Genomic DNA, 57,671 nt, shown 5'->3' with positions numbered 1-57,671 from the left:
CAAGCGATATCAAACGCAGTAACCAAGGTGTTGTTGACGCTATAGTTGCCGAAGAAATGGGGAAGTTCCCCGATACCAACTTGGCAGAATCGTTGCAGCGCATTACCGGTGTGTCGGTAAGCAGAGCAAACGGTGAAGGTAGTCAGATTACAGTTCGTGGATTCGGTCCAGACTTTAACTTGGTCACCTTGAATGGTCGTCAAATGCCTTCAACCGGCTTCTCACGTTCATTCAACTTTGAGAATTTTGCTTCTGAAGGTGTCAGTGCGCTTGAGGTCTACAAGACTGCTCGTGCTGATATTCCAACAGGTGGTTTGGGTGCAACAGTTAACATCGTGACTGCGCGTCCCCTTGCGCAGCCAGGTCAGCAAATATCACTTACTGCGAAAGCAAATTACGATACATCAAATGTTGAAGGCGAAGATGTCACACCTGAAATAGCTGCCTTAGTGAGTAAAACATTTTTAGATGATCGATTGGGTGTCGCTTTAACTGGATCGTTCCAACGTCGTGACTTCCAGAAGCAACAAGCAAACATTCAGGGCTGGCAGGCTAACGTTGCACTACCTGACTTAGATGCATCTCAATTCACTGACGCTCGCGCAGTTGATGAGAGTGGCGCGCCGATACAAAACTTTTTCGCACCAAATGCAGATGGCGTACTAGAAGCAACTTCCGCACATTTCTTCCCGAAAGACTTGAACTACGGAATTGAAAACGTACAACGCGAAAGAACCAATGCGCAGGCAACTATCCAATTTGCAGCAACGGATAATCTTACTTTAACCGCTGATTACACTATGAGTAATGTCGTTGCCGGTAGTAATAGCATTGGTTGGGGCATCTGGAACAACTTCGGTGGTAACGTTAATAGCTATCAACTTGATGAAAATGGTACCGCGTTATTTGCCAACATTTCTGGTGACGATGGTTCATTTACTGCGTCAAGAAGTACAACTGAGTTCGATATGGAATCTTTTGGTTTCAATGTTGATTTCCAAGCAAGAGACGATCTCAAAATAACGCTTGATTACCATGACTCGAACTCAACTATCGATAATGGTATCGACCCAGGTCTGCGCAGCGCTGGGCAAGTTATTCTTGGTTCTGCAGCATTGGACTATAAAGAGTACTCGTACTTAGAAGGCGATATTCCACAGTTTGTTATCGGTTGGAATAACGGTACTAATCAGTTAACGGCTAACGAAATCGACTCGAACTTTAGTCAATTCATTCATTCGCCGGGTGAATCAGATATTCAACAAGTACAACTTGATGTGGAATATCTTCCAGAATTTGATTTTGCAGAGTCATTAGTGAAATTAAGTGCGGGTGTGAGCAACACTCAACAAACCCTAATTGGTACAAGCGGTTGGTCAGGCTTACGTGGTGGCCCGGGTTTCAACCCTAGCTTCCCTCAGATCTTCCCTGACAACATGTTTACCTTGAATGGCACGGGTAGTTTCTTAGATCAGTTCGCCGGTGGCGGTTCAGCTTTAAGCACTGACTACTATTGGACTTACGATTTCGACGAAGCTGTGGCACGTCAAGCTGCTTACCTTACTGCTGATGTAGTGGGTAGCAATGAGTATGTAGTAGATCCTTACTACACGACTAATACCACGTCTAGCGTTGAAGAAACGACCACGGCTTTCTACATCAATTCACTTTGGGAATTTGACGTCAAAGACGTGTTTGTACAAATCAATGCTGGTATTCGCTATGAAGAAACAGATGTTATCAGTCCTTCACAAAGCAACATTGCAGAGCAAGTAAACTGGGTGGCATCTTCAGAGTGGATTACCTCTTTCTCTGGTATTCAGGAAGTGTCAAATGAAGGCGGTTACGACCTGCTATTACCAATGGTCGATATTCGCGTTGATTTAACGGATGATTTGGTTTCACGTGTTTCTTTCGGTAAGAGTGTGACTCGTGCACCATTAGGCAATTTGTTAGGTGGTTTATCACTTTCTGGTAGCCCGAAGATCGGTTCACGAACAGGTTCTCGTGGTAACACTAACTTGAAGCCTTACCAATCAACTAACTTTGATATCTCATTAGAATACTACTATGACGAAGGCAGCTATGCTTCTGTCGGTTTGTTCTGGAAACAAGTAGACGATTGGATTGAAACTTCTACGGTTGACGTGGAAATTGATGGTCTATATGACGTTTACTTAGGCCCACGTTGGAACGAAGCGGTTGCAAACATCACTAATCGCGGCGACCAAGCAACAGATACGGCTATCTTTGATGAAATGTTAGCATTGGGTTATGGCAATGCCGATGGTCAAATCGAGCCAGATCCAGCAACGGATTCATTAATAACTTGGCGTTTGAGTTCTCCAGAGAACGTTGAAGAACGTAAAACAAACGGTATTGAACTCGCAGTGCAACACTTGTTCCAAGACACTGGTTTTGGTATAGCTGCAAACGCGACGTTTGTTGACGGTGATGTTGATTACAATCCATATGTGCTTGCTGCACAAAAAGCACTATCGGGTTTGTCTGACTCAGCTAACTTCCAAGCATTTTATGAAGACGAAAAACTTTCTGTCCGATTAACCTATGCATGGCGTGATAGCTACCTTATTGGCCAAGGCCAAGGTCAAGGTACATCCGATGTTCCACCTCAATTTGCAAAAGAATATGGGCAGTGGGATATGAGTGTGAACTACGACATCGATGAAAACTTCACGGTGTTTGTAGAAGGCATCAACTTGAACAACGAAACTGAGCAACACTATGGTCGTTTTGAAGAGCAATTCTTATTTGCTGGTCAGTACGGCCCGCGTTACTCCGTTGGTGTTCGGGTAAGTATGTAACACCCTTAGCTTAAAATTAGGGCGTTTACCATAAGTAGACGCCCTCACTTCCTAACATTTAACCGCTAAATGAATAAGCCATTTACATTTTATGGAGCGTAACTCATGGCGTCTAATATGCCTAACTACGAACAAGCTGAACCACCTGTAAACAGCACTGGCAATGCAAACTCGTATGCCTTCCCCTTATTTGCGCTAACGTCTTTATTTTTTATGTGGGGTTTTATTACCTGCCTAAACGATATTTTGATCCCTTATTTAAAAGGTGCATTTGACCTTTCTTATACTCAAGCAATGCTTGTACAGTTTTGCTTTTTTGGTGCCTACTTTGTTGTATCTGTACCTGCTGGCTTCTTAGTCAGTAAAATTGGTTACAAAAAAGGGATTGTGACCGGGTTAATCATTGCAGCTGTCGGCTGTCTATTGTTTTATCCAGCTGCAGAATTGCATGTCTATGCCATTTTCCTATTTGCCTTATTTGTACTGGCCTCTGGTATTACTATTTTGCAGGTTGCTGCAAACCCTTATGTCACGGTGTTAGGCAAACCAGAAACGGCGTCGTCTCGACTCACTATGACGCAAGCATTTAATGCCTTGGGAACGACTGTTGCCCCTTTCTTTGGTGCTTTCTTATTGTTTGGCGCAACACACAACCCTGAGGCTGAAGCAGTTGCTGCTGCAGGTTCTGACTTAGTTCAATTACCCTATCTCATTCTAGCGGGTGCACTGTTGTTGCTTGCCGCTATTTTTATGTTTTTGAAACTGCCAGATCTAGGTCGCAGAGAAGAAAACAGCACACATGTTGCCGATGCTTGGAAACATAGACATTTGCGCTTTGGTGTTATCGGTATTTTCCTTTATGTAGGCGCAGAGGTTGCCATTGGTAGCTTCTTAGTGAGCTTCTTAAGTCAAAGTTCTATTGCTGGCCTAAATGAAGCGCAAGCTTCTAAAGTTATCGCATTTTACTGGGGGGGCGCGATGGTAGGCCGCTTCATTGGTGCATTAGTCATGCAGAAAATTGCAGCGGGTAAAGTACTCGCGTTCAATGCCGGCATGGTGATATTGCTAGTATTAGGTGCCATTATTTTCGATGGTAAGTTAGCAATGTGGTCATTGTTATCGGTTGGCCTTTTCAACTCCATCATGTTCCCAACCATATTTAGCTTAGCCTTAAATGGCTTAGGTCAAAGTACAGCACAGGCCTCTGGTTATTTGTGTTTAGCGATTGTAGGGGGCGCGTTAGTTCCTTTGCTACAAGGCTTTTTCGCCGACACCATGGGGCTTCAAATCTCCTTTATCGTGCCAATGCTATGTTATCTATTTATCGCGTACTACGGCTTGAAAGGCTCAACACCTCATAGAGATTAATTATTGAGACATTTTATGAAAAATTACATAAGACAAACTAAATCATTACTTTTCCTAGGTGTGACAGCCGCGATTGTTTTTGCATCAGGATGTAATCAATCGGTCATGACCGCCGGCAGAGATACAGCGCCAAGCCAACAAGAAAACATCGATGTCTGGCCAACTTTGGATATCGAAGTAAAGCGTTCAGCTGAGGACGAAGCCCGCGTGAAAGCGTTGTTGGCCGACATGACACTCGAGCAAAAAATTGCGCAAATGATACAACCAGAGATCCGAGACATTACCGTTGAAGATATGCGTCAATATGGCTTTGGTTCTTATTTGAATGGTGGCGGCGCTTTCCCTAACAACAATAAACATTCAACGCCACAAGATTGGATTGCATTGGCAGAAAGCATGTATCAGGCCTCGGTCGATGCAAGTTTAGATGGCTCAAGCATTCCTACTATGTGGGGAACCGACGCCGTGCATGGTCACAATAATGTGATCGGTGCGACCTTGTTCCCACACAATATTGGTCTAGGTGCCGCAAACAACCCTGCTCTGATTGAAGAAATTGCACGGGTAACGGCGACAGAAGTCATGGTAACGGGTATCGACTGGGTATTCGCACCTACCGTTGCCACGGTGCAAGATGACCGCTGGGGCCGAACCTATGAGAGCTATTCAGAAAACCCTAGAATCGTACACGATTATTCAAGAGCGATCGTGAGAGGCCTACAAGGTGCGCCTGATGACGACTTCCTAGGGGATAGCAGAGTCATCAGCACCGTTAAGCATTTTATTGGCGATGGCGGTACTGTTGGCGGTGACGACCAAGGTAATAATGTTGACTCTGAGAGAGACTTGTTCGAAATTCACGGTCAAGGATATGTTGGTGGATTAAGTGCCGGGGCTCAGTCGGTAATGGCCTCATTTAACTCTTGGCATGGTAAAAAGTTACATGGTGATAAATACCTTATTACCGACGTGCTGAAAGATAAAATGGGGTTTGATGGATTTGTGGTAGGTGATTGGAATGGCCACGGACAAGTTAAAGGCTGTGACAATACTAGCTGCCCGCAAGCAGCGAACGCAGGTTTGGATATTTATATGGTACCAACAGATGCTTGGAAACCTTTGTATGAAAACCTCATTCAACAAGTCAAAGATGGCGTTATCCCAATGTCACGTATCGACGATGCGGTGACTCGTATTTTGCGAGTAAAAGTAAGAGCAGGTTTGTTTGAAAAGCCGAGTCCAGCCAAGCGTCAGTTCTCTGGTAAAACTGAACTCATTGGTCAGGAAAGTCACCGCGCAGTCGCCAAACAAGCTGTTAGGGAATCTTTGGTTCTGTTAAAAAACACGAATCAAGTATTACCTCTTAGTCCTAATATGAATGTACTTGTTGCTGGTGATGCTGCGCATAATATTGGTAAGCAATCTGGTGGTTGGACAATTACATGGCAGGGTACCAACAATACAAATGAAGACTTCCCAGGTGGTAGTTCAATATTTGATGGTATTCAGGAACAAGTCAATGCCGCAGGCGGAACAGCGACATTAAACGAAGCGGGTGAATATACCGTTAAACCTGATGTGGCTATTGTGGTCTATGGTGAAGAGCCGTACGCAGAAGGTCATGGTGATAGAGAACACCTAGATTATCAGCGTGGGAGCAAGTCAGATTTAGCCTTACTGAAAAAACTGAAAGCCGAAAACATCCCTGTCGTATCAGTATTTATTAGTGGTCGTCCTATGTGGGTGAATGCTGAATTGAACGCGAGTGATGCTTTTGTGGCTGCTTGGCTACCTGGTTCTGAAGGAGATGCCGTTGCAGACGTGTTGTTCACAGATCAGCAGGGTCAAATCCAACATGATATGAGCGGTAGACTCTCGTTTTCTTGGCCTGCAACACCTACTCAGGCGACAGTAAATTTAAATGACGAAGATTATGCCCCATTGCTACCTTATGGCTTCGGCTTATCCTATGGCGACGAAAATACGCTATCTTCAAACTTAAACGAAGACTACGAAGTGAGCGCAAAAGACAGTAGTGGTCGTGCTATCTTCACTGGCACGCTTCAGCAACCATGGGAGCTGTGGTTAATGTCCGGTTCGAGTAGATTGCCAGTTACCGCTAGTACGGCAAGCCTAGATGGCCTGAAATACCGAACTGTTGACCGCTTGGTACAAGAAGATGCCTTTAGACTGTCATTTGACACAAGTGAGACAGGTGCGGGTGTTCAAATAGCAAGTAAGAGCTTTTTCCGTGAAGATATGTATGCTCAAGGCAAAAACAATGCAGTGCTGTCGGTTATGTTCAAAACAGAATCAGCTATTCCAGATGAAGTACTCTTGGGGATGAACTGTGAAAGTGAAGGCGACCCAGTTGGCAGTTGTAATGGCCAGGTAGATATTTCTGATTTGCTGAAAAACCTCGCACCAGAAACTTGGTCAGAGATCAGCATTGATGCTCGTTGCTTTACTGAACAAGGTGTTAAATTTGAAAATATGGTGGCCCCTTTCCAACTAACAAGCAAAGAAAAGCTAAGTCTTAGTATCAGTGACATTGCCTTTAAATTTGAGAAGGCCGACACGGCAGATATGATCTGCCCATCGGCTTAGCTCTCAATTTACAGCAGGCAACTACCTAGCTTTACGTTTAGGTTGTCGCCGAATGAGGTACATAATAAGCCCTGTTATCATCAAGATAACGGGGCTTATTCCTATAATGCACCACACTATTTTTGACCAAATACCCGCAAAATATCCAAAATGCAGTTTACGTGTACTATCGTCAAACTTGCGCAAGAAACCGGTATCACGAATATCCGAAGCCATTACCAAGTCACCTGTTTTGTGATGATAAGTTACCATGCTGGCGTATTGGCTAATCAAGGGATTGGGAGTATCAACCTCACCAAAAAAAGTTATGTCCATTTTAGGCTCATTGGGAATAGCGAGGTAGGTCGCGCGAAAACTATCTATCTGCATTGATGCATTCTCTCGCAGCGATTCAAATGAAATCGTCTCGGCGTGATAGGGCTCTGTGATGGCTGGATGAGCCTCTTCAAAACCGTGTTCTAGCACTTCATGCAATACAATAGATATATTCCAATACACCCCTGTAAAAGCAATGATGATAAGCACTGGGCTGGAGAATATCCCCACCATTTTATGCACATCACTGAACAAAATTCGCTTAGCCGAGCCCCATCTGAGGGTAAACAATTTGCGCCAAAATTTACGGTACAAAATGATACCGCTGATACCTAAAAATAACAGTATCAGTCCAAATATTGCGCCAATCACCGTTCCGCTAAAATGTAGCAAAAAAGCGTAATGCAGTTCCAATAGCCAATCCGTTATGTAGTGCTCCATATGCTTCGGTTCGGAAAGGATTTCACCCGTATATTGATTTATGTAGATTTTGAACCAAGTTTCGGTGTTCTTTTTGATGGCATAGGCGGTATCTGAACGCCCATGTTCTTCTATCACAGCATTGTCATCGGTACCGAATAACTCCCAACCTGACAGAATATAATCTGGGTATGTCGCTTGGATCCTAGACATCAAATCATCTAAGGCCAAACGCTGTGTTGTTTGGCTAGTGTCAGTTATTGTCGGATTCACCACCATATGATGTGGCCGAAGTAAACTGTCTATCTCGACTTTAAAAACAAGGATGCTACCGGTGATAGAAATCACTAACACCGGGATCATCGCAATTAAAGCAAGGTAAGAATGCCACTTAAAGAGTGTTTTACGCATATCGTATCTCCTGTCGTTTTAAGACCGAGCTTGGTTTAAAACAACCACGAAACACTAGCGCTAAAAGAACGTGGGGAACCATAATATGATTGAGCCCAATACAAACTCGTTAGATACTTTTCATCACTGATGTTGAAGACGTTAAAGTTTAGCGAGACAGCATCATTTACTTGATATTTTACGAGTAGATCGGCAATGGCATAGGCATCTTGCTCAGTCACTATATCAGCACCAGCATTACTGAAACCGTCTGCTACCGTGCCTTGTAATCGAGAAATGCTGCTTTGCCAGCGAACATTCAAACCAAGAGACAATCCATTAAGTTCACTCGGTTCATACAAAGCCGCTGCTTTTACCATCGTACTGGGCGTAAAATCAGCGACGGTTTGCTCACCGCTAACTGAAAAGTCAGTAATACCTAAACTAAGGTTCAAACCCGTTAATACTTCACCTGCAATATCAAATTCAAAACCGTGACTACCGATGCCTTCACTTCCAACATAACGCACTAATTCTGGCGGTAAGTTAACGGTGCTAGGGTCGACAATGGCTAGGTTCGTTTGCTGAACATCAAAATAGGTCAAGTTTGCAATTGCACCGTCGTCGAATAAACTCATTTTAAAACCAACTTCCTGACTTTCACCCACCACAGGATCAAGTTGCTGGTTGTTGATATCGAGTTCATTTTGCGCTTGGAATGTTTCAGTGTAGCTAGCGTAAACATTCAGGTCATCGGTAATGTCATAAACGACCCCTGCGTAAGGAATAAAGTCAGAATCACTTACATCTCTGTCGACGCCGTAAGACTCGCCCTCTGCTTCCCAATCATTGTGTCGGCCACCTAGCATCACGTGAAAACCTTCAAACAGATTCAAGCGCGTTGTGAAGTACACTGCCTTCTGACTTTGGTCAACCTTACTTCCATTTTCACCATCTATCAAAGTAGGAAAAACCGCATTGCCATCCCACGTGTTTAAATTGGGGATTGCTGGAAAACCATTGCCTGTTGTGAAGTCATACAAGGAGCGGTCGGTATAACTTAGGCTAGAATAATTGACACCAAGCACCAATTGGTGATCTCGACCAAAAAGAGCAAATTCACCATCTAGGTACAGGTCAAACAGATCATGCTCATCATCAAGAATATATTCACTAGCGTAACCTGTTAAGCCCAACTCAGTTTCGCGGTCTGGCGTGCCGAACACATAGAACAATTCACTATCTTCATCAGTCGTTTTGCGAGAATAAGTTGCTCTTAATCCCCAATCACTGGATAGTGCATGATTCAATTCAAACACCGAGTTATTCGTTACCACTTGCCAATTCGACCAATTCGCAGAAGTGCTGGTACCTCGATCATAATCTGTCGCGCTACCGTCGGTATAATATAGAGGTAAGGCTCCCCACAAATTACCGGTCGCATCACTGTTGTTGTAGCTATGACTGAATGATATTTGAGTGTTTTCGCTTAAGTCAGCGTTCACAAAGACATATGCGAGTTGACTTTCCCGGCCATAACGATCCAAATATGAGTTTTGGTCCTGCTGAACTAAAACACCACGAGCAGACACGCTATCACTGATCTGATAGGTACCGTCAGCTTCCAGTCGGTATAAATCATAGCTACCCAGCGTACCTCTAACTTGTAACTCATTGTCTTGGCCAGGACGTTTACGAATATAATTAACCGTTGCCGAAGGGTTGCCAACACCTGTCATCAAACCGTTTGCGCCGCGAATAACTTCAATTCGATCATACACTGCCGTGTCATCGCCAGCGTGATTGTTACCTGAGGTCAAGGGTAATCCAATGCCGTCAATTTGGAAGTTGGTAATGTCAAAACCTCGGGCAGTGTAATAAGTGCGGTCAGTTTCAATTCTTTCCACATTGACACCTGTCGCGGTGTCTAAAGCAAGGTTGACATCGGTAAGTTGAAAATCTTGAAGCTGTGCGCTGGTGATCACTGATACCGATTGAGGAATATCTTTTATGGCCAATTCCATGCGCGAGGCGCCACTTGCGCTGTGTGCATTATAGCCTTCTAAGTAGCTTCCAGTGACCGTTATTTTTTCGACAGATGAAGCGTTGGTCTCCTCACTTTCTTCAGCGCTCACCACCGTTTGAATACCGAGGGCAAGAATAATAGTGAGCGAAAGTGGGTGAGCTTTTTTATGTTGTAGCATGAAGTTGTATTCCATTTTGAGTAAGACAAGGCTGTTTTTAACTTGCCGAGATCATACAAAACGCAACACCTTAATGCAAATGATAATCACTCTTATTTACATTACCATAAAAGGAGCTATTCAAGGTGATGGCTTTCAGCTCCTCTATCGCTTGTTTAACGATGTCTGCGCAATGTTTGAAAAAGACAACTTTTGTACATAGCTCATGCTGTTTCAAAATATCAGCTTGTAAACGATCTTGAGTGCATTCAAGCACCCACATACTTGCTTGGTAATGTGAGGTTTCTTTGTATGCATCGGCTAACATAATGGCATTAGAGGTCATAGTTGTGATGAGTTGCGGCGACCTAGGCACTAAATTGAATATGACTTGTGTGGTTTCATAAGCAGTCGACTCCTATCCTTCACGCTTTGGTGATTGCTCATCACGTGTCATCGTATTTTGAGTGGTAAGCGGATGAAGCTCTTTCTTGTCTTTCAAAAAGTAAGTGTGCAACAGTTTTACATCAGCAACACGTTGCCAATAATCGTCTTTATGCAACAATTCGAACAAAAGAGGCATCAGTTTTTTTATCCACTTGTAACAAGCAGTTCGCCATCGAAGTGATAGGCAGTCGTCACACATCGTTTCAAGCAGTGTATTGACCACTCGTAAGTGTGCACGCTTGGTTTGCTCAACACTACCGAAAGACTTTGCTCGCTCAAGGCCAAGATAAACATATATATTGATAGTATTAGCTTCTGGCATTTGTTGTTCAGCCTTAACCGCTAACTCTAAAGATGAAAAAGTAAGTTGTTCCAAAGCGAATCCTCCCCAACACTTAAATGATAATGATTATCATTTACGTTATGCTATTTTAGAGTAATGTTCAAGTGATTATTAGGGTGTGTTGAGTCATCCTGCGAAGACAAGATCTAAGCTAGCGAGGCGGATCCACTTTATCAGTCGTGCTGCTATTCAAACGGAACCAGCCAGCTATAGAGTATCGGTCACGCGTGGCCGCTTTCACCTCGTGCTCAAACTCCTCACTTAAAAAAACAGCGAGAGTGCCAAATTCAGGAGAAACGCTTCGGCCAACCGTGTCGCCAGTGTTTTCGTAAATCACCAGCTCACCCCCATCAGATTTTGACCATTCTGGGTTTAAATATGTAACCAATGAAAGCACTCGATTTGCTTCGCCCTTGAAAGCGTCAAGGTGACGCTTATAAAAGTGCCCGGGTGCATAATGGGCAAAGTGACTCTCGAAAGAGAACAAGCCTAAAAACAAGCGCCTGTTCAGATAAACTTGTAGTGCTTGAGTCCATTGCAACCAAAGCGCGCCAGCAGGACTATCCCCGTGAATCCATGCTTTATAAGATCTTGGGCTATTCTCTCAAATAGTGCATCAAACGGAGATTCACTGTGGCCTAGGGTAAGGCTCTGTAGGGCTTGCATTTATGCATTCGTTAATAATAAAAAGGATCAGCGCGGTATACGCTAGTTAGACTTAGAGCGCAATATAAATCGTTACACGTATTTAGAAAGCGATTGATGTTCACAAGTAAAACGCGTCAGGTAAATCATTGCCTTAGACTAAAACTTTGGTTGCAGCGTAGGTATTTCTCGTATATTTTTTACGCATCACGGATTAAGGTTATCCCTAATGAAATATTCATTACTACTTTGTGCCATTACTATGAGCTTTTGTTTCGCTTCACCCGCTAAATCGAATGATAGGAAAAAGATAAGGCTTGCTGTTTTCAATGTGAGTATGGAAGCAAGCAATTACGTAGAAAGAGGGCAAGAGCCGCAAGGTAACGAGCTCTCTAAGCACCTGCAAAGTGGTCAGCATTCCCAAATCAAAAATATTGCTGAAATTATTCAGGGCATCCGTCCAGATATCATACTTCTCAACGAGTTCGACTACAGCGCAAATGCGCCACAAGATATAGCATGGTTTATCGAGAACTACCTTAACCAAGCACATGCAGGCCTTGACAGTATTGACTACCCCTACGCTTATTCCGCACCGGTCAACACTGGTGTCGATTCTGGCCTTGATTTAGACCGAGACGGTGTTGCTAGCGGTGTTCGTCAGGACGCTTTTGGCTTTGGCTTATACCCTGGTCATTATGGTATGGCCATTCTCAGCAAGTATCCAATTAAGACACAAGACGTTCGAACTTTTCAGTACTTTTTGTGGAAGGATATGCCAGGCAACCTTTTGAATGATGTCATTAATGAGGATGGTAGCCACTACTATAGTGAAGAAGCGAGAGATATCTTACGTTTATCGTCTAAATCTCATTGGGACGTACCGATCCAAATAGGTGACAAGACAATTCACCTATTGGCAAGTCACCCTACGCCGCCTTCTTTTGATGGATTTGAAGATAGAAATGGAAAACGCAATCACGACGAGATCCGATTTTGGGTAGACTACATCACTGGGTCCACAAAAGCGTCTTACATTACCGACGACCAAGGTAAACAGGGAGGCCTTACAGGTGACCATTTTATTGTGGCTGGCGATCTGAATTCATCACCGAATGAAGGCAGTAGTATAAAGCGCGGCATTATTGATTTATTAAACCACCCCCTAGTTAATGACTCGAAAGCACCGACAAGTGAGGGTGGAGAGCAACACTCTCCGGACAACCCTTACTCTGCATCACACACCGCAGCGTGGAGAAGCCGAGTTGATTATGTTTTACCGTCTACTGGTCTGAACGTTTACGATAGCGGCGTATTTTGGCCTAAGCGCGAGGATCCACTCTTTCGCTTAGTCGAGGACAGGAAAAGCTCTTCTGATCACCGTCTTGTTTGGATAGATCTAATGCTAGACTAGGGAGTGGAGCGTAGGTAAATGTCGAAAAATCAAGCTCGCAAGAACTGAGAACCAAAGGTTTCACGTTCCCACGAGACCCAATAGAACTATTGCAAACTACTCGTTGTCAGCGGCGTCTTGAACTGCTTCACCTGCAGCTTCAATGTCTTTACCTGCACCTTCTATAGTTGCGCAGCCTGCAGATAGTAGAAGCAATAATACGCTACTGACGATGCCTAATGTTTTCATTGTCTTATTCATTTTATGGTCCTTTTATTTTGCGATTAATAAACTGGGTTTGTGCAGTGACTTTCCACTGCGCTTCAAACTTTAGTAAGCGTAATGCCAGAAAGATACCAAGATTTAACCTTCTGTTTTATATTGCTTTTTACTTCAGGAGGGCAAAGTAATTTGTAATTTATACACGGTAACAGGTAAGTTCGTCTCATTTTTACCGAGTAAAATGCAGTGTTTGATTATTGCGCTCATTCCATCACGCCCAAAAAACCATAAGCAATTGATTATATTGGACTTTTAGAAATAGCTTATGGTCCACGGATTATTCCAATTATTGGCTTAAGTATTGCTGATACATCAGATATCAAGTACATGAGTGATCAAGTACTTGAGTCATCAATTAAATAAGTAGTAATAAACGAGTCGTCTGATCATCAAGGTTGATGTGTTCGAACTTTGGACAGAGCATTTGATGGCAGGCACAAAACGTATACATAAATATTAGGGATCTACATGCAAACCAAGGGTAAAACATTCATCGGTCAACATCTTCGAAACACCGTACTTTCAGTTTCAGCTTTAATCATCGCATTCAGTTCATCACTTGCAATTGCAGAGCAGCAAAATACAAATACCCAAAAAGCGTCAATAGAGTATATGACGGGGACTTCGGACATGCATGGAATGCGCATCGCATATCGTCCAGACATTAAGCATACTTTTGATCTCCCCTTAATTGGAGAAACAAAACTTGAGTGGGAAGCGAGTCTTAATCTTTTTGATATACATGGCAGCGCAAAGAACGAAGCGACCTATGGCCTATCTTTATCACCAGTATTCCTGAAAAGTATTCCTAGCTTCTCAGAGCGCTACCCACTGGCAGTCGAATTTGGTATTGGCGTAGCATATGTTCATGAAGAAAAGTTTGGTGGGGTTAATATCGGAAGTTATTATCAATTCGAGGATAGAATTGGGTTGGTCATGAGTATAAACGAAGAGGAAACAGCGCAAGTTGCGTTACGCTACATTCATTATTCTAATGGTGGATTCAATACAAAAAACCCTGGGCTAGATTTTATCACCTTGGCCTATCTGCATTCGTTCTAGCTATGCACTTTATATCCTCACCGGCATTACAGACATAGCAGTCTGTAATGCGTCTCAAAGTCATATCGGTCTTCGTTACATCTTTTTACCTATGAATCTTAAGACCTTGCTTTTACCATCGTGAAACTTACCTTCAAGCAGCTTCACTTCGCACTCTTCTAACAATAATTGGGTGAATTCGGGGAAATCACGCTTTATTAACTCTGTTGTAAAAAGCATATCGGTATCTTTTGGACCACCAGCCTTTGGGTTTGAACGCTGGAACTCCTCATGACCTAACGCAAAAGCTTCTAAACAAATGAAGCCGCCGGGCTTTACTGTTTTCGCAATTTTGCGATGGTATTCGTGAAGATGACTAGAAGGAAAATGTGCAAAAACAAGCGCGACTGCATCGTACTCGCTATCTTTCAATGCAATATCACTCATATCTAATACTTTATAATCTATACTTACTTTTTCGCGTTGAGCAAGCGCTAGCGCCTTTTTCTTACCCTCTTCGCTGATATCAAATGCAAACACACTCAAGCCGATTTTAGCTGCATAAACAGCGTTTCTTCCTTCACCTTCGGCAGGCAGTAGGATATTGCCGCGAGGCTGATAAGTGTCTAAAAACTGCTTAAGAAACGCGTTTGGCGCTTCACCGTATGCATACTCTTCAGCGGCATAGCGCTCATTCCACATTTGTTTCATAGTGCCTCTTGTTGTTTTCCCAGTTCATTCATAAAGCATAGATTAATTCACAAAAAAGCCCGCAGAATTTTGCGTTCTGCGGGCTTTTATCATTTACATATTGCAACATTGCGAAAGCGTTTGCTACAAGCTGAATGCAATCAAATTGATTACATCATGCCGCCCATACCACCCATTCCGCCCATGCCGCCCATATCAGGCATTGCAGGTGCATCTTCTTTAGGTAGCTCAGCAACCATCGCTTCAGTTGTAATCATTAAGCTAGCGATAGAGGCTGCAAATTGAAGTGCTGAACGAGTTACTTTAGTTGGATCTAGGATACCCATCTCCAACATATCGCCGTAAGTATCGTTACCAGCGTTGTATCCGTAGTTTCCTGAACCGTTCTTAACAGCGTTGGTCACAACTGATGCTTCTGCACCGGCGTTAGAAGCGATTTGACGTAAAGGCGCTTCCATTGCACGAAGTGCTAGTTTAATACCTAGCGTTTGGTCTTCGTTGTCGCCAGTCAGTTCAGCTAGTTTTGCTGCAGCTCGCACCAATGCAACACCACCACCAGGGACAACACCTTCTTCAACGGCTGCGCGTGTTGCATGCAATGCATCTTCAACACGAGCTTTCTTCTCTTTCATTTCAACTTCAGTTGCTGCGCCAACTTTAATTACCGCAACACCACCTGAAAGCTTAGCTAAACGCTCTTGTAGCTTTTCTTTGTCGTAGTCAGAAGTTGATTCTTCAATTTGTGCACGAATTTGATTACAACGACCTTCGATACCGTCTTGCTCGCCAGCACCATCTACAATAGTCGTATTGTCTTTAGTGATAACAACGCGTTTTGCTGTGCCTAAATCTTCAAGTTGAACTTTTTCAAGCTCAAGACCAATCTCTTCGGAAATGACCGTACCGCCAGTTAGTGTAGCGATATCTTGAAGCATTGCTTTACGACGGTCACCGAAACCAGGGGCTTTAACCGCTGCTACTTTCACAATGCCGCGCATGTTGTTCACAACTAAAGTGGCTAATGCTTCGCCTTCTAGGTCTTCAGCGATGATAAGCAAAGGTTTGTTAGCTTTTGCGACAGCTTCTAGTGTTGGTAACAACTCACGAATGCTGCTGATTTTTTTATCAACTAACAAGATGAATGGCGCTTCAAGTTCAACTAAACCGCTTTCCTGGTTATTGATGAAGTACGGAGAAAGGTAACCACGGTCGAACTGCATACCTTCAACAACGTCCAACTCATTTTGCAGAGCCTGACCTTCTTCAACAGTAATAACACCCTCTTTACCCACTTTGTCCATTGCTTCAGCAATGATTTGACCGACAACTTCGTCAGAGTTAGCAGAGATAGTACCAACTTGGGCTATCGCTTTAGAGTCAGCACACTCAGTGGATAGCGCTTTAAGTTCTTCAACCGCTGCAATAACCGCTTTGTCGATACCGCGCTTAAGATCCATTGGGTTCATACCCGCAGCAACTGATTTCAAGCCTTCAGTTACGATAGCTTGTGCTAGAACGGTTGCAGTAGTTGTTCCGTCACCGGCTTCATCATTGGCTTTAGAAGCAACTTCTTTCACCATTTGAGCGCCCATATTCTCGAATTTATCTTCTAATTCGATTTCTTTAGCAACTGAAACACCATCTTTAGTAATGGTTGGAGAACCAAATGACTTATCCAAAACAACATTACGACCTTTTGGCCCTAACGTTACTTTTACTGCATTAGCTAAAACATTTACGCCGTTAAGCATTTTGTTGCGAGCATCAATACCAAAACGTACTTCTTTCGCTGACATAATTATCTTCCTCTATATTTGTTTCTTTGGTTTGGCTGTTTCGTCGAAACAACCGACCTAAATCACTGTATTTTGTTTACTGAGTCTTACTCAACAATTGCCAAGATGTCGCTTTCACTTAGGATAAGCACTTCTTCACCTTCTAGCTTTTCAGTTTTCACGCCGTAGCCTTCACTGAAAATTACTAGGTCGCCTACTTTTACGTCTAAGGCTTTTACGTCGCCGTTTTCTAAAACGCGACCATTGCCGACAGCGATAACTTTACCGCGAGTTGATTTTTCAGCAGCAGAGCCAGTCAGTACGATCCCGCCAGCTGATTTGCTTTCTTGTTCTTCGCGTTTGATGATTACGCGGTCATGTAAAGGACGAATTGCCATTTTCAAATCTCCTGAAAATTCCAATATTGGTAGTGTTAAGTTAAACATTCAGGCGCACCCGAATGCGTTTTTAGTGCTTGATTTTCAAGCCCTCGAACTGTGAGTTGCGAATTAAGTGGGGTTAAGCTTAAAGAACTCAAGGTCTTTTCAAAAAAAAAACCTAATTCAGACGATTTTTTGATTGTCTTCATTGTTCCGAGAATCGCTTGTTGACGGCTCACCTTGGGTTTTATCTTCATACTCTCCATCAATAACGTCGTCATCTTTATTCGCGTGCTCAAACGGAGAGCGGCCTTGCGATTGGAAGCCTTGTTGATGAAACGAGAATTGTCCCTGAACTTTTCCTGATTGCATAAACGATTTCACGATTGCAGCCGCAATGGGTGCGCGAGTAAAAGGGAGAGTGAAAAGAAGCCCCAGAATATCGGTAATAAAACCTGGCGTTACGAGCAGTACACCAGCGACGAGTAATAACAAGCCTTCACTTAACTCTTTACCCGGCATCTGCCCTTGAGCCATTTTGACTTGCACGTCTTGCAAGGTTGCGGTGCCCTCTCGGCGCACAAAGTAGGCGCCCAAAAATGCCGTGATCAGTACCAAAGCGAAGGTATTCCATCCCCCAATATTGTCGCTAACATTGATAAGCAGCATAATTTCCAGAATGGGGAGCACTGCAAATAATATAAATAATCGTCCGAACATGCTTTCTCCACTCAATTTAAGTCTGCGTTAATATTTTTAACGTATATCTAAGGATGTTGGGATACTCGACGCAAAAAAAAGGGGTCAGAGTTAATTTCCACATTTCTCCTAGTTTGAGCAGCTCTTTACCAATAGAAACGTTCAAACGGCAAGGATGCCGTTTGAGAGCGGGCAGGACGCCGAAAAGCGTGTTTCTATTGGTAAAGGGCTGCTTAAGCTTGAAAGAGAAATGTGGAAATTAACTCTGACCCCCTTTTTTGTGAAACGTATGCGAAAGAAGACGCGGTTACGGCGGGTCTTGTTGCATGCAACACCCATAACAATACATACTTGCACACAATTGGATAAAAGGTTTAAGCCAAATATGAAGTTTTTTCAGCAATTTAAAATGTCACTAAGGTCGTGGATACTTGTCGCAATGACAGCGGTAATGCTGTATCCACAGGCGTGTAACGCACAAATTGATGCCTCGCCTCAATCATTATTCCAAGATACCCCTACGTTTTTGAAAGTCGAACAGGCTTTTAAAATGGACTTCGAGCAACGCGGAAATGAGTTGGTCGTGAAATGGGACATTGCTGATGGCTACTATTTATATAAAAAACAATTCAATATCGATACTGAAGGTGCAGTGCTTGGACAACCCGTCTTTCCTCCTTCTGTTGAAATTGAAGATGAATACTTTGGCTTGTCTGAGGTGTTTAAGCAAGACATGGAAGTGGTTTATCCCATTACCCTAGCTGAAAATGATGCCGTCGTTAACATTCGCTACCAAGGCTGCGCAGAGGCTGGATTATGCTATCCACCTAAATCAAATGAGATTTTTCTTACCGCAGTAGCGAGCGGAAATAGCGAAGTTGCACAAACGAAAGCAGATCCATTACAGGCCTTATTTGAAGAGCAAGCTACTTTTTTGAAAGTTGAGGAGGCCTTTGGTTTCGAATATGAGCAGGTCGATGGCAAATTGCTTGTTCATTGGGATATCGCTGAAGGCTACTACCTGTACAAAAAACAATTTAAGACTGTGGTCAAAAATGCGGATATCGCAGAACCAATCTATCCAGAGTCGACTGAAATTGAAGACGAATTTTTCGGTGTGTCGGAAGTTTTCTTTGACGACATGACCGTCGAGTATTCAATTAATAATGCTGAACAAGACGCTGTCTTCAAGCTTCGCTATCAAGGTTGTGCCACTGCGGGCTTGTGCTACCCACCGACGACCAAAGTCATTTATTTAAATGCTTATGGAAACGACAGTGGCGAAACGAACAACGCTTCAAGTGGAGCTAGCAATAGCAATGCACCGCAATCAGAACAGTTTGAGCTTGCCGATCGCCTTTTATCGAATGAAAGCTTGCTCATTACGCTGGGCTTATTTGTACTACTTGGTTTGGGCTTGGCCTTCACACCTTGCGTATTTCCCATGTATCCGATCTTATCCAGTATTATTGTTGGGGCTGGCAAAAATAAGCTCACCACATCTCGCGCCTTTTTCTTGTCGTTTGTTTACGTGCAAGGCATGGCTATTACGTACTCATTATTAGGCTTAGTCGTAGCATCAGCAGGTGTCCAATTTCAAGCAGCATTGCAGTCACCCGTAGTATTAATCGTATTCATTATTCTGTTTGTGGCGCTAGCGATAGCGATGTTTGGTGGTTATGAAATTCAGTTGCCATCAAAGTGGCAGGAAAAGCTTAACGGTGTGAGCAATAGTCAGAAAGCAGGCAACCCTGTCGGTGTGTTTATCATGGGTGTTATATCAGGCCTAGTTGCCTCACCATGCACCACTGCCCCTCTCACAGCCATACTGTTAGTCATTGCCCAAAGTGGTGACCTCGTACTTGGTTTTACAGCGCTCTATGCCTTAAGTTTAGGTATGGGTATTCCTCTTATATTATTTGGCATGAGCGGCGGTAAGCTACTGCCAAAAGCGGGCCAGTGGATGAATGTAGTTAAAGTTAGCTTCGGTTTCATGATGCTTAGTGTGGCAATCTTGTTTGTTGAACGCTTTATTATTGCAGATTGGACGCTGTTGTTATGGGTAGCGCTTGGTTTGGCCACATTTACATATTGGTTTGTGGTTAACCAAGATACACAAACTACCTTCTTGAAAGGCATAAGAACCCTAATCATCATGATTGGACTCGTTTCGTCGATTGTGTTTGGTTTAAGTACAACAGCCAAACTCGGTTGGCATTCGCTTGCTTTCAACAGTGTCTCCGCAAGCACCGCCTCAGGCACGGATGGTGGCTCAAAGCTGAACGAAAAAGGCCACCCTGAGTTTGTGGTGGTTAAGAACTTAGAAGATTTGTTTGGAAAGGTAGCTGCTGCCAGCGCCGAAGGCAAATCAGTGATGGTCGACTTATACGCAGACTGGTGCGTCGCATGTAAAGAGTTTGAAGCACGCACTTTTCCTGAGCCTGAGGTTATTAAAGCCCTTGAAAACACCGTATGGATGCAAATCGATCTAACCGATAACACCCCTGAAGGACTAGAATTTCAAGAGTATTTTGATATTACCGGATTACCAACCATACTTTTCTTTGACAAAAATGGGTATGAACTGCCTCGGTCTCGTGTAACCGGGTTCATGAAAGCCGAACCATTTGCACAACATGTTGAAAATTCACTGAATCAAGGCTAAATGTTTTCTGTTTCTGCACGATAACCTAAAGACCAGTGAACAATAAATAAACACCACTTCCGCGAGCCATACGGTTCGCGGCATACGTGTCAAATTATTGGCGAAATCCGCCCTATATTTGTCGTTGATCCCATGTGATTTTAGGTTTATTTTGTATGAAAATAATAGTTGGAAAACCATGAGTAGCCTGTCTTTAAAAACTATCTCACTGATCGTGCCGATAGTTGCAGCCTCAGTTCTTTTTGTTTCTTTTGACCTTGCGTATATAGGTATTTTACTCAATAGCGTAGGGCTAATCGCGATCTTTCTTTTCTCGCAGGGAGCCAATTTGGGCTCAGATGCCGCGAATGACACAAATGACGCAGAAGCAAGCGCTTCGAACAAACTGAATCAATCCTTTGGTCATTTGGAGTCGCTAAAGCACGAGTTTGTGCCAACATTGTCTGAGTGTGAAAAGAACTTAAGTGACATATACAGTACTCAAGATGATGCTGTAACCACCTTAAGTACCAGTTTTACTACTTTACAAGATTTGGTTGAAGTGCAGACGAATACCATTCAGAAACTCATTCAGGCAGATGTGGACGAATTAGCTACCGATGATGGAAGCACCGAGATGTACAGCGAACGTATGCGTTCATTTGCTGACAACACTGCGGTAACACTGGACAAGTTCATTCAATCCACAGTAGAGATGTCGGCCTCCTCAATGGAACTTTTAGAAAGGGTGACGCAAATATACGAAAGCGTTCCCCAAGTCATGAAAGCACTCAAAGATATCGATAGTATTGCTGACCAGACCAACCTATTAGCATTGAATGCAGCAATAGAAGCCGCTCGCGCCGGTGAGCATGGCCGAGGATTCGCTGTAGTAGCCGACGAAGTTCGCTCTTTGTCTAATCGCTCTTCAGAATTCAGTGACGCTATTCAAGCCCGGCTAAAAAACATGACCCAACAAATTGAATCATTGACATCAGAAGTTGGCGAGCTGGCTTCTTACGATGTGAGCTACGTGATAGACGCTAAGAAAGAAATTAACGATGCACTCACCAGTATTATCAGGAAAGCGGAATCTGATTCAGAAGTCACTAGTGGCCTAGAGGAAACAGCCAGACAGCTTGAAGACTCTTTAGGAACTGCAATTAGAGGGCTTCAGTTTGGCGATATTAATGGACAAAACTTAGAATTTACTAGGCGTTCACTGGCCTTTATCCGCGAACACATAGAATCTTTATCATTGGATAATATCGACACAGTGACAGAAGAAATACACGAGTATTTAGAAGAAATGAAAGCGCGGAAGATGAACAATCACAACCCCGTTTCAGCCACCAGCATGGACGCCGGCGACATCGACTTATTTTAATGAGAGGCACACATGAGTGAAAAAGCATTGCAAATTCCTGAACGTTTTGATTTTGGTTATCACAAAGAGTTCACAGAGCAGTACCAACAAATACTTGAAGATAAAAGCGTCACGCGAATTGCTTTAGATTTCAGTCGTGTAGGTTATTTGGATAGTTCAGCCTTGGGTATGATGGTGCTATTTCAAAAGAAAGCCAAAAGCCAAAATATATCTGTGAGAATTCGTGGTGCCAAAGATAACGCCAAAGAAATTTTACAGATAGCCAATTTTGACCGTTTATTTGAAATTTCGTAAGAAGCCCACGCATGCGCATACTCATTATCGAGGACGACCCCTTATTTGCTGAAATATTGCAGGTGTTTTTGGAAGAGAAAGGGTGCAAAACAATTGTTGCTGATCACTTGCAAGCAGGCAAAGATCAGCTTCTGATTTCCGCCTTCGATTTTATTTTGCTCGACAACCACCTTCCAGATGGCGACGGTATCAATTTCGTTCCGTTTATTAAGGAGCTGCCGTACAAACTTCCGGTAATGATTATCACCGCCGAAGACAATCAAATTGTCATGTCTGAAGCGTTTGACAAAGGCGCTGACGACTTTTTGATCAAGCCAATAAGTGTCGATTTACTCTGGCATAAAATTAATCGATGTCGCGGCCTTTATGACAAAGAAGAAGAGGTCATTCAAAAAACCGCTCGCCTCGAAAAATTACTAAACCAACAAGAGCAAGAAGAAAGTTTAGCAAGATATGTTTATGAGCATGTTGCAGCATCACTCGTCAGTGAATCGGAGTGTATTGATACTTATATTCAATCCTCTAGCTCATTTAATGGCGATGTCTTTATTTGTGATACCGCACCAAACGGCAACCGCTTCGTTATCTTAGCTGATGCAACGGGGCATGGTCTGGCCGCGGCAATCAGCATATTGCCGCTTGTGGCAACGATTCGTGCAATGATTCGAAAAGGTTTGTCACTTGCACATATTGTACACGAGGCAAATAAAAAGCTTGCAGTGGAGCTACCTGATGACAAGTTTGTTGCCCTGATTGGTGTTGAAATTAATTTTCATAGACAACATTTACAATTATTCAACGGCGGCATGCCTGACGTCTTGGCGTTAAAAACTAATAAAGAGTTAGAGTTTTATCCGTCCACTTCGATGGCATTGGGTATTCTTGATCCTGAAGATTTTGATCCTGCAATAGTCACCATCCATACAGGCGCTATCAGAAACTTATTTTTCTTCAGTGACGGTTTGATCGAACAGCCTAACCCGCTAGGTGACCTTTTCGGCATGGACCGTTTAATCGACATTCTGACTCGTTATGATTCGAAAGAGCCCCTGGTCAGTCGGGTAGTAAATGAATTTACGGTCTTTAATGACTTAGGTGAGCTAGTAGACGATTTATCTATGTGCGACTTACAAGTCGAAGCGTTAATGGATAAACACTTATACGACGATAAGAAAAAAATGGTGGCCGCTACTGCAGGAAAAATAACCGCTTCCATCGAAATTGAAGGCGGATTGATCGCCAGCGCCGACATCGTAGGTTGTCTCGACAGTTTAATGCGCAATGTCGACATGGTGGGTGACTTGCGACAAAAAGCATTCACTGTTTTTGCAGAACTTATCAGTAATGGCTTAGATCACGGCATTCTGGATCTCGATTCAAAACTCAAAAATGACTTTGCTGGGTTTGCCGAATATATCGAGATGAAAGAAGAAAGATTAGCCAATATTGACGAAAAAGAAAAACTTAGCATGAAACTTGCTTTCACACCGGATACTGGCGAAATCGAATTCGATATCACAGATTCTGGCAACGGATTTGATATGAACAAAGATAAAGATGTCGACGAAGATGCGCTGTCCGGCAGAGGATTGGAATTAATCAATAAATTGTGCACAAACGTTGAAGTTATTGCACCCGGTAATAAAACTAAAGTTAACTTGAAGAGAGACTATTAACCAATGAGTAAACATATTTTGGTAGTAGATGATTCACCATCAATCCGTCAAATGGTACAGGTGACATTGAAGTCAGCTAAATACCAAGTGACAACAGCCGAAGATGGGCAAGCTGCACTCGACTTATGCAAGCGTATGCAATACGACTTCGTCATAACCGATCAGAACATGCCGCGAATGGATGGCCTAACGCTTATTAAGTCTTTAAGAAGCATGGCAACCTATCGTACAACACCTATTGTCGTTCTCACTACTGAGGCTAGCGATAGTATGAAAGCGCAGGGTCGCGCTGCTGGGGCCACCGGATGGATGGTAAAACCGTTTGACCCTCAAAAATTATTGAGCGTCGCGGCGAAAGTTCTACCTTAAGCAATCACTTAAGAAAAAAAGGCGACCTCAATGTCTGTAGACATGAGCCAATTTTTTGGCGTTTTCTTTGAAGAGAGTCAAGAGCATTTAGAAGAGATGGAACATCTATTGATGGAACTGTCACTAGATGAGCCTGATCCTGAAGATCTCAATAGTATATTCCGTGCAGCTCATTCTATTAAGGGTGGGAGTGGTGTTTTTGGTTTCGATGCCTTAACCGGCTTAACCCACGTGATGGAAAACATTCTCGATCTTGCTAGAAAAAACGAACTCGTCATTACTAAGCCTATTGTTGATCAGCTTCTTATCACTGTTGATACGCTCAAAAATATCCTTGAGTGTTATCAAAATGAAGATGACATTGATTGGGGTGCAATTGAGAAAGGGACAGTTGAATTAGAAGCACTGCTCAAGAGCGAAAATGCCCCTGAAAGCACAACGGAAGAGGACGATGGTTTTGGATTCTTCGATGTTCCTGTGCAAGATGATGATGATGATTTTGGCTTTTTTGAACCTCTACCCTCTGAAGAAAATACCGCTCAAATCGAAGAAAAAGGCTACGGTATTTATGCGGAAGAAGATGCATCCAACGCCGCGAAAGGTCCAGCTGATACCACAGATGATGATGGTTTTGGCTTTTTTGATGATGAACCTTTAGTTCAATCGGAAGACACACCAAACATTGAAACGCCCGACACTAATCAGCCAACTGTCGCAAAGAATACTCCCGAAGCTTCAGATTCAAATGATAAACCAGATAAGGCGACAGCCAGCAAACCAACGACAAAAAGAGCCGCAGATAAACGCCCAAGTAAAAAAACCGAAACAAAAGAGTCATCGTCAATTCGTGTCGATACCATGAAAATTGATTCGCTGGTGAACCTAGTTGGTGAGTTAGTCATTACACAATCAATGATCAAGATAGTTGGTCGCGACGTGCATGGTGAAGTGGAAGAAAAACTCGAAGGTGCGATTGGAGAGTTATCGCGAAATATTCGTGAAATTCAAGAAGCCGTTATGTCCATGCGCATGCTTCCCATGTCTTTTGCATTTAACCGCTTCCCAAGAGTTGTTCGTGACTTAGCTGACAAGCTAGGAAAAGATTTAGAATTAATTATCGAAGGCGGTGCTACCGAAATCGATAAAGGCATGATCGAGAAACTGGTCGATCCCCTTACCCATTTGATCAGAAACAGTGTTGACCATGGCGTTGAAATGCCCGATGTGAGGGAAGCTGCGGGCAAACCTAGAAAAGGCACTGTTGTGTTAAATGCCGAACAACGCGGTGGCAGCATTATTATCACGATCACTGATGATGGCGCGGGCCTCAATAGAGAACGTATTCTGGACAAGGCGATCACCAACGGCTTAGACGTTTCCCCAGATATGCCTGATAGCAAAGTATGGCAACTGATATTTGAACCCGGTTTTTCTACTGCTGAAGCTGTCACCGATGTATCCGGACGCGGCGTCGGTATGGATGTTGTCAGACGGAACATTGAATCAATTGGCGGTGCTGTAGAAATTGAATCAACGGCAGGTGAAGGATCCGTATTCAGAATTCGTTTACCACTCACATTGGCTATTGTTGATGGCATGTGTGTGTCTGTCACTGACCAAACCTTCGTTATTCCACTCACGAATATCATCGAGTCGATGCAACCAACAGCTGAGCAAATCAAGACTATCGGGAACGATCGCTTGTTATGGGTCCGCGAAGAATATTGGCCTTTGGTGCCCCTGCATGAGTTGATGCAAATTGACGGTGCAAACCCAGATCCCACTACGGCAATTGTTGTACTTGTCGAAACCGCGCGTAAGCGCTTCGGTTTATTAGTAGATGCCCTAGAGGGTCAACAACAAGTCGTTATTAAGAGTTTAGAACAACATTATAAACGTGTAGCAGGTGTCGCAGGCGCAACCATTATGGGAGATGGCGGTGTTGCCCTCATCTTAGATATAGAGTCCATTGCATCTGTTGTCACTATTCCACATCAATCGGAGGTGTCCGTTGTCAGCTAATCAAAAAGCCAACGACCTACAAATGTCTTCAGGTTCTCAGCAGGAGTTTCTTACCTTTGTATTAGGTGACGAAAACTATGCCTTGGACATTATGACGGTAAAAGAAATTCGCGGTTACGAAGCAGTAACCAAAATTGCTAACGCACCAGATTATATTAAAGGTGTGTTAAACCTTCGTGGCGACATAGTACCCATTATCGATTTACGAATTAAGTTCCAAGTCGGTGAAGCCACCTATGACGAATTTACTATTGTGATCATGTTAATGATTGGCGATAGAGTCGTTGGCATTGTAGTCGATGAAGTAAGTGATGTTATCAAAGTGGAAGATGACGATATAAGGCCTCCGCCTGAGTTTGGCGTTGCCTTCGACAGTGCATATTTGCACGGATTGACCACAATCAGCGAACAAATGATTATTCTGGTTAACATCCAAAAATTAATTTCAAGTGATGAACTTGGCCTATTTGATCCAGGCCAAAAAGCGGAGCAAGAGTGATATGAAAATCTTTAATGTGTTTGATAACATCAAACTGCCAATCAAAATGTCAATTATTGCTCTGCTTGCGCTTGTCGGCTTAGCAATACCGACTTATTACTACACGCAACTTTCACTCGATGGTCAAGCCTCGGATGAAACAGAGCTATTGGGCATAACACCAGCTTCAGAAGTTGTCATGTTGAAAAAACTCTTAGCTGAGCACCGTGGAATGTCTGCTCGATTATTTGGTGGCGATGAGTCGGTCTCAAGCAACCTAAACACCAAAGCAAATGAAATAGATAGACAAATCACGCAAATACGAAATGACCTGAAAGAAGCTGGGGCGGACAGCACGGTTATTCGGGAACTAGACAATCTCGAAAGTGCTTGGGAAACAGTGCAATCTAAAGTGAATTCGAGACAGTACAATAAAAGTCAGTCTTTTGCCGAGCACTCAGCACTGTTATCTGATAGTGACGGTGTCATTTCAAACATACTGAAGTTTTTCTTATTAAGTTATGATCCTTCTGCCGCCAGTTACCACGTCATCATAGCGAATTTTGAAAATCTGCCACGCCTAGCGAATGCTTTGGGTAAAGTCAGAGGCTCAGCTTCTGGCGTATTGGCAAGTGGCACTATTACTGATGCCGAAATTGGCGTTATTAGAGGCTTTGTCAATTCCATAGATTCGCCATCGAGAGACTTTGACTACAACATGCTTTCAGCTTCAGATGCAGACGACAGATTGAATAGTCTTAGACAAACCAGCGCATCGATCAAAAGTGAAGTAGACAGTTTAGTCGCGTTAACTGAACGTGAAGTCTTGGTCGGCGGCACCTTGACTTACTCATCTGGTCGATTCTTCGATGAATATACAGCAACAATCAACCAGTTATATAAGCTACACAACACTAGTATTAGTCTGCTACGCACCATCATTGAAGAGCGCGTAGAAAATACGGCAGCAGAGCGCAGAACAACGCTTCTCACTATCGGTATTCTTTTCCTCATCAGTATGCTGATCGGATTTATCATTATTCGCTCAGTTAACTCCTCCGCTAGCAAGTTAATACATTCTTTCAAGAAAATTTCTACCGGTGACTACGACTTAACATTCAACGTTGATCGCAAAGATGAAATGGGTATTTTAGAACACGAGCTTTCGTCTTTAAATGAACAATTAAAAGAAGCTGCCTTAATCGCAATAGAAGCGAGTAAAGTCAAGCAGGCGCTTGACAAAAGCTCCATGTGTTTCATGATGTCGAATGCAGACCGTGAAATTGTCTACATGAATGACTCCGTGAAAAAACTAATGGAAGACAGTGAAGCGGAAATCCGTAAAACGCTTCCACAGTTCAATGCTGCCACCTTAATCGGTACGCGTATTGATAGCTTCCACCACAATCCTAAACATCAACATGCCGTACTTGACCAACTGACGGGCACACACAAGGCTCGCTTAGATCTTGGCGGTAAGTCATTTATGCTTGATATCAATCCCATTCGAGATGAAGAAGGCAATGATTTAGGTAATTCGGTTGAATGGGTAGATATGACAGAAATCTATGAAGAGGAGCGCCGCGTAGCCCGTGTACTCGAGGCACTAGATTCATCTTCAACGAATATCATGATCGCCGATGCAAACCGCGATATTATCTACATGAATCGTTCTCAATTAGCAATGCTAAAAGAGGCTGAGTCAGACTTGCGTAAAGTCATGCCTCACTTCGATACTAACGATATTCTCGGCAACAGCATAGATCGTTTCCATAAAGATCCATCTCACCAGAAAGCAGTTCTAGAGAAGATAACTGAAGCATTTGTGTCAGAAATTACTGTTGGGCGTCGCCACTTCCGCCTCACTGCCAACCCAATTGTATCGAAGGACAACGAACGCCTTGGCACAGTAGTCGAATGGTTAGACAGAACGAAAGAAGTCAACTCTGAAGTAGAAATAGCAGAGATGGTTGAAGCCAGTGTGCGCGGTGACTTTACCAAACGTATAAACGAAGAAGACAAAGACGGTTTCTTCTTAAACATGTCGAAAGGCCTAAATCAGTTGGTCAAAACGACTGAGGCTGGTTTGAATGAAGTGAGCAATGTCTTGTTAGCTATCTCAGAAGGTGACTTAACCAAACGTATTACGTCTGAATACGAAGGCACATTCAACGACCTGAAAAATTATAGCAACACCACCAGCGCTAACCTTGCAGATGTGATCAGTAAAATTCGAGAAGCATCTGATACTATCAATAATGCCTCGTCTGAAATCGCACAGGGCAACTCAGACCTGTCGACTCGAACTGAACAACAAGCTTCTAGCCTAGAAGAAACAGCGTCAAGTATGGAAGAAATTACCAGTACCGTGCGACTGAATGCTGAAAATGCTAACCAGGCAAATGGTTTAGCTTCACAGGCAGCACAAGTTGCGGGTAGCGGGGGTGATTTGATTCAAGAAGTCGTCCAAACAATGGCCTCTATCAATGAATCATCTAGAAAAATCTCTGACATCATTGGTGTGATTGATGGCATTGCTTTCCAAACTAATATTCTTGCCTTAAACGCGGCCGTTGAAGCCGCTAGAGCCGGAGAACAAGGTCGCGGATTCGCAGTAGTAGCCTCTGAAGTAAGAACCCTAGCACAACGTTCAGCGAACGCAGCAAAGGACATCAAAGATTTAATTTCTGACTCTGTTTCGAAAGTGGAAACCGGTAACAGTTTAGTTAATCAATCTGGTGACACCATGAAAGAAATTGTGGTTTCCATCCAACGCGTGAATGACATCATGAGCGAAATCGCAGCTGCTTCCGCCGAACAAGCGAGTGGCATTGACGAAGTGAGCAAAGCGGTCACACAAATGGATGAAATGACGCAACAGAACGCCGCACTTGTTGAAGAATCTGCAGCAGCAGCAGAAAGTATGCGGGCGCAGGCAGGTGAATTAACTGAGCGAGTAGGTACATTCCGCCTAGATCAAGAGGATCGTAGTTCAAGTAGCGCGATTGGTCATCGCAGTAGTATAGCTGAAGCACCAAGAGAGATGAAAAGTCCGTCGACGGCGGACCCTTTGTCTCGCCAGTTTGAAGAATTACCATCTGTGATGAGTACTTCTGAATCAAGAGAAGCAAGTCGCAAAGTGATTCCAACACAATCAGATGATGATGAGTGGGAAAGCTTCTAAGCAATGGCTATGACGGCTGAAAAAAAAGAGTTTGCTTTTAGTACCGCCGATTTTGAGGCGGTGCGCACTAAACTCAAGAAGCTTACTGGCATTAACTTAGCCGATAGCAAAGATAGTATGGTTTATAGCCGTCTTGCACGTCGCATTAGAGCCTTAAGGCAAGCTTCATTTCTTCAGTACCTGAACTACCTTGATAATCATCATCAAGAACAAGAGGAATTCGTTAATGCATTAACGACTAACCTGACTTCTTTTTTTCGTGAGAATCATCATTTCGAAGCATTAGAAGCACACTTGAAAAAACACCCCAAGTCCACCAAAATTTGGTGTGCAGCTAGCTCAACTGGCGAAGAGCCATACTCTATCGCGATGAGTGCTGTAAATGCTTTCGGCCGGTTTAACTGTCCTGTCGAAATTATTGCATCAGACATCGATAGCAAAGTTCTACATACTGCGAAACAAGGTGTGTATCGAATCGATCAGGTTAGAGACTTGAGTACCGAAATGAAGAAACGATATTTTCATCGAGGAAGAGGTAACCAGGACGGCAAAGTGCGTGTTGTATCTGAACTTCGCAATATGGTGCATTTTCAAAAGCTCAACTTGATGGACGATAGTTATTCAATCCCTAAAAATATAGATATCGTATTTTGTCGAAACGTCATGATTTACTTCGATAAACCTACGCAGTTAACGATTCTCCAGAAAATAATCAAACATATGGCACAAGACAGCTTATATATTGCTGGTCACTCTGAAAATTTTGCACATGTTAGCCAACTGCTTACACCCTTAGGTAAAACTATCTATAAGCCGAAGCGGGGCTAAAACATGAACATCTTTGATAACGAACACATCGCTCCAAACCGTTATTTTGATCGGAACTTCAATACTGATGCGGTAAAAATACTGCCCGGTGAATATTTCGCCACTAGCGAGAAAACAATGATTGTGACGGTATTGGGCAGCTGCGTATCCGCTTGTATTCGCGATCCCATTACTCGTATTGCTGGAATGAATCACTTTTTGCTACCAGCCAATGTTGATGAAGATAATTTTGTTTCTGAGTCCGCACGATATGGCGTGTATGCGATGGAAATTTTGATCAACCATATGCTCAAACTAGGAGCACAGAGAAATCGCCTAGAAGCTAAAATTTTTGGTGGTGCTAATGTACTTAGAGGCTTTTCTGCAGCCAATCGTGTAGGTGAAAAGAACTCATTATTTGTAAAAGAGTATTTACAGGCAGAAAAAATTCGTATTACTGCCAACGACTTATTAGGTGAATTCCCACGCAAACTCTATTTGTTCCCCGAAACGGGTGAGGTCAAAGTGCGAAAACTGAAATCGATGCACAACACCACTATTATCGACCGTGAAAGCGAATACAAAGTTAAAATTAAACAAACCACCACCAAAGGTGGTGATGTTGATTTATTCTAGGACATAACATGACGGATATAAAAGTATTGGTTGTTGACGACTCAGCGCTCATTAGAAGCCTGTTGGGTGAAATTATTCATCAGGCGCCCGGCATGCAATTGGTAGGTGCTGCTCCTGATGCCTTTATGGCCAAAGACATGGTGATGGACCTGAAACCTGATGTGATTACTTTGGACATTGAAATGCCTAAAGTCGACGGTCTTACTTTCTTAGATCGACTGATGAAGGCTCGTCCAACGCCAGTATTAATGATTTCGACTTTAACCGAAAAAGGGGCTGATGCGACAATTAAATCGTTAGAATTAGGTGCAATTGATTTTATAGCAAAGCCAAAGATAGACGTAGCACGAGGCCTAAATAATTATCAACAAGAAATTGTCGATAAAATTAGGATTGCGGCAAAATCTACGCCAAGAACTCGGTCGAACATTTCAAAAACAAGTGTCAGCATTCCGATAAGCTATCAAGGTACTGAAACAGTGGTGGCTATCGGCGCATCTACAGGTGGTACAGAAGCGATCAGGGAAGTACTACAACAATTGTCTCCTGCGTTTCCTGCCACCATAGTAACCCAACATATGCCCCCCACTTTCACGAAGTCTTTCGCACAGCGTTTAAACTCACTATGCGCTATCAGTGTGAAAGAGGCAGAGGACGGCGAACGCATATTGCCAGGTAATGTCTATATTGCACCTGGCGATAAACATTTAACCTTAGCCCGCCATGGTGCCGATTACAGAATTAAACTAGATGACGGTCCACTCGTTTGTGGCCACAAACCTTCGGTTGATGTTATGTTCGCATCACTTGCGAAAACAGTAGGAAAGAACGCTGTTGCTACCGTGCTTACGGGTATGGGTAAAGATGGCGCGAAAGGTTTAGTCGCTTTGCGTGAAGCTGGCGCATTAACGATGGCGCAAGACGAAGCGAGCTGCGTCGTTTATGGTATGCCTAAAGCGGCGGTTGAACTTGGTGGCACTGAGCACGTTTTCCCACTAGATAAAATGAGCAAAGCGCTAAGCAAAGCAGTTGAAAAGAAAGGGGGCGGCACACGCTTATGACGAGAAAATCTTTACTTGGTTTCTCCCACCTTCTTTAGAGGCATAAAGCGCTTGATCAGCTTCATTGATAGCGTGAGGCAAGCTACTGTTGCCCGCTAAATCAACGATACCTGCACTAAATGTACATTTAAACCTTCGCCCTTTGGCCTCAAAGTCCATCTCGGAAAACGCTAATCGGATCTGATTTAACTTCACCAGAGCGTCGCTTGGTGTTGCACCGACAAACACGAGTAAGAATTCCTCACCACCATATCTTCCAATGTAGTCAGTCGTTCGTAATGAACGGCCCAAGAGTTGCCCCAAACCACTTAAGACTTTGTCTCCTGCAGAGTGGCCAAAAGTATCGTTCACCAGTTTGAAGTGGTCGATATCTAACATCGCAATCGACGCATCTGATTCTTGACGGCGGCTTAAACGGTAGCTATTTAATGCTGCTTCCATAATTTGGCCGTGATTGAGTACACCGGTTAGCGCATCTTTTGAAACAAAGTCTTTGACTGCAAGTGCACGACCCAAGCGAGTGATCAATTGCTTCACCACAAGCATTGGCGGCGTACTTTTTGAAATCACATCATCGGCGCCACAATTTAACGCTGCCAGCTTGGTTTCAAGCTGTTCATCGGCGGTTAAAAAGACGATGGGGGTGAAATCAAAGAGTTTTTGCTGACGAATAATTTTGGCGACTTCTAAGCCATTCACATCTGGCATGTTCATATCTAGCAAGAACAGGTCAGGGTAAAAGTCGTCGACTTTGTTAAACATATCCTCAACCGACGACGAGTAGTAAACCTCGCAATCAGCTTCTTCTAAGAGAGTTTGATAAAACTCCCCCATTGATTCTTGGTCATCAACAAAGATGACTCTGTAGGCGCGCGTTTTCTGTAAATGTAGTACGCGATTTATTTTTTCGATAATACCCAATATCGACATTGGCTTAACAATAAAATCGAGCACTCCTGCTCTAACCGCAGCAAGTCTCATTTCTAAGCTGAATAGAGACGAATATGAAACTACCTTCACACCTCGTTGAGTTAATTTCGATGCATAATCGAATACTTGCTCACTCGAGGTTTCAGGCATCATGATGTCGAGTAAAACCAAATCGGGTTGTTTAGTTTCAGCAGCCTTGTTAAATGCTTTGATACTATCAAAATAATCAACTTGGAAATTAAACTCTCCAATTAAGGCCGCGACGGCCATACCCGACGATTTTTCATCATCCACTATAACAATGTAAGGCTTACGAGCTTGCTTACCCGCTGTTTTAGTATTGTCTTTTGACTCCAACATATCGAAAGGCTTATCATTTTCAATAAGGAGTGGATTAGGATCTTGGTTTGAATTTGCAATCAACTCATTCATCAATGCGTCTACCATGACAATGAGCTCTTTCATATCGATCTTTTTAATAAGGGCACTTTCACAAGCACCATTAATGTCAGAAAGTATTTGTTGTAGCGTAAACAAAGTAAACGTCGCTACCGATTGCGCCAGCGCGTTCACGTTATAGCGAAAGGGCTCTAACAGAGCTAAGCTTTTTTGTTTCCTTGCCTCTGCCCACAACGAAATCAGAATTTTCATTTTCGTTTTGAACTTGGCATCAAACTGGGCGGGAAGTGTGATCTTTCATCTCCTACAGACGCTGTATAACTGTGTTAGCTTATACATACTACTTTAATTATTGAGTCGGTCACTAGTATTGATTATCTTTTATACTAAAGTTGACAATAAATCCGATAAGCATACGTTATACTAATGTTAAATGAAATGAAACGGTTTCGTTCTCGGTCTTATCCGCAAATGTCCTTTTAGTATATTCGCGAAGGGTCGATAAAATAATATGCAAGGATGCATGGGCAGTTATATCAGTATCGAAAGGTGACCATGTTTAATTTTTGCAGTTCTCCTCAATCTAGTCCTCGCACATACGATGAGCGTATACGTGCCTGAAAAAATACTCAACTCCCAAATTCAATCACTTGAGCGTGCCCTCGAACGAGAAAGAAGTGCGAGAAAGAACGCTGAAGACTTACTTCGTCAAAAAGCGATGGAAGTTTACGAGTTGAATGAGCGCCTGAATGTATCAACTGAACGTTTACGTCTTTCTCTTTGGGCAGGCAACGAGGCCGTATGGGAGTGGAATGCGCGGGAAGAATTGTTTCGTTTATATACGGCGATCACTGAAGATGAAGTGAAAATTCAGGAGCGAGGTTCACTAAAAGAAACTATTCGCGAACTGCACCCAGACTACCAGCAAGGCTTTCTTGACACTTGGGCCGCACACGAAAATCAGGAAAGTGAATATTTCAAATATAAAGCGCTGAGGATGTCTAAATCTAGGGGCGCTTATCGTTGGGTCTCAATGCGGGGACGCATTACTAAAAGAGACGAGCACGGAAAAGCAAAACACTTCATTGGTTTGTTCAGAGATATTCACCGCTCTGAACTTCGCAAAGAAACTTACAATACAATTGTTAGTGCATTCCTTCATTCCACAAGACCTGGTTTTATCGTTAATTTAAAAAGCAGGCATATTGAGTGCAATGATTTATGCCTTAAGATTATCGATGTCGATAAAACGAATGCTAAGCAGCAAGATCTCAATGCAATATTACCTATAGAAGCGGTAATGAGTGCAATTGTTCAAGGCGAGATAAAATTCCCAGCTCAAATTAAATTGCTTGATGGTAGCAACGAAAGTGTCGGTATTTACCTATCAGAAATACCGGATCTAAACCAAGCCGACCCTCATGTCGTTGCTTTTTTCTCCCAAGCTCCCAATTAATAATATAATTTCACCGGACCTAGACCTCATAACTTCGCTGATTAGACCAGTAATTTGCTGAATCTTTGCGGCGATCTGTGTATATTCCCCCTATAAAGTAAATATTGTGTGAACTCGACGGCTACTTTAGGCCGACGTTCAGCATTTTTAGCAAAAAATGCAGTTTAATGGCAAAATGAGAGCTAGTTCACCGAAATTATAAGCATTTTAATGAATATATTAGTTTTAAATGGACCCAACCTAAACTTGTTGGGTAAACGCGAGCCGGAAGTTTATGGCTCCATGACGCTAGAGAATATCATCAGTGACCTTCGTCGCTACGCTGAGAGTGTGGATGTTGAATTAACTCACTTTCAATCGAATGCTGAACACGAGTTGATCGAGAAGATTCAAAATGTGCTCATCGATTCTTTGCCCATTCACGGCATTATCATCAACCCAGCGGCCTTCACACATACCAGTGTCGCCATCAGAGATGCTTTATTAGCGCTTAACTTACCTATCATTGAAGTGCATTTATCGAACGTGCATGCAAGAGAGTCTTTTCGTCAGCATTCCTACATCTCGGATATCGCCGATGGTGTGATTGTCGGGCTTGGCCATTTGGGCTACCGTTTTGCTGTTGACGCTTTAGTTTCGAAATACACGACAAAAAATAATTAATTTAATACACAACAAATTAAAAAGAGACAAATCATGGACATTAGAAAAATTAAAAAACTCATTGAGCTTGTTGAAGAATCAGGCATCGCTGAACTAGAAATCACTGAAGGTGAAGAGTCGGTAAGAATTCATCGTGGTGGATCCAGCGCCAACATTCAATATGCACCGCAGATGATGCAAGCGCCAGCTCCAGCACCGGCAGCAGCACCTGCACCGGCCGCTGCTCCTGTAGCTGAAGTTGCTGCAGCGCCAAGTGGGCATGTCGTTAAGTCGCCAATGGTAGGAACTTTCTACCGCTCTTCATCACCAGAAGCGAAAGCTTTTGTTGAAATTGGTCAAAGCGTCAAAGTAGGCGATACCCTATGTATTGTTGAAGCAATGAAAATGATGAATCAGATTGAAGCTGACAAAGCCGGTGTCATCAAAGAAATCTTGGTAGATAACCAAGAACCTGTAGAGTTTGACCAACCGATGTTCGTGATCGAATAAGGCGGCTACCATGCTTGATAAAGTACTTATTGCCAACCGAGGCGAAATTGCACTGCGGATCTTACGCGCATGCAAAGAGCTAGGCATAAAAACAGTCGCTGTGCATTCAACAGCAGACAAAAACTTAAAACACGTATTATTGGCCGACGAGTCTATTTGTATTGGTAATGCACCAGCAAATGAAAGCTACCTCAATATTCCGCGTATTATTGCAGCAGCAGAGGTGACGAATTCAATTGCGATTCACCCTGGATACGGGTTCTTAGCTGAGAGCGCGGAATTTGCAGAAGCAGTTGAGAAAAGTGGTTTCGTTTTCATCGGCCCTACAGCGGAAACAATCAACTTAATGGGCGATAAAGTATCCGCTATCGCCGCCATGAGAAAAGCCGGTGTTCCTTGTGTACCGGGCTCAGACGGCCCATTAGGCGACGACTTAGAAAAGAATAAGGCAATTGCCAAGCGAATTGGTTATCCGATGATCGTAAAGGCAGCTGGCGGTGGTGGCGGTCGCGGTATGCGAGTGGTACGCAGCGAAGCAGAGCTGGATGAAGCGGTTCGCACAACCAAAGCAGAAGCTGGCGCAGCGTTTAATAACGACGTTGTATACATGGAAAAGTTCTTAGAGAATCCTCGCCATGTTGAAATTCAAGTCCTAGCCGATGGTCAAGGTAACGCAATTCATTTAGGTGAACGCGATTGCTCAATGCAACGTCGTCACCAGAAAGTAGTTGAGGAAGCGCCAGCTCCGGGAATTTCTCAGCAAATGCGCGAGAAAATTGGAGAACGTTGTCGTAGAGCATGTATCGAAATTAACTACCGTGGTGCTGGCACATTTGAGTTTTTATACGAAAATGGCGAGTTCTATTTCATCGAAATGAATACTCGTATTCAAGTTGAGCATCCAGTGTCAGAAATGATCACAGGTGTAGACTTAATCAAAGAGCAATTGCGTATTGCTGCAGGTCAGCCCTTATCAATTGAGCAGTCGCAGATTCAAATCCGTGGTCATGCCATTGAGTGTCGTATTAATGCTGAGGATCCTCAAACCTTTATACCCTGTGCAGGGAAGATCAATATGTTCCATGCACCAGGCGGTTTAGGTGTTCGCTGGGAATCTCATATTTATTCTGGCTACACCGTGCCTCCCTATTATGATTCAATGATTGGTAAACTGATTACTTATGGCGAAAGCCGTGATGAAGCGATTGCTAGAATGAGACATGCGCTGAGCGAGTTAGTGGTTGAAGGGATAAAAACGAACGTTCCTCTACAGCAACTGATAATGGCGGATGAAAATTTCTTTAACGGTGGAACAAATATCCATTACTTAGAGAAAAAACTCGGTTTGAGTAAATAATCAGTCAGTCGCTTTTGATTAGCACTCAAAAATGCCCCTTTTCGGGGCATTTTTGTTTTTTGACTCGACGCTGTTGTTTGTAGGAATGTGTGTAGAAATGTTTGTAGAAACGTGCATAGAAAAAAGTGCGCTTAAAAGGCAAAGTTTGCGTATGTATGTTTTTATCAAATTCTAGGATAACTTATGTTTGGCCTATTCAAATCTAACCCGAGCAAAAAACTGCGTAAAACCTACGACATGAAACTTGAACAGGCAATGCATGCCCAACGCAAAGGTGACATCAAAACCTATTCAATGTTGACCGCTGAAGCTGAAAAAATCTGGGCGGAAATCCAAGAAATAGAAGGCAAAGAAAAATAATAGAGTACAACTCGACTCCACTAACCCTCTGGCTAAAAAACTGACGATCAATAAAGTCTTTGACTTATGTCTGCTCAGTAATCATATTTATTCATTAACTTTTGTTCTACATTCAAGCAAACCGCTAGGAAGCCAATATGAAACGTTTACCTATAATCATTGCTATTGTGTTCACTTTTACCAGCACGAGTCTTTTTGCGGAAACCCCGACCAGCAATGACCCACAGATGAGTATCACCTCACACAAAGGCAAGTTTAACGGCCAAAGTGTTAGTTACAATGTGCATGCCGGCGATACACATTTAGTTGACAAGGAAGGCAAGCCGAAAGCCTCTATATTTAGCACAGCCTATTTCAAAACCAATACAAAAAATAGCGAAAATCGACCTCTAATTTTTGTATTCAACGGCGGTCCTGGTAGTTCAAGCGTGTGGTTACATATGGGTGTATTTGGTCCCAAATTAGTCAATTTGCCAAGCGATGCTCAAGCAGTCAGTGCCGCGTCCTTTTCAATGAAAAGTAATCCCCATAGCTTGTTGGATGTTGCTGATATGGTGTTTATTGACCCGGTAGGCACTGGCTATTCAAAAGCCTTGGGAGAATATGAGGGTAAAGACTTCTGGGGAGTCAAAGAAGACGCCGTTGTAATGTCGGAATTCGTCCGATACTTCATTACACAGCATGAACGCTGGAATAGCCCAAAGTACTTAGCGGGTGAGAGCTATGGTACAACGCGCGCGGGAGCAATGGTGGCAGAGTTGCAAGAAGGTTGGGGATCCATTGACTTGAATGGCGTGTTTTTGATTTCTTCTATTGTCGACTTTCAAACTGGTGACTTCACCGACGGTAATGACATTCCTTACATGACCTTCTTACCAACATACGCAGCAACTGCTTGGTATCACGACGCACTACCTAACAAAGATAGCTGGCCTTCGTTGGAAGCCTTCTTGGATGAAGTGAGAGATTTTGCCCTTAATCAATACACCACATTCCTCTTCAAAGGTGCCTTAGCCACAGAAGCGGAAAACAACTTAGTGTTGGAACAGCTACATAAATATACTGGCTTGAGTCGCACCTATCTCAAAAATACTAATTTGAGGATTAACGAATTTTACTTCATGAAAGAGCTTTTACGTGATAGAGGACAAGTCGTTGGCCGCTTAGATAGCCGCTATTTAGGCACAGAGCGAAATAACGTGGAGGCTCGCTTTGACGCTGACCCCTCAGGTTACGCTATCGATGGCGCATATACTGCAGTAATGCAAAACTATCTTGCCAAAGACCTGAAAGTAAAACGTTTAGAACCCTACAACATTTTGAGCAGCGAAGTATTTGGAAATTGGAATTGGCTATATGGTGGTAGCCCTCGTCAACAGGGTTTCTTGAATGTAACGCCATACTTAGCCACTGCACAGCATCAAAATAAAGATTTCCGAATCTTTGTAGCAAATGGTTACTATGATCTCGCCACGCCCTTCTTTGCGACCGAGCATTCGATGAATCATCATGGAATAATGAAAGAAAAAGTTACAATGAAGTATTACCAAGCGGGTCATATGATGTATATTCACCATCCTTCGCTGAAGCAGCTAGCGGATGACATGCGAGAATTTGTAGAACAAGGCAAAAACTGAGTAACTAAAACCTATGGCGTGGCAACAATTAAAAATTAATGTGAAGGCAGAATATGCTGAATCTGTGGGCGATATGTTGTCCGCAAACAGAGCGCAAGCCGTGACTTTTGTGGACGCTAAAGACACGCCCATGTACGAGCCAAAACCGGGAGAGGTACTACTTTGGCCAGATACTCAGGTAGTTGGCCTGTTTGACGCCAACGATGACTTAGGGCCTGTCATTAAACGTTTAGAAAATGCAAAGACTTTAGGTAAAGGTTTTATACACGTCATTGATCAGTTGGAAGACAAGGATTGGGAACGCGAGTGGATGGAAAATTTTCATCCCATGCAGTTTGGCGACAGACTTTGGATTTGTCCGAGTTGGCGAGACGTACCAGATCCCAATGCAGTGAATATTTTGCTAGACCCCGGGCTTGCTTTTGGTACAGGTACACACCCGACAACGTCTTTATGCTTAAAATGGTTGGATCGTACGCAAGTAGATGGCCTCACCGTGGTCGACTTTGGTTGTGGTTCAGGTATTTTAGCTATCGCTGCATTGAAGCTTGAAGCGAAAAAGGTCATCGGTATTGATATTGATCCTCAAGCGTTACAGGCGAGCATGGACAATGCTCAGCGCAATGGCGTAGAAGACCGATTGGCTGTATATTTACCCTCAGACCAACCAACTCTGCAAGCTGATATTGTGATGGCGAATATATTGGCTGGTCCTTTAAAAGATCTAAACAATGTGATCAGTGCATATTGTAAACCCGGCGGTAAATTGATTATGTCGGGTATTTTAGTAGAACAAGCCGAAGAAGTGGAAAAAGCCTATGCTTCTGAGTTTGTTTTTGACCCTATTGAAATTGATGGTGAGTGGGTCAGATTAACTGCAAAAAAGTCTTTATAAGGTAAAAACTTAGTTTAAAATAGGGGCTTCTTAAACAGTTAAGATGGCGTGTTTATTCAGTTTTCAAGCATTATTTTTTTTCATTTTGCATTTTCTTTGTAAACTATTGACACAAATCAGAATATTTTTTCAATCGTTCACTAATCGCGCAATCTGATTAAAATTTAGGCTTTCTATTTGTTCGAAAAATAAGTAGTATGTCGGTGTTTTGAGCCATGTCGGACCAGTATTACTGAGGTAGTAGTGTTTTAGTAGCAGTGTTGAGGTAGTAAGTGCGAATTGGGAAATACGAGTTAGAGAACAATTTGATGCTTGCGCCGATGGCTGGTGTTACTGACCGACCAACGAGACAATTGTGTAAATCAATGGGCGCTGGATTAGTCGTTTCTGAAATGCTGTCTAGTAACCCAAGCGTTTGGAATACACAGAAGTCGCAATTACGCATGAACCACGAAGGAGAATCGGGCATTCGCTCTGTTCAAATTGCTGGTTCCGAGCCAGAGTTAATGGCTCAAGCTGCGCAGTTCAATGTCGATAACGGTGCGCAAATCATCGATATCAACATGGGTTGTCCAGCAAAGAAAGTCAATAAGAAGCTAGCGGGTTCAGCACTGCTGCAACAACCCAAATTGGTTGAGGACATTGTGAAAGCGGTGGTCAACGCAGTAGATGTACCTGTTACTTTGAAAATTCGTACGGGGTGGGACACTGATAATCGAAATGGTGTCCAGATTGCTCAGATTGCGCAAGCAAATGGCATTCAATCACTGGCAGTGCATGGAAGAACGCGAGCCTGTATGTATAAAGGAAAAGCGGAATACGAGACAATTCGTCGTATCAAGAATTGTATCGATATTCCGGTCATCGCAAACGGCGATATTCTCACCGTTGATGACGCGGTAAATGTGTTAAAGGTAACCGGTGCGGACGGTGTCATGATTGGTCGCGGAGCCCAAGGTAACCCTTGGATATTTCGTGAAATCAATCACTATCTTGCTACTGGTGAATATTTATCTAAACCAAGTTTAAGTGAGATCTTGTCAGTGCTGACACAACATGTCAGAAATGTTCAGGCGTTTTACGGAGACCCTATGGGTGCTCGTATTGCACGAAAACATGTCGCTTGGTATGTGGAAAAGTATGATGTTGACCGAACATTCCGCCGAATTTTTAACGCTATCGACTGCGGCGAAAGCCAAATTGAAGCTTTAGAATCGTTTTTTTCATCGTTGTCTGACAATACTAATTTAGTGTCGCCAGCAGCTTAGTTTTAATCTTTTTATAAGAGCAATAAGAGTATTATGTTCGATCAAAATCTAACGTCACCTTTTACGACTACGGTAACTACACCAACACAAGCGCAAACTCAGAAGCCATTAAGAGCATCTGTGAAGCAAGCGGTAAACAAATATCTAAAGGAACTAGATAACCAAGACATCGATAATTTATACGACTTGGTTCTTGCTGAAATTGAAGCGCCTTTATTGGAAGAAGTCATGACATATACTCGTGGCAACCAGACTCGTGCGGCTAACTTAATGGGTATCAACCGTGGTACTTTACGTAAGAAGCTTAAGCAATATGGTATGAACTAAGATTCATTACTTAGTGTTGCAGTAGTGGTTCATCAAGATCCATTACAACCAATAAGAAAAGGCGAACCTAGGTTCGCCTTTTTTATTGCTACTCTAAACGGTCAGAGGGCTTATTTTCGGAAGTAACCTTCAAATCGCAATTTTACATTTTCGTACGTGTTTACGGCAGCTTCAAAATTTTCTTCGTAGGTAGGAATTAAGTCAATCAGTTCAACCATTCGATATTCTAATTCATCAATTTGTTGGCGTAACTCTAGGCGTTCAGCGCGCACCAAGCCATCAGCTATCATCAAATCATTTTTATCCGCGATAACTTCTTCAAAGTTTTCAATCCGCATATACAAGCTATCTAGCGCACCTTCCGCACTGTTCATCGCTCGCTGGGAGGTATACAAAATTTTGCCATCAGCCATACCTTCGAGAAATCCGCTTGCCAGCGAATCTGGGCAATTTCGATTGTAGGTATTTCCTTTGGTGCCCAAGAAAAAACCGTTTGTTTTAGTACAATATTTTTTTGTACCTTCATTGTGACCTGCCAAGTACTTTTGTAAATCAGGCGTAATACCATGCTTTGAACATTCCTGACGATGTTGAGCAATTTGTGAATCGCGGTAGCCAGAAACACCATCTTCATAACCTATTGCTTCCCAGTCAGCCGTTTCACAATCAGCTTGACTCATGTTTGCACAAGCAGATAACAATAGCATTAGCACCGTTAATGCAAGTAGAGAGAATATGTGTGAGGGTTTCATGTCTATTCCTATCATGTGGTTCGATCCATATCGTTCGTCAGTTAATTGGGCGAGCTAAATACCTCTTGTCCCTTATCGTAAGCCTTTATAACAGCAAAGCGCAAAATAGCCTAGTTAGAGATTACAACTTCCTACTTCCATGCGCTAACTTATGCAAACCTAGCTTAACCTTCACTGAATAAAGTTCACTTTTTAGGTGCTAAAATGACCAAAAGTTGCTATTATCCGCGCCCATCCAAAGTCCCTTCGATTTAAAAGCCCGTGTTTGCAAAAGTGCAGCGTTTTCGCTCAAAAAGCTCAAGCAACACGAACAACTGTAGAGAACGAAATGCAAAAAGCTAAACCCATTCAAAGAGCACTATTGAGCGTGTCAGACAAAACTGGAATCGTAGAATTTGCCACCGCCCTATCCAATCAAGGCATAGAATTATTATCGACTGGCGGCACTGCAAAACTGCTTCGTGAAAATGGGATAGCCGTCAAGGATGTATCTGAACACACGGGCCAAGCAGAAATCATGGATGGTAGAGTGAAAACGCTACACCCTAAAATTCACGGTGGTATTTTAGGTCGTCGCGATCTTGACCAAGCGGTCATGGCAGAACAAGCTATTGCCCCCATCGACCTCGTTGTCGTTAACCTATATCCATTTGCTGCGACTGTTGCAAACCCAGATTGTAGTTTAGAAGACGCCGTTGAAAACATTGATATTGGCGGGCCAACAATGGTGAGAGCAGCTGCCAAAAATCATAATGACGTTACCATTATTGTTAACGCTGACGATTACTCAAAGGTTATGCAAGAAATGCATGACAACGGCGGTAGCGTTACCTTTGCGACTCGCTTCGATTTAGCGATTAAAGCCTTTGAGCATACCGCAGAGTACGATGGCATGATCGCCAATTATTTTGGTGCCAAAATTGAAACTGTCAGTCAAAACTGTGCCGAAGATTGTGAACACACTCACAGTGAATTCCCACGTACTTTCAATGTTCAAATGACAAAGAAGCAAGATTTGCGCTATGGTGAAAACAGTCACCAAGAAGCCGCTTTTTATGTTGAAAACTCAATTCAAGAAGCCTCCGTTGCTACAGCAGAACAGTTGCAAGGCAAAGAACTTTCATTCAATAACATTGCCGATACTGACTCAGCGCTTGAGTGTGTGAAGGAATTTGAGCAAGCCGCATGTGTTATTGTCAAACATGCCAACCCTTGTGGTGTTGCTATTGCCGACAACATTTTAAATGCCTATGAAAAGGCCTACAAAACTGACCCCACTTCTGCATTTGGAGGCATTATCGCGTTCAACCGTGAACTCGATGCCGCGACAGCACAAGCGATTATCGATCGTCAATTTGTCGAAGTCATCATTGCGCCAAGTGTCAGTAAAGAGGCTCAAGAAGTTGTTTCGGCCAAACAAAATGTGCGTTTGTTAGCATGTGGCGAGTGGCAGGGTCAATTGACCGAAGGTTACGACTTTAAACGCGTCAATGGCGGCTTATTAGTACAAGAGCGTGATTTTGGTATGGTTGAAAAAGAAGACCTAACCGTGGTCTCAGAGGTACAGCCAACAGAACAACAATTAGAAGACTTGTTGTTCACATGGAAAGTGGCAAAGTATGTGAAATCAAACGCCATAGTGTATTGCCGCGATGGCATGACAATAGGAGTGGGCGCTGGACAAATGAGTCGCGTTTACTCAGCAAAAGTGGCGGGTATCAAAGCTGCTGACGAAGGCTTAGAAGTTGAGGGCTGCGTCATGGCCTCAGATGCTTTCTTCCCATTTAGAGATGGTATAGATGCCGCAGCTGCTGCTGGTATTAAAGCAGTTATTCAACCTGGTGGTTCAATGCGTGATAACGAAGTGATTGCTGCGGCGAATGAGCATGGCATTGCGATGGTATTCACCGGAATGAGGCATTTCAAACATTAAGAAGTGTTAGAGTTCATGTGTGTCGTTATTCAGCGCGGCACATATGCTTTAGCTGTTTGACATTACAACGAAAAAATAGAGAACGTAAATGAAAGTATTGGTAATTGGTGGTGGCGGTAGAGAGCATGCTTTAGCCTTTAAAGCAGCAGATTCAAAATTGGTGACAGAGGTATTTGTTGCACCTGGGAACGCAGGAACAGCCCTAGAACCAAAATTGAAGAATGTCGATATTGCAGCTGAAGATTCCCAAACCCTGCTCGAGTTTGCTAACTCTGAACGAATCGGGTTAACCATTGTTGGACCTGAAGCACCCCTAGTAGATGGCATTGTTGACCTATTCCAAGCGAACAACCTTGTTATCTTTGGTCCAAGCAAAGGAGCCGCACAACTTGAAGGCTCTAAAGCATTCACAAAAGACTTCCTAGCACGTCACGAAATACCAACAGCAGACTACGCCAATTTTAGTGAAATAGACCCCGCTATCGCTTACGTACGTGAGAAAGGTGCACCTATCGTAGTAAAAGCAGACGGCTTGGCTGCGGGTAAAGGCGTTATTGTTGCCATGACATTAGCTGAAGCCGAAGATGCGATCAAAGATATGCTCGCCGGAAATGCCTTCGGTGATGCAGGTAGCAGAGTGGTTATTGAGGAGTTTTTGGAAGGCGAAGAAGCTAGCTTTATCGTCATGGTCGATGGTAAAAATATTCTGCCATTTGCTACCAGTCAAGATCACAAACGTGCATTTGATAAGGACCAAGGTCCGAATACTGGCGGCATGGGAGCATATTCTCCCGCTCCCGTTGTTACCCCAGCAGTCTACGAGCGTATTATGCAAGAAGTGATTAAACCCACAGTGCAAGGTATGGCTGACGAAGGGCATCCATATACAGGCTTCTTATACGCTGGATTAATGATTAATGAACAAGGCACACCAAAAGTTATCGAATACAACTGTCGCTTTGGTGATCCTGAAACTCAGCCGATTATGATGCGTCTGAAATCAGATCTTGTTGGTTTGTGCATGTTAGCGCAAAACCAGCAACTTGATACCGCAAATATTGAATTCGATACTCGCGCTGCCGTAGGCGTTGTGTTGGCTGCCGGCGGTTATCCCGGTAGTTACGCGAAAGGCGATGAAATTTTTGGCTTGGCTGAAGCCGCCAAGTTGCCGGGCAAAGTATTTCATGCAGGCACAGTCTTAGACGGCGACAAAGTCCTCACCAACGGTGGACGGGTGTTATGCGCTACTGGCTTAGGCGAAACGGTGACAGAAGCTCAACAAAATGCCTATGCTTTAGTAGACGCAATTGATTGGCAGGGAGTGATGATAAGAACGGATATTGCCTACCGTGCGATTGCTCGCGAGCAAGAAGCAAACTGAAAAACACCTTGACCCACCACGCTGGGTTGCTTATAACTAGGGTAATTCAATTACCCTAGAAGCTTATGTCTGTAAAACACCCTATTATAGCAATCACCGGTTCTTCTGGCGCCGGCACGACGACCACGACTAATGCAATTAGGCATATATTTCGGAACTTAGAAATAAATGCGGCCTCTGTAGGCGGCGACAGCTTCCACCGTTTTACCCGGCCTGAAATGGAGGTAGAAATACGCAAAGCGCAAGAACAAGGTCGCCACATTAGCTACTTTGGTCCTCATGCAAACGATTTTGAACTGCTATCTAAACTATTTGTTGAATATGGTGATTCAGGCAAAGGGCAGTTTCGTCAGTATCTTCATACTTTTGATGAAGCCGTTCCTTTCAACCAAATGCCCGGCACGTTTACGCCATGGCAAGACTTACCAGAAAGTACCGATTTATTGTTCTACGAGGGCTTACATGGTGGCGTCGAAACTGATGAAGTCGACGTTGCTTCACATGTCGATCTCTTGGTTGGTATGGTGCCGATTGTAAACTTAGAGTGGATTCAGAAGATTGTTCGCGATACTACTGACAGAGGTCATTCTCGTGATGCCGTCATGAGCAGTATTGTTCGAAGTCTTGACGATTATTTTCACTACATCACACCACAATTCTCACGTACACACGTAAATTTCCAACGAGTACCAACTGTCGATACCTCTAATCCATTCAGTGCCAGAGAGATACCCACTCAAGACGAAAGTTTTGTGGTTGTTCGCTTCCGTCGCGAAATGAAAAATGTCGATTATCCCTATCTATTGAAGATGATAGATGGTGCTTTCATGTCTCGCGTTAACACCATCGTTGTACCCGGCGGAAAAATGGGTTTAGCCATGGAATTGATACTCACTCCACTCATTGAAGAACTTTTAGATAAAAAACGCAGAGCGGGTTATCAAATGGATTGGCTGGCTGAGAAAAAAGACTAAAATTAAACATTCGTTTTGACAATGACTTAGCTTATTTTTTGAACGCAGAGCGACATTTTGTATTGTATAAAAATATCAGAATGCTATCTTGTACGCGTAGTGAAGAAAAACAGCTAATTTGTTGATTGCGTGAGTTAGCTGTACCGCCGTTTATCGGCGGTTTTTTTTTGCCTAAAATATAACTGTCACTCCCACGCCAAACATAACCGTCACTCCCACCCCAAACATAACCGTCACTCCCACGCAAAATATAACCGTCACTCCCACGCAAAATATAACCGTCACTCCCACGCAGGTGGGAGCCAAAAAGATTACCGCCTGCGCGGCAATGACGGTGGATCACACCCCAAGTAGTGACGGTGGATCACACCCCAAGTAGTGACGATGGATCACACCCCACGTAGTGACGATGAATCACACCCCAAACATAACCGTCACTCCCACGCAGGTGGGAGCCAAAATGACACTCTTTGTAACAATCCTATTTTATTCACTACTTTTCGACGGTACATCTTTCACTTATGATAGTCTTAGTCAAAATGTAGCTTAGGAAAGCAAATGGGTCAGGAAACCTCAAAAATCTTAGTTGTTGATGACGACATGCGACTTCGCTCGTTACTCGAGCGCTATCTTGTAGAGCAAGGTTATCAAGTACGCACAGCTGCAAATTCAGAGCAAATGGATAGGTTGCTGGAACGTGAAAACTTTCACTTAATGGTGCTAGATTTGATGTTGCCTGATGAGGACGGCTTGTCCATATGTCGGCGCCTACGCCAGCAGGAAAATCAAATCCCTATCATTATGCTAACCGCTAAAGGCGACGAGGTTGATCGTATCATCGGATTAGAAATGGGTGCGGATGATTATCTCCCTAAACCATTCAATCCGAGAGAGCTTTTGGCGCGGGCCAAGGCAGTTCTGCGACGCAAAACAAACGAAGCGCCAGGTGCGCCCTCTCAGTCAGAACAAATCGTTAGTTTCGGTACTTATAAACTCAATTTAGCCACTCGTGAAATGTCAGATGATGGCAAACCGCTTACGCTCACTAGCGGTGAGTTTGCGGTGCTTAAGTCACTCGTGACTCATGCAAGAGAACCCTTATCGCGCGACAAATTAATGAACCTCGCGCGTGGTCGAGATTACAGTGCACTTGAACGAAGTATTGATGTTCAAGTATCTCGACTTCGACGCATGTTGGAAGAAGATCCAGCGAATCCACGTTACATTCAAACCGTATGGGGCTTAGGCTATGTGTTCGTACCCGATGGCGAACTAGATAACTAAATAAAGTGAGCTTTCTCCCTAAGAATACTTTTGGTCAAACGGTCCTGCTCATTGCAGGCCTTTTGCTGATTAATCAGATAGTCACTTACTATTCAGTGGTGACTTACTTCATCCGACCAAACTACCAACAAATAAACACCTTGGTCGCCACGCAAATTGATCAGATTTTTCTACAGAACATTCAGAATCCAGAAAGTGAATTGCACAATGCCTATATGGCGAAAACCGGTACACGATTCCACACTACGGAGTCAGCAATGCATGCTGGTTTGCGTGATGCAACGTATTACCATTTTATGTCTAAGGCTATTTCTGAGCGTTTGGGGGGCGACACCGATGTGCGAATTACGGGTGGTGAAAACTATCTTATTTGGATCAGACCACCTCAAGACCCAAGCATTTGGATTTCGATCCCGATGCAAGGCATAGAAGACTCTGATTTATCACCACTCACGATTTATTTAATTGTCATTAGTATTCTCAGTGTTGCAGGTGGTTGGTTATTTGTTCGACGTTTGAATAGACCACTGCAAGCGCTTCAAAAAGCCGCGCGCCAAGTAGGTAAAGGGCAATTCCCAGAGCCCCTGCCATTAGAAGGTAGTACGGAAATGGTCTCGGTGACAAATGCTTTTAACAAAATGTCGCAGGGGATCCATCAGCTTGAAAGCGACCGCGCTTTAATGACTGCGGGCATATCGCATGACCTTCGCACGCCACTTACTCGGATCCGTTTAGCCAGTGAAATGTTGCCTGACGACCAAGATTGGGTAAAAGATGGTATTGAGCACGACATTGAAGACATGAACGCGATTATCGACCAATTCATTGATTACGCTCGCCAAGACCAGCAAGAAGCGACTGAAAACGTCGATTTGAACAAACTTATTCAAGAGCTTGTTAACGGCCGTATAATGGAGCCTGATCACTATATTGAGCTTAATCTGGAACAACTTCCCAACGCGAAACTTCGTGTCGTGGGTATTAAGCGGGTGCTAGAAAACTTGATAGAAAATGCCTTCCGCTACGGTAGTGAAAATATCAGCATCAGCACTCAAGTTGATCATCAAACAAAATCGCTGATATGTAGCATTAAGGATTACGGCAAGGGCATTCCTGAGCATGAAATCCCCTTCTTGTTTGCCCCTTTTACTCAAGGTGATAAAGCTCGCGGTACGGTAGGCTCAGGACTGGGTTTAGCAATCAGCAAACGTATTGTTGAAAGTCATGGTGGGCGAATGCTGTTCAGCAACCATTCGTCGGGCGGCTTAAAAGCTGGTTTTAGCCTCCCTTACAGCATGTGATCTCAACTCTTAGTCTGCCACTAAAAGTAGTGCTACAAGCAACTTAGAATGACTCGTTAAAGACCCTGCTTGTAGAATTACAAAGTGTATTCATATATTCAGGCTGGTTGTAGATGCTCGTGTACATATCACCAGTGCCCTCATATGGCTCTAAGTTGTAGAATTCGTATGACCCGTCCTCTAAACGCACTCGCACTCTGCAATATTCACTGCCGGTATTCTTAATTATTTGGTATCCAGAGCCGTCCCAAACACCAGTAGTCCATTTGATGTCGCCAACAAAAGCTGTATCGCTTTGGTCCGGATAATATACCTGTTGGCCATTTTGTGAGGCTAGTGCATCGTTAAATGCTCTTAGTTCGCCAGTAGTGCAACCTTGTGTGGCTGCTAATAACAGGAGTATTGGTAAGAATTGAGTAGTACGCATCGCCGGTTCCAAGTGTTGAGTCTTCATCTATCTGAATAAATGCTTCATTTGTAAATATAACTTTACTAAAAGGGAATTTTCTTTCAAGGCGTTTATGGGCCAGAAAGGTATGAAGGCCAACCAATAGGTATCTGCAAGATATACGTTAGATAGAGCAATTGAACGAGTGGCTCTCTCTTATAATAAGCCGAACAAGCACGCGTTCTCTATTCAGCTGTGGCGCTAGGGTTTAATTGTTTAAAGCGTTCTGGAAACAGCTCTTCATAGCGAGACTCTAGTTTCTTCAGCACATTAGCAGCGTCAGGATAGCTGCCCCTGATGGATAGAACGAGCGGTATCTTTTCGAGCGAATAGGAACGTAAACTAGCTTGATAAGGTTTATCCAAATAAAACATGACCGGTTTTTCGTACGCCAAAAGATATGGCGCTCGGTTTTGGAGAAGCGCCTTAACAGCACTTGGGTGGTTCTCAGAATTGAAACGTTCAGCCCCCTCCAAAGCGCCTTCTTCTCTAAATATGCCACCGTAGCTATATCCTGCGATAGATATAATTGGCTTTCCACTTAGTTGAGAGAGCTGGTTAATGGGAGGTGTAGTTCCTTCTAACCAAAAAATAGACATATCTAATGTATCGAATACCTTATCGCCAAATATCAACTTATGAGACTGATCGTTTTTGAACGGTACGACCATGAGTAAGTCGATATCATCTGTAACAAGGCTTCTAAAAAGGCGTCGGTTTGGCCCATCAATGGGTGAGAACTCATAACCTGACTTTGCGACTACCGTTTCGATAATGCCGGTGACATCGCCAACTGCACGCCCACTCTTATCCGTAAAAGTGTAAGGAGCGAACTCAGAGTAACCAAATTTCAGTGATTTCGTTTCCGAACTCTGCATTGCCAAACAGTGAGAACTGAACATCAATAGGCCGACGTTTATGGCGCTGATTAACTTAGTAAATCGTCTCATCGTGTCGCTCCTCTACCAATTGGGGGCAAAGCCAGGATCAATTAGCCTTTGGCCAGTATCGAGTTTAGCAATAGCAGCCATATCTTCTGGCGTTAAACGCAGCTCGCTCGCCTCTAAATTTTCTTGTAAATGATCTTTGCTAGTAGAGGCAGGGATCGTAGCGATGTTTTGTTGTATCTGCCAAGCTAAGGCAATTTGGGCGACTGATTTATCGTACTTTTTTGCTAGCGCTTTCAGTACTTCATCATCTAAAATCTGTTTGTTACCTAATGGCATGTAACCTACAACATCTACACCATTGGTTTGGCAATAGTTCACTAGGTGCTGATTTTGAAAATACGGATGTACTTCGACTTGGTTGATCTCTATTGATTCTTTGCCAATGCAAGCAAAGGCTTGCTCTAACAACTGTGGCGTGAAGTTTGATACACCAATAGCCCGAGTCATTCCTTTAAACTTACAATTGTTTAGCTCGGTCATATAATCTTCCATCGCCACTTTGCCTTTGGGAGATGGCCAGTGAATCAGTAACAAGTCGACGTAGTCAGTTTGCAATTTCTCAAGACTCTTTTCAACGCTTGCCATGAACTTGTCTGGATGAAGATTATCTATCCACACTTTGGTGGTGATAAAAATATCTTCACGTTTAATTGATGAGTCAGCAATCGCTTGACCAACTTCTGCTTCATTGTCATAGATTTGAGCCGTGTCGATGTGTCGGAAGCCTAAATCAAGGGCATGATGAATAGCCTGAGTGAGCTGTGTACCACTAAGACGAAATGTACCGAGGCCCAATGAGGGCATTTGAAGATTGCTCATATTAGTCACTCCTTTTTGTAAATAACAATGAAGAGATGAAAGAACTATGCCAGAGTGAAGCTACTGATTCCTATGATAATTGTCTTTTAGCACTTAGCGTCTTTGTAATTTTTACGCATTCTCTTATGTACATTTTTCACATGAAAATATGACCTTTCATCAATCCATACCTGTATACTCCCTATTCACTTCAACTAGGAACGCTATGAAATATTCTTATGTACTTTTTGATGCCGACGAAACCTTATTTCGTTTCGACATCATGGCTGGATTGACCGCTCTTTTTGCCTCTTACGATATTATTTTTACTGAAGCTGATTATCATCATTATCAAAAGACGAACAAAAGTCTCTGGCTAGATTATCAGGACGGCAAAATCACGGCTGAACATCTACAAATTACTCGCTTCACAGAATGGTCAAAAAAGTTAAATGTACCCGCCAAAGAGCTGAATGATAAATTTCTGGATGCGATGGCTGAAATTTGCGTTCCCTTGCCCGGTGCCAGTTCATTGTTAAACAAGCTCCATAAAGTCGCTCGTTTAGGCATTATTACCAACGGCTTTGCTCGTATGCAGCGAAAACGCCTTGCGCATACCGGTTTTCAAGATTTTTTTGAATGGCTAGTCATATCTGAAATTGTTGGCACACCGAAGCCCGACATTGCCATTTTCGAACATACCTTTGAGCTAATGGGCCACCCCCCTAAAGAGGATATTCTAATGGTCGGTGATACCGCTTCGAGTGATATTTTAGGTGGTATGAATGCAGGTATTGATACTTGTTGGTTGCAGCACCCAGGAGAGGAACTGCCTGAAGGAATAAAACCAACTCACCAAGTGCGCACCTTAGCGGAGCTCGAGGCTTTGTTGGCTCTATAACAATTAACGTCGCTATTGAACGAAACGGCTATGCAATGGAGCTGCTAAGCAAAGGAGCTTTAGTTAGGCTCCTTTGTTCGGTAACGCCTTTTTACCCAGTACGAAAACGACAAAGGCTAACAAGCCTGCCAAAATACCTACCAAACCATTCAGCGCGATACCGGTAACAGAACCAACCAAATTTCCAATACTTGGATACACAGAAACGACTTCAATGGAATGCTCTACAATGTGATGTAGCGCAGGAATACCGTGTGCGATTATGCCTCCACCAACCAAAAACATGGCTGCAGTACCGACTATCGCTAGGGTCTTCATCAAAATTGGTGCGAAACGCAGAAGCGCTCGGCCACAGGCACGTTGAAGCTTGTCGAAGTTTCCGCTAAGCGATTTACGTAAGAGGTATAAACCAAAGTCATCGATTTTCACAATCAGGGCAACAAAGCCATAAACACCAACAGTGAAAACAATACTCATCAAAGACAGCACAGCAATTTGAGTGCTGAATGGCTCTGCCTGAACCGTTCCTAATATAATCACAATAATTTCGGCACTGAGCACAAAATCGGTCAGGATGGCCCCTTTAATTTTGTCTTTCTCAAGCTCAGCTAAATTAACGCTCGGATCAGCTAGCGCATTCAGTTTTTCTAAATGGGCTTGTTCTTCGGCATGTTTGTCTGCGGTAAATTTATGTAAAAGTTTTTCAATACCCTCAAAGCACAAGTAAAGGCCACCAGCAATTAATAGATAAGTGACTAACCAAGGCACAAAATAGCTGATCAAAAGCGCACTTGGCACCAAAATCAGCTTATTCAAAAAGGAACCTTTTGCTACCGCCCAAACAACGGGAAGCTCTCGTTCGGCTTTTACGCCTGACACTTGTTCGGCATTGAGCGCTAAGTCATCACCAAGTACGCCAGCAGTTTTCTTAGCTGCAACCTTGGACAGAATTGCCACGTCATCCAAAACGGTGGCGATATCATCTAACAATGTGAGTAAATTCGCGGCCGGAATAATCCTTCTCCTTTAAAACAGCAATTGTTTATTAGTGCTTACTATCGTCAGCTGGCATATTTTGCGAATGAATATTTTCAATATCGATAGCATCAAAGCGATATTCGGTATGGCAAAACTGACAGTTCATGACTACGGCACCTTCTTCTGCAACGATGCTCAGTAACTCACTTTTAGCAACATTTTGCAACGAAACAGCACTGCGCTGTCTAGAACAATCACAACTAAAAACAACTGGCTGTGGCTCGTACAGGCGCACCTTTTCTTCATGATATAAACGATGCAGTATTTGCTCAGTCGATAAATGGAAAAGCTCTTCGTTTTTCAACGTACTCATTAAGTGACCCAAGTGATCGAAGTCAGGGTTGTCGTGAGCCTGACTTGTTTCACTGGATTCAGGTATAACTTGTAGCAACATGCCACCAGCGAAGGCTGTCTCTTTTTCCCTGCTGGTTCTTAGGGAAACTTTAGTTAACAATTGCTCTGATTGTAAAAAATAATCTTCTAAACACTCGGCCAAGGTCGGTTTGTCGAGAGCAACGATACCTTGGTAACGTTCGCCTTCGTCGGGGGCTAAGGTAATTGCCAAATATCCTTTGCGAAACAATGCCGCAAATTCAGTGGGTAATTTTACTTTCTCATCCCAGCGAGCGACTCCGCGCAGTTTCTGGTCATGCGTACCGTTAATAACTGCATACTTTACCGAGCCCTCACTTTGAATCTGCATCGAAACTTCGCCTTCAAATTTCAGGGTAGCAGTCAGTAAACTTGCGGCAGCCATTAACTCGCCCAAGAGATCTTGAATGATTGGCGGGTAATGGTACGAATCTAAAATATGTTGATAGCTTTCTTGTAAACGCACAAGTTCGCCACGTACATTTCGTCCTTCAAATAGGAAACGGTCTAGTTGGTCTTGCTGAACGGTCATAATTCTCTTCTTAAATCGATGATATCTTCACTGGAGGGAAGATGTATTATTGGTGCTTGAACTTAATAATTTGGCGACGCTGCTTTTTATCAGGCCTTGCGTCTGGCCTTGGGCTATGAAAGGCACTCAGCTTTCTGGCTGCCGCATTCTTTTCTCTTAAAGCAATACTTTCAGGCGTTTCTTCATACATTAGTTGAGCCAATGCCGCGCCACGTCGTTGCCCATTTACCTCTTTCACAATCACGGTTTTTAGGTCAAAGCCGGCAGGAACCACAATGGTTGCGCCGAGTTCCACTACCTTGCTTGGTTTTGAACGCTGTTTATTATACTGAACCTTACCTGATTGCACCAATTCTCGTGCGATTGATCGCGTTTTACAAAACCTTGCAGCCCATAACCACTTATCGATGCGCACATCGTCTTTGTTATCTGCGGCGGTATTTTTTTGCTCTTTTTTTTGCTTCAATGCACTTTTCTGTTTTTTCATTGTCTCTTAATTATAAAATTTTAATTACATATGCTCTTTACTGTTGTTCACAGTAGCCTGACTAGTTATGATGGTCGACTCAGTGTGTTATCTTAGTAATTTAACTGACAAAATCATAGCTTGCTCTTAAAATTTAGCATTAGCGTAATAGCCAATTAACCACAGCAAAGAGAACATGACAGCAACCAATTTATCATTGCAACCTGCAACGAAGTTTTACAGTCAACACCAAAACAAAATCATCTTTGTTGTGGTCGTGTTGCTTGCATTGTATCTATTGGCCTTTGCAGCTGAACTCACTTGGCGAATGATTCCACAAGCTGATGTTAAATCTCAGAATTCGTTTCAAACAACAACAGGCAATTCTGGCCAACTATCATCACGATTTGATGTTGCACCACTGACCAAAATTAATTTATTTGGCAACCCTGAAGCAAAACCTGTCGCGGTGGTACAAACCGAAGTCACAGATGTACCAGAAACTAGCCTCAACTTAACATTGACTGGCGTTGTTTCTAGCACAAACCCTAAAGTGGGGGCGGCTATAGTAGAAAACAATGGTAAGCAAAATACCTATGGCATAGGTGATAAAATAGATGGGACTAACGCAACCTTAGATGAGATATTTGTCGACCGCGTTATTATAAAAAACCGTCTAAATCGTGAGACTCTCATGCTCGACGGTGTCGACTTCGATGAAGCTAATCAACGCAGACAACAGGCAATGCAAGAGCAGTCCTCTAACCAAGGCCAAGTAGTCGCAACCCCACAAGGTCCCGTTGAATTGAGAATGCCTGAGCGCCAAGGTGAAAGTGCCAGAGCATTGCGTGAAAAATTACGCGAATCACCTTCCAGTTTTACTGATTTCATTGCCATAAACCCACACGCACCAGATGGCGACCTCATTGGTTACCGAGTGTCTCCTGGAAAAGAACCCGCGTTCTTTAATGAAGTGGGCTTGAAAGCAGGCGATGTTATTACACAAATCAATGGGATCGACCTAACTGATCCGCAACAAGCATTTGAAGCAATAGCCATTCTCAGAGAAGCACAATCGTTACAATTGGAAGTGCTTAGAGGCGATGAGGCTTTGTCACTTGATATCGACATACCGTCGTCTGAAGAATAAACAAAAGGGTAGTATTATGAGGCTGTCTAGCCAAGGTATCACAAGTATTCGTCAACGTTGCAAGCAAACATTTATCGCAGCTGGAATAGCCAGTACTTTGCTGTTAACAACATCTTTTGTTGCGCCAGCAGTGTACGCAACTGAATACAGTCCAAATTTTAGAAATACCGAAATCACTGAGTTCATTAATATCGTCGGTAAGAACCTGAAAAAGACCATCATCGTCGACCCTAACGTTAGGGGAAAAATTACGGTGAGAAGTTATGACTTGTTAACGGAAGAACAGTACTACCAGTTCTTTCTAAACGTATTGCAAGTTTATGATTTTGCGGTTGTTGAAATGCCCAGTGGCATTATTAAGGTTGTACGCTCTAAAGACGCTAAAACCTCAAACATTCCTGTAGTGGACGACGACCTGCTCGACGGTGACGAAATGATCACGCGCGTGTTGCCAGTATATAACGTACCTGTACGTGAGCTAGCACCTATATTACGTCAGTTAAATGACCAAGCAGGCGGCGGTAACGTGGTAAGCCATGACCCATCGAACGTCATGATGCTCACAGGTAGAGCGGCAGTAGTAAATCGATTAGTTAAAATTATTGAAAGCGTCGACCGAGCAGGTGATGAAGAAGTTGAAGTCATTAAGCTAAAATATGCATCGGCTACTGAAATGGTCCGTATCATTGAAAGTATCAATAAGGGTCAGGGTAAAGGTGCTGCTGGTGTGGGCAAATCAGAACCACGTGCCGTAGCCGATGACAGAACTAACAGTGTTATTGTGAGTGGTGACGTTAAAGCGCGTCAGCGTCTCATCAATCTTATTAATCGTATGGACCAAGAGTTAGAATCAAGCGGTAACACTCGCGTGATAAATCTCAACTATGCGAAAGCAGAAGATCTCGTCAAAGTACTACAAGGTGTCAGTGCCAGTATTCAAGCAGATGGCCAAGGCGCAGCTCAAGGTCAACGAAGAAGTGCTAGCAGTAACCGTGATGTCAGCATCGATTCCCACGAAGATTCAAACTCTTTAGTCATCACAGCTGAACCAGACATGATGCGCTCACTTGAAGATGTCATCCGCCAACTTGATGTAAGACGTGCGCAAGTGCAAGTCGAAGCCATTATTGTTGAAGTCTTTGAGGGTGATGGCACTACCTTGGGCGTACAATGGGTTTCGGAAGAAGGTGGCGGTACACAATTCACCAATGGCGTTATTGGTGTGGGT

General features: G+C 43.3%; 50 protein-coding genes and 1 pseudogene (2 of these 51 only partly in view). 33 read left to right on the top strand and 18 right to left on the bottom strand.

From position 1 onward, the window contains the following. The 3 genes from RM556_RS13070 to RM556_RS13060 all read left to right on the top strand — a co-directional run. On the top strand, positions 1-2,825 hold the 3' portion of the coding sequence (locus RM556_RS13070) for a TonB-dependent receptor (protein WP_311374785.1). 169 nt of this gene lie to the left of the window's left edge; 2,825 of the gene's 2,994 nt are visible here — the last part of the coding sequence; its start codon lies beyond the left edge, outside the window; its stop codon occupies positions 2,823-2,825. A gap of 105 nt (positions 2,826-2,930) precedes the next feature. Further along, positions 2,931-4,193, top strand: coding sequence for a sugar MFS transporter (locus RM556_RS13065; RefSeq protein ID WP_311362373.1), 1,263 nt, complete (start codon positions 2,931-2,933; stop codon positions 4,191-4,193). Positions 4,194-4,208: 15 nt separating this feature from the next. Beyond that, positions 4,209-6,800 (top strand): glycoside hydrolase family 3 N-terminal domain-containing protein, encoded by a 2,592-nt coding sequence (locus RM556_RS13060; protein WP_311374784.1) that lies wholly within the window; start codon positions 4,209-4,211, stop codon positions 6,798-6,800. Positions 6,801-6,821: 21 nt separating this feature from the next. Here the strand turns inward: RM556_RS13060 and RM556_RS13055 are convergent, their stop codons facing one another. The 5 genes and pseudogenes from RM556_RS13055 to RM556_RS13035 form a co-directional block, all read right to left on the bottom strand. Further along, positions 6,822-7,946 (bottom strand): PepSY-associated TM helix domain-containing protein, encoded by a 1,125-nt coding sequence (locus RM556_RS13055; RefSeq protein ID WP_311362375.1) that lies wholly within the window; start codon positions 7,944-7,946, stop codon positions 6,822-6,824. 35 nt (positions 7,947-7,981) lie between these two features. Beyond that, a complete protein-coding gene (locus RM556_RS13050; RefSeq protein ID WP_311374783.1) occupies positions 7,982-10,129 on the bottom strand; it encodes a TonB-dependent siderophore receptor in 2,148 nt (715 codons plus the stop codon). Positions 10,130-10,199: 70 nt separating this feature from the next. Beyond that, entirely contained in the window at positions 10,200-10,454 is a 255-nt protein-coding gene (locus RM556_RS13045) for a hypothetical protein (protein ID WP_311374782.1), read from the bottom strand. A gap of 72 nt (positions 10,455-10,526) precedes the next feature. Then, complete coding sequence (locus RM556_RS13040) at positions 10,527-10,931, bottom strand: hypothetical protein (protein WP_311362378.1); 405 nt, start codon at positions 10,929-10,931, stop codon at positions 10,527-10,529. 118 nt (positions 10,932-11,049) lie between these two features. Then, a pseudogene (locus RM556_RS13035) lies at positions 11,050-11,475 on the bottom strand (2OG-Fe(II) oxygenase); the annotation flags it as partial. Between the two features lie 297 nt (positions 11,476-11,772). On the opposite strand from RM556_RS13035, the gene RM556_RS13030 reads away from it, so the two are divergent. Continuing rightward, a complete protein-coding gene (locus RM556_RS13030) occupies positions 11,773-12,957 on the top strand; it encodes an endonuclease/exonuclease/phosphatase family protein (RefSeq protein WP_311362379.1) in 1,185 nt (394 codons plus the stop codon). Positions 12,958-13,053: 96 nt separating this feature from the next. On the opposite strand, the gene RM556_RS13025 is transcribed toward RM556_RS13030, so the two are convergent. Then, entirely contained in the window at positions 13,054-13,197 is a 144-nt protein-coding gene (locus RM556_RS13025) for an entericidin A/B family lipoprotein (RefSeq protein WP_311362380.1), read from the bottom strand. A gap of 489 nt (positions 13,198-13,686) precedes the next feature. On the opposite strand from RM556_RS13025, the gene RM556_RS13020 reads away from it, so the two are divergent. After that, positions 13,687-14,280, top strand: coding sequence for an acyloxyacyl hydrolase (locus RM556_RS13020; RefSeq protein WP_311374781.1), 594 nt, complete (start codon positions 13,687-13,689; stop codon positions 14,278-14,280). 75 nt (positions 14,281-14,355) lie between these two features. On the opposite strand, the gene RM556_RS13015 is transcribed toward RM556_RS13020, so the two are convergent. The 4 genes from RM556_RS13015 to RM556_RS13000 form a co-directional block, all read right to left on the bottom strand. Then, entirely contained in the window at positions 14,356-14,970 is a 615-nt protein-coding gene (locus RM556_RS13015; protein ID WP_311374780.1) for a class I SAM-dependent methyltransferase, read from the bottom strand. Between the two features lie 149 nt (positions 14,971-15,119). After that, a complete protein-coding gene (groL, locus tag RM556_RS13010; protein WP_311362383.1) occupies positions 15,120-16,766 on the bottom strand; it encodes a chaperonin GroEL in 1,647 nt (548 codons plus the stop codon). Positions 16,767-16,852: 86 nt separating this feature from the next. Continuing rightward, positions 16,853-17,143, bottom strand: a complete 291-nt coding sequence (locus tag RM556_RS13005) for a co-chaperone GroES (RefSeq protein ID WP_311362641.1) — start codon at positions 17,141-17,143, stop codon at positions 16,853-16,855. A gap of 165 nt (positions 17,144-17,308) precedes the next feature. Next, entirely contained in the window at positions 17,309-17,845 is a 537-nt protein-coding gene (locus RM556_RS13000; protein WP_311362384.1) for an FxsA family protein, read from the bottom strand. Between the two features lie 364 nt (positions 17,846-18,209). Between RM556_RS13000 and RM556_RS12995 the strand changes: the two genes are divergently transcribed. From RM556_RS12995 to RM556_RS12945, 11 genes are all read left to right on the top strand, one after another. Then, entirely contained in the window at positions 18,210-20,489 is a 2,280-nt protein-coding gene (locus RM556_RS12995; protein WP_311374779.1) for a protein-disulfide reductase DsbD, read from the top strand. A 178-nt stretch (positions 20,490-20,667) separates the two neighbouring features. Continuing rightward, complete coding sequence (locus tag RM556_RS12990; protein ID WP_311362386.1) at positions 20,668-21,855, top strand: methyl-accepting chemotaxis protein; 1,188 nt, start codon at positions 20,668-20,670, stop codon at positions 21,853-21,855. A gap of 12 nt (positions 21,856-21,867) precedes the next feature. Continuing rightward, positions 21,868-22,149 carry an STAS domain-containing protein gene (locus RM556_RS12985; protein WP_311362387.1) on the top strand — a complete coding sequence of 94 codons (282 nt, stop codon included), beginning with the start codon at positions 21,868-21,870 and terminating at the stop codon, positions 22,147-22,149. 11 nt (positions 22,150-22,160) lie between these two features. After that, positions 22,161-23,825 (top strand): fused response regulator/phosphatase, encoded by a 1,665-nt coding sequence (locus RM556_RS12980; protein ID WP_311362388.1) that lies wholly within the window; start codon positions 22,161-22,163, stop codon positions 23,823-23,825. A 3-nt stretch (positions 23,826-23,828) separates the two neighbouring features. Further along, positions 23,829-24,194, top strand: coding sequence for a response regulator (locus RM556_RS12975; RefSeq protein WP_311362389.1), 366 nt, complete (start codon positions 23,829-23,831; stop codon positions 24,192-24,194). 30 nt (positions 24,195-24,224) lie between these two features. Further along, positions 24,225-26,216 carry a chemotaxis protein CheA gene (locus RM556_RS12970; RefSeq protein WP_311362390.1) on the top strand — a complete coding sequence of 664 codons (1,992 nt, stop codon included), beginning with the start codon at positions 24,225-24,227 and terminating at the stop codon, positions 26,214-26,216. A 22-nt stretch (positions 26,217-26,238) separates the two neighbouring features. Beyond that, a complete protein-coding gene (locus RM556_RS12965; RefSeq protein WP_311374810.1) occupies positions 26,239-26,715 on the top strand; it encodes a chemotaxis protein CheW in 477 nt (158 codons plus the stop codon). Then, positions 26,669-29,878: a methyl-accepting chemotaxis protein gene (locus tag RM556_RS17355; RefSeq protein ID WP_409220089.1), complete on the top strand. Its 3,210-nt coding sequence runs from the start codon at positions 26,669-26,671 to the stop codon at positions 29,876-29,878. The genes RM556_RS12965 and RM556_RS17355 overlap by 47 nt, the downstream gene beginning before the upstream one ends. Positions 29,879-29,887: 9 nt before the next feature. Beyond that, positions 29,888-30,706 (top strand): CheR family methyltransferase, encoded by an 819-nt coding sequence (locus RM556_RS12955; protein WP_311362391.1) that lies wholly within the window; start codon positions 29,888-29,890, stop codon positions 30,704-30,706. 3 nt (positions 30,707-30,709) lie between these two features. Then, positions 30,710-31,321 (top strand): chemoreceptor glutamine deamidase CheD, encoded by a 612-nt coding sequence (cheD, locus tag RM556_RS12950; RefSeq protein ID WP_311374778.1) that lies wholly within the window; start codon positions 30,710-30,712, stop codon positions 31,319-31,321. 8 nt (positions 31,322-31,329) lie between these two features. Then, entirely contained in the window at positions 31,330-32,382 is a 1,053-nt protein-coding gene (locus RM556_RS12945; protein ID WP_311362393.1) for a chemotaxis response regulator protein-glutamate methylesterase, read from the top strand. On the opposite strand, the gene RM556_RS12940 is transcribed toward RM556_RS12945, so the two are convergent. Next, positions 32,377-33,963: a diguanylate cyclase gene (locus RM556_RS12940; protein ID WP_311362394.1), complete on the bottom strand. Its 1,587-nt coding sequence runs from the start codon at positions 33,961-33,963 to the stop codon at positions 32,377-32,379. The two genes, RM556_RS12945 and RM556_RS12940, sit on opposite strands and share 6 nt — an antisense overlap. Before the next feature lie 361 nt (positions 33,964-34,324). Between RM556_RS12940 and RM556_RS12935 the strand changes: the two genes are divergently transcribed. From RM556_RS12935 to fis, 9 genes are all read left to right on the top strand, one after another. Further along, entirely contained in the window at positions 34,325-35,167 is an 843-nt protein-coding gene (locus tag RM556_RS12935; protein WP_311374777.1) for a PAS domain-containing protein, read from the top strand. Positions 35,168-35,377: 210 nt separating this feature from the next. Continuing rightward, a complete protein-coding gene (aroQ, locus tag RM556_RS12930) occupies positions 35,378-35,830 on the top strand; it encodes a type II 3-dehydroquinate dehydratase (RefSeq protein WP_311374776.1) in 453 nt (150 codons plus the stop codon). A 33-nt stretch (positions 35,831-35,863) separates the two neighbouring features. After that, positions 35,864-36,319: an acetyl-CoA carboxylase biotin carboxyl carrier protein gene (gene accB, locus RM556_RS12925; RefSeq protein WP_311362397.1), complete on the top strand. Its 456-nt coding sequence runs from the start codon at positions 35,864-35,866 to the stop codon at positions 36,317-36,319. A 10-nt stretch (positions 36,320-36,329) separates the two neighbouring features. Next, positions 36,330-37,676, top strand: coding sequence for an acetyl-CoA carboxylase biotin carboxylase subunit (gene accC, locus RM556_RS12920; RefSeq protein WP_311362398.1), 1,347 nt, complete (start codon positions 36,330-36,332; stop codon positions 37,674-37,676). 183 nt (positions 37,677-37,859) lie between these two features. Beyond that, positions 37,860-38,036, top strand: a complete 177-nt coding sequence (locus RM556_RS12915) for a DUF6435 family protein (RefSeq protein WP_311362399.1) — start codon at positions 37,860-37,862, stop codon at positions 38,034-38,036. Positions 38,037-38,173: 137 nt separating this feature from the next. Then, positions 38,174-39,673, top strand: a complete 1,500-nt coding sequence (locus tag RM556_RS12910; RefSeq protein WP_311374775.1) for a S10 family serine carboxypeptidase-like protein — start codon at positions 38,174-38,176, stop codon at positions 39,671-39,673. A 13-nt stretch (positions 39,674-39,686) separates the two neighbouring features. Further along, a complete protein-coding gene (prmA, locus tag RM556_RS12905) occupies positions 39,687-40,568 on the top strand; it encodes a 50S ribosomal protein L11 methyltransferase (protein WP_311362401.1) in 882 nt (293 codons plus the stop codon). A 272-nt stretch (positions 40,569-40,840) separates the two neighbouring features. Then, positions 40,841-41,836, top strand: a complete 996-nt coding sequence (gene dusB / locus RM556_RS12900) for a tRNA dihydrouridine synthase DusB (RefSeq protein ID WP_311362402.1) — start codon at positions 40,841-40,843, stop codon at positions 41,834-41,836. 33 nt (positions 41,837-41,869) lie between these two features. Beyond that, complete coding sequence (fis, locus tag RM556_RS12895; protein WP_014110420.1) at positions 41,870-42,163, top strand: DNA-binding transcriptional regulator Fis; 294 nt, start codon at positions 41,870-41,872, stop codon at positions 42,161-42,163. 110 nt (positions 42,164-42,273) lie between these two features. On the opposite strand, the gene RM556_RS12890 is transcribed toward fis, so the two are convergent. Continuing rightward, complete coding sequence (locus RM556_RS12890) at positions 42,274-42,915, bottom strand: DUF2799 domain-containing protein (RefSeq protein WP_311374774.1); 642 nt, start codon at positions 42,913-42,915, stop codon at positions 42,274-42,276. Positions 42,916-43,243: 328 nt separating this feature from the next. Here RM556_RS12890 and purH point away from each other — a divergent pair, with 328 nt between their 5' ends. The 5 genes from purH to envZ all read left to right on the top strand — a co-directional run bounded on the left by purH (position 43,244) and on the right by envZ (position 49,788). Beyond that, a complete protein-coding gene (purH, locus tag RM556_RS12885; RefSeq protein ID WP_311362404.1) occupies positions 43,244-44,848 on the top strand; it encodes a bifunctional phosphoribosylaminoimidazolecarboxamide formyltransferase/IMP cyclohydrolase in 1,605 nt (534 codons plus the stop codon). Between the two features lie 88 nt (positions 44,849-44,936). Then, positions 44,937-46,229: a phosphoribosylamine--glycine ligase gene (purD, locus tag RM556_RS12880; RefSeq protein ID WP_311374773.1), complete on the top strand. Its 1,293-nt coding sequence runs from the start codon at positions 44,937-44,939 to the stop codon at positions 46,227-46,229. Positions 46,230-46,294: 65 nt separating this feature from the next. Further along, the gene (locus RM556_RS12875; protein ID WP_311362406.1) at positions 46,295-47,203 is read left to right on the top strand and encodes a phosphoribulokinase; all 909 of its coding nucleotides are present in this window, start codon (positions 46,295-46,297) and stop codon (positions 47,201-47,203) included. Positions 47,204-47,761: 558 nt separating this feature from the next. After that, positions 47,762-48,487: a two-component system response regulator OmpR gene (gene ompR, locus RM556_RS12870; protein ID WP_311362407.1), complete on the top strand. Its 726-nt coding sequence runs from the start codon at positions 47,762-47,764 to the stop codon at positions 48,485-48,487. Positions 48,488-48,492: 5 nt separating this feature from the next. Next, positions 48,493-49,788, top strand: coding sequence for a two-component system sensor histidine kinase EnvZ (envZ, locus tag RM556_RS12865; protein WP_311374772.1), 1,296 nt, complete (start codon positions 48,493-48,495; stop codon positions 49,786-49,788). A gap of 43 nt (positions 49,789-49,831) precedes the next feature. Here the strand turns inward: envZ and RM556_RS12860 are convergent, their stop codons facing one another. The 3 genes from RM556_RS12860 to dkgB all read right to left on the bottom strand — a co-directional run bounded on the left by RM556_RS12860 (position 49,832) and on the right by dkgB (position 52,005). Next, on the bottom strand, positions 49,832-50,215 hold the full coding sequence (locus RM556_RS12860; protein ID WP_311374771.1) for a hypothetical protein: 384 nt from the start codon (positions 50,213-50,215) through the stop codon (positions 49,832-49,834). Positions 50,216-50,421: 206 nt separating this feature from the next. Then, complete coding sequence (locus RM556_RS12855; RefSeq protein ID WP_311374770.1) at positions 50,422-51,186, bottom strand: transporter substrate-binding domain-containing protein; 765 nt, start codon at positions 51,184-51,186, stop codon at positions 50,422-50,424. Positions 51,187-51,198: 12 nt separating this feature from the next. Then, positions 51,199-52,005 (bottom strand): 2,5-didehydrogluconate reductase DkgB, encoded by an 807-nt coding sequence (gene dkgB / locus RM556_RS12850; protein ID WP_311374769.1) that lies wholly within the window; start codon positions 52,003-52,005, stop codon positions 51,199-51,201. Positions 52,006-52,210: 205 nt separating this feature from the next. Here dkgB and yjjG point away from each other — a divergent pair, with 205 nt between their 5' ends. Then, positions 52,211-52,885: a pyrimidine 5'-nucleotidase gene (gene yjjG, locus RM556_RS12845; RefSeq protein ID WP_311362412.1), complete on the top strand. Its 675-nt coding sequence runs from the start codon at positions 52,211-52,213 to the stop codon at positions 52,883-52,885. Between the two features lie 63 nt (positions 52,886-52,948). On the opposite strand, the gene RM556_RS12840 is transcribed toward yjjG, so the two are convergent. Genes RM556_RS12840 through hslR form a run of 3 tightly spaced genes read right to left on the bottom strand, consistent with a single transcriptional unit; the run spans position 52,949 to position 55,314 of the window. Next, positions 52,949-53,899: a DUF808 domain-containing protein gene (locus RM556_RS12840; RefSeq protein WP_311374809.1), complete on the bottom strand. Its 951-nt coding sequence runs from the start codon at positions 53,897-53,899 to the stop codon at positions 52,949-52,951. Between the two features lie 31 nt (positions 53,900-53,930). Continuing rightward, complete coding sequence (gene hslO / locus RM556_RS12835) at positions 53,931-54,827, bottom strand: Hsp33 family molecular chaperone HslO (RefSeq protein WP_311362413.1); 897 nt, start codon at positions 54,825-54,827, stop codon at positions 53,931-53,933. 46 nt (positions 54,828-54,873) lie between these two features. Beyond that, on the bottom strand, positions 54,874-55,314 hold the full coding sequence (gene hslR, locus RM556_RS12830) for a ribosome-associated heat shock protein Hsp15 (RefSeq protein WP_311374768.1): 441 nt from the start codon (positions 55,312-55,314) through the stop codon (positions 54,874-54,876). A gap of 175 nt (positions 55,315-55,489) precedes the next feature. Here hslR and gspC point away from each other — a divergent pair, with 175 nt between their 5' ends. Together gspC and gspD are read left to right on the top strand one after the other, a co-directional pair. After that, complete coding sequence (gene gspC / locus RM556_RS12825) at positions 55,490-56,443, top strand: type II secretion system protein GspC (protein WP_311362415.1); 954 nt, start codon at positions 55,490-55,492, stop codon at positions 56,441-56,443. Between the two features lie 16 nt (positions 56,444-56,459). Continuing rightward, positions 56,460-57,671 carry the 5' portion of a type II secretion system secretin GspD gene (gene gspD / locus RM556_RS12820; protein WP_311374767.1) on the top strand. 879 nt of this gene lie beyond the right edge of the window, so 1,212 of the gene's 2,091 nt are visible here — the first part of the coding sequence; the start codon lies at positions 56,460-56,462; its stop codon lies beyond the right edge, outside the window.

Source organism: Alteromonas sp. W364, assembly GCF_031846205.1.
Lineage (GTDB): Bacteria > Pseudomonadota > Gammaproteobacteria > Enterobacterales > Alteromonadaceae > Glaciecola > Glaciecola blandensis.
This window is presented reverse-complemented; position numbering and strand designations above follow the sequence as displayed.

Bases quoted from the DNA above. Each gene is read 5' to 3' on its own strand.
- RM556_RS13065 (WP_311362373.1), top strand. From the start codon at position 2,931: ATGGCGTCTAATATGCCTAACTACGAACAAGCTGAACCACCTGTAAAC.
- RM556_RS13060 (WP_311374784.1), top strand. From the start codon at position 4,209: ATGAAAAATTACATAAGACAAACTAAATCATTACTTTTCCTAGGTGTG.
- RM556_RS13055 (WP_311362375.1), bottom strand. From the start codon at position 7,946: ATGCGTAAAACACTCTTTAAGTGGCATTCTTACCTTGCTTTAATTGCG.
- RM556_RS13050 (WP_311374783.1), bottom strand. From the start codon at position 10,129: ATGCTACAACATAAAAAAGCTCACCCACTTTCGCTCACTATTATTCTT.
- RM556_RS13045 (WP_311374782.1), bottom strand. From the start codon at position 10,454: ATGACCTCTAATGCCATTATGTTAGCCGATGCATACAAAGAAACCTCA.
- RM556_RS13030 (WP_311362379.1), top strand. From the start codon at position 11,773: ATGAAATATTCATTACTACTTTGTGCCATTACTATGAGCTTTTGTTTC.
- RM556_RS13025 (WP_311362380.1), bottom strand. From the start codon at position 13,197: ATGAATAAGACAATGAAAACATTAGGCATCGTCAGTAGCGTATTATTG.
- RM556_RS13020 (WP_311374781.1), top strand. From the start codon at position 13,687: ATGCAAACCAAGGGTAAAACATTCATCGGTCAACATCTTCGAAACACC.
- RM556_RS13015 (WP_311374780.1), bottom strand. From the start codon at position 14,970: ATGAAACAAATGTGGAATGAGCGCTATGCCGCTGAAGAGTATGCATAC.
- groL (WP_311362383.1), bottom strand. From the start codon at position 16,766: ATGTCAGCGAAAGAAGTACGTTTTGGTATTGATGCTCGCAACAAAATG.
- RM556_RS13005 (WP_311362641.1), bottom strand. From the start codon at position 17,143: ATGGCAATTCGTCCTTTACATGACCGCGTAATCATCAAACGCGAAGAA.
- RM556_RS13000 (WP_311362384.1), bottom strand. From the start codon at position 17,845: ATGTTCGGACGATTATTTATATTATTTGCAGTGCTCCCCATTCTGGAA.
- RM556_RS12995 (WP_311374779.1), top strand. From the start codon at position 18,210: ATGAAGTTTTTTCAGCAATTTAAAATGTCACTAAGGTCGTGGATACTT.
- RM556_RS12990 (WP_311362386.1), top strand. From the start codon at position 20,668: ATGAGTAGCCTGTCTTTAAAAACTATCTCACTGATCGTGCCGATAGTT.
- RM556_RS12985 (WP_311362387.1), top strand. From the start codon at position 21,868: ATGAGTGAAAAAGCATTGCAAATTCCTGAACGTTTTGATTTTGGTTAT.
- RM556_RS12980 (WP_311362388.1), top strand. From the start codon at position 22,161: ATGCGCATACTCATTATCGAGGACGACCCCTTATTTGCTGAAATATTG.
- RM556_RS12975 (WP_311362389.1), top strand. From the start codon at position 23,829: ATGAGTAAACATATTTTGGTAGTAGATGATTCACCATCAATCCGTCAA.
- RM556_RS12970 (WP_311362390.1), top strand. From the start codon at position 24,225: ATGTCTGTAGACATGAGCCAATTTTTTGGCGTTTTCTTTGAAGAGAGT.
- RM556_RS12965 (WP_311374810.1), top strand. From the start codon at position 26,239: ATGTCTTCAGGTTCTCAGCAGGAGTTTCTTACCTTTGTATTAGGTGAC.
- RM556_RS17355 (WP_409220089.1), top strand. From the start codon at position 26,669: ATGAACTTGGCCTATTTGATCCAGGCCAAAAAGCGGAGCAAGAGTGAT.
- RM556_RS12955 (WP_311362391.1), top strand. From the start codon at position 29,888: ATGACGGCTGAAAAAAAAGAGTTTGCTTTTAGTACCGCCGATTTTGAG.
- cheD (WP_311374778.1), top strand. From the start codon at position 30,710: ATGAACATCTTTGATAACGAACACATCGCTCCAAACCGTTATTTTGAT.
- RM556_RS12945 (WP_311362393.1), top strand. From the start codon at position 31,330: ATGACGGATATAAAAGTATTGGTTGTTGACGACTCAGCGCTCATTAGA.
- RM556_RS12940 (WP_311362394.1), bottom strand. From the start codon at position 33,963: ATGAAAATTCTGATTTCGTTGTGGGCAGAGGCAAGGAAACAAAAAAGC.
- aroQ (WP_311374776.1), top strand. From the start codon at position 35,378: ATGAATATATTAGTTTTAAATGGACCCAACCTAAACTTGTTGGGTAAA.
- accB (WP_311362397.1), top strand. From the start codon at position 35,864: ATGGACATTAGAAAAATTAAAAAACTCATTGAGCTTGTTGAAGAATCA.
- accC (WP_311362398.1), top strand. From the start codon at position 36,330: ATGCTTGATAAAGTACTTATTGCCAACCGAGGCGAAATTGCACTGCGG.
- RM556_RS12915 (WP_311362399.1), top strand. From the start codon at position 37,860: ATGTTTGGCCTATTCAAATCTAACCCGAGCAAAAAACTGCGTAAAACC.
- RM556_RS12910 (WP_311374775.1), top strand. From the start codon at position 38,174: ATGAAACGTTTACCTATAATCATTGCTATTGTGTTCACTTTTACCAGC.
- prmA (WP_311362401.1), top strand. From the start codon at position 39,687: ATGGCGTGGCAACAATTAAAAATTAATGTGAAGGCAGAATATGCTGAA.
- fis (WP_014110420.1), top strand. From the start codon at position 41,870: ATGTTCGATCAAAATCTAACGTCACCTTTTACGACTACGGTAACTACA.
- RM556_RS12890 (WP_311374774.1), bottom strand. From the start codon at position 42,915: ATGAAACCCTCACACATATTCTCTCTACTTGCATTAACGGTGCTAATG.
- purH (WP_311362404.1), top strand. From the start codon at position 43,244: ATGCAAAAAGCTAAACCCATTCAAAGAGCACTATTGAGCGTGTCAGAC.
- purD (WP_311374773.1), top strand. From the start codon at position 44,937: ATGAAAGTATTGGTAATTGGTGGTGGCGGTAGAGAGCATGCTTTAGCC.
- RM556_RS12875 (WP_311362406.1), top strand. From the start codon at position 46,295: ATGTCTGTAAAACACCCTATTATAGCAATCACCGGTTCTTCTGGCGCC.
- ompR (WP_311362407.1), top strand. From the start codon at position 47,762: ATGGGTCAGGAAACCTCAAAAATCTTAGTTGTTGATGACGACATGCGA.
- RM556_RS12860 (WP_311374771.1), bottom strand. From the start codon at position 50,215: ATGCGTACTACTCAATTCTTACCAATACTCCTGTTATTAGCAGCCACA.
- RM556_RS12855 (WP_311374770.1), bottom strand. From the start codon at position 51,186: ATGAGACGATTTACTAAGTTAATCAGCGCCATAAACGTCGGCCTATTG.
- dkgB (WP_311374769.1), bottom strand. From the start codon at position 52,005: ATGAGCAATCTTCAAATGCCCTCATTGGGCCTCGGTACATTTCGTCTT.
- yjjG (WP_311362412.1), top strand. From the start codon at position 52,211: ATGAAATATTCTTATGTACTTTTTGATGCCGACGAAACCTTATTTCGT.
- hslO (WP_311362413.1), bottom strand. From the start codon at position 54,827: ATGACCGTTCAGCAAGACCAACTAGACCGTTTCCTATTTGAAGGACGA.
- hslR (WP_311374768.1), bottom strand. From the start codon at position 55,314: ATGAAAAAACAGAAAAGTGCATTGAAGCAAAAAAAAGAGCAAAAAAAT.
- gspC (WP_311362415.1), top strand. From the start codon at position 55,490: ATGACAGCAACCAATTTATCATTGCAACCTGCAACGAAGTTTTACAGT.